Raw genomic sequence first — 41,874 nt, forward strand, 5'->3', positions numbered from 1 at the left:
GCTTTCTTCCATTCTCGCGAAAGGATCGCACCATTAAACCGTGGGATCAAAGAGCTAGAGTTCTTTCGGTCTGATCTGGGCATGCAATTTCAGAAAGACCAGCACGCTTTGGCGGGCTTTTTGTCGCCTGATCTTGAGGTTTCGCATTCACTGGGCCCGATTTACAAAGCCTGCTTGTTGATGCAAGTATGGCGCGTTCGAGATGGCACCCTGCGCGAGGCGACGTTTGGCTGTGTCCTGCAAGGTGGTATCGCTGTGTTCATGCGATGGCGGTGATATGCAGATAGCTGTTGATCTTTTGTGTCCGGCGGGGAAGATCAGGACATGTGGCGTAAAATGACATCAACGGAAGGCGGGCGTGGGTTGCTGATGGTCAGCCCGCCGTTTTTCTATGCGCTGGCGCTTCTGGCCATGCCACTGGGCGCAATCTTTATGTTCAGCTTTTGGACGCAGGATTTTGTGACGCTGGACACGACGTTCACGTTGAACAATTACCGTGAAATTCTTGAAAAACCGATCTACGGTGCGCTGCTCAAGCGGTCATTGTATGTGTCGGGCTGCGTGACGGCAGTGACGGTTCTCTTGGCGTTTCCAGTAGCTTACTTTGTGTCGTTCCACGTGCGCCCAGAGCGTAAATCGCTATGGTTGTTCCTGATCACGATCCCGTTCTGGACGTCCTATCTGATCCGGGTGTTTTTGTGGAAAGTGATTTTGGGTTATAACGGTGTGGTGAACACGGGCCTGTTGAATATCGGCCTGATTGATGAACCGCTGACCTTTATATTGTATAACGTGAATGCCGTGATCATCACGCTGGCACATGCCTTTGCGCCGTTCGCCATTCTGCCGATTTTTGTGGCACTGGAAAAGATCGACCGATCCCTGCTGGAGGCAGCGCAGGATCTGGGCGAGAGCAAGTTCATGACCTTTATTCGGATCACGTTGCCGCTGTCGATGCCGGGCCTTGTGGCGGCCGTGTTGATCGTGTTCATCCCGACGATTGGCGACTATGTGACGCCGGAACTGATGGGTGGGGCCGGGGGCAAACTGATTGCAAATATGATCCAAACCCAGTTTTTGGCCCTGAATAACGCCCCGCTGGGGGCGGCGCTGGCGATTGTTGCGATGCTGTGTGTGACCGCGATCAGTCTGGGCTTTGTGCTGCTGAACCGGCGTTGGCTAAGGGGGCGCGGATGAGCCTGCGTATCTACGCCATCGCGTATCTGATTTTCCTTTATGCCCCCATCGTTTTGCTGCCTATTTTTGCGTTCAATGACGCGACGATTATTGCCTTTCCGCTGGCGGGTTTCACGACGAAATGGTTCGACGCGCTGATGACCGGCAATGCCTTGCATGCGGCGGTCAAGAATTCACTGATGATCGCCGCGACGACGGCGGTCTTGGCCACGCTGTTGGGGATTTGCGCGGCCCGTGCCGGGGCGATGTACAAGTTCCCGATGAAGGCCGGGATTATGGGGTTCATCATGCTGCCGCTGGTCCTGCCCGAGATCATCGTGGCGGTGTCGCTGTTGGTGGTCGTGGTGCAGATTCTGAACCTTGGCCTGTCGAATTGGACGATCATCGCCGCACATGTGCTGATCTGTACGCCCTTCAGCATCGCGATCCTGAATGGTGCGTTTCAGAACCTTGATCCGTCCATGGAAGAGGCTGCGATGGATCTGGGTGAAAGCCGGTTTTCGGCCTTCCGTCTGGTGACGCTGCCCTTGGTGATGCCGGGAATAATTTCGAGCATGTTGATCGCTTTTACGATCTCGCTGGATGAGTTCATCATCGCATTTTTCCTGTCGGGCGCCAGCCCTACGATGCCGGTCTATATCTGGGGGCTGTTGCGTTTTCCCGCGTCTTTACCGGTGGTTATGGCGCTGGGTACCATTCTTGTGGCACTGTCCATCGTGCTTTTGACTATCGCAGAAGTCCTGCGCCGCCGCGGTCTGGCCCGTGCCGGTGTGCAGGACAAAGGGGGCTTTCTTTGACGTCTTTGATCACGCTGAAGGGCGTCAATAAATACTATGGCGACTATCACGCGCTGCGCGATATCGACCTGACAATCAACGAGGGTGAGTTCTTTTCGCTGCTGGGTCCGTCGGGCTGTGGCAAGACAACGTTGCTGCGCACAATCGCCGGATTCGAGAGCGTTTCGGATGGGGTCGTGATGATTGGCGGCAAGGATATGGCGGGTGTTTCCGCCAACCTGCGACCGACCAATATGGTGTTTCAGTCCTATGCAATCTTTCCACATCTGAGCGTCGCTGAAAACGTGGCGTTTGGCCTGCGCAAGCGGTCCGATCTGGATAAGGCGGCCAAGCAGGCGCTGGTTGACGATGCGCTGGATATGGTCGGGTTGGGCGGTTTTGGCGCGCGCGCCGCGCATGCGCTTTCGGGCGGGCAGCGGCAGCGGGTGGCACTGGCGCGGGCATTGATCTTGAAGCCGAAGGTGCTGCTTCTGGACGAGCCGCTTTCGGCGCTGGACAAGAAGATGCGCGAGCAGATGCAGGTCGAGTTGATCCGCCTGCAACGCCATGTCGGGATCACGTTCATTCTGGTCACCCATGATCAGGAAGAGGCGCTGGTGATGTCGGACCGGATTGCCGTGATGTTCGAGGGGCGGATCGGACAACTGGATGATCCCGAGACGCTTTATCGCCGCCCAAATTCCCGCAAAGTCGCTGAATTCATTGGAAAGATGAATTTCCTCAAGGCGGATGTCAAAGCGGTCGGTGACGTCATTGATCTGGATGTTGCGGGTCTGGGTAAGGTGCGCGTGGCCGCTGAACAGGCGCCCGAGCCGATGAATACGGGGCCTGCCGTGGCGGGTATCCGGCCCGAGACGCTGGCGGTCTTGTTTGACGGCGAAACGACCGTGCGCAAGCTGGTCGATGGGGTGGTGGACGAGGTCGTGTATTATGGCGACATGACCTATTACGACGTGCGGATTGCCGGGGTCGCGCAGCCGCTGAATATCGCCATGAAGAACCTGATTGGCCGCCCGGTTCTGGAGGTCGGCGAGAAGACGCGGGTGGTTTGGGACGAACGGTCGCTGGTGGTGTTGCGATAGCGCCCGCGCAACGGCAAGGGCAGGGATCGCCGGGCGCTGCGAATCGCGGGGTTAATGGCATAAAAACAAGAGTTTTTGACGTATGGAACCCGCACGGAACCCGTACAGACGGCGTATGTACGTTTTGCCGATTTTGGCTGGTTAATGCAACGCGCGATGGTGCGGGGTTAACAAACCGCTAATCCAGTTCCATCGAGAACCGCAGCGACAGGGTTTCAATGCCGGGATTGAGGGTGGTCATGTTCGCATTGGACCTGTGATCAAAGAACACGGCGATGCTGGCCCCGTTGTCAAAGGTATAGCCTGCCCCCAACGCCCCGCGGAAAAGCAGCGGAAATCCAAGGTCCGGCCCATCGCCGTGGACATAGAGACCGGGCATCAGCGACAGTTCGATGAATATCGGGCTGCCGGTGCTGCGGTCAGTGGTCCATTTCCCGCCAGCCCCAACCCAGAGGTCATTATCGCTGGTCAGGCTGGCGCCCACAGTGGGTTGAAACGCGCCATAGCGACGGGGCAGATCGTAGATGCCATAGACTTCTGACCCGATGTCGTCTTCTTGAAAAAACGTGTCGCCATATTGCAGCGACACCCGTGCGGGCGCTTCGGTCTGGCGGGTGCAGTCGGTCGGGCAATCGTTGAAATAGGTGTCCGTGAGCCCCATGATGAAAAAGAAAACGGCAAATCGGCTGTCCAATGTGGGGTCCTTTATGTATCGGGAGCGATCAGGCCAAGCCCGCGCAGGTAAATGCCGATCCCGCTTTCCAGCAGATCCTCGGGGGGGAAGGGGCTTTGGGTGCCGGGGCTGCCGCGCGCGAAAAGCTCTACTACGCCATGCGACATGGCCCAGATATGGGCCGAAAACATTTGCGGCGGGGGCCGTTTGTCGGCGGGAATATGTTGGCTGAGTTCCTCGGCGGCTTTTTCGAGAACGCCCATGGCACGGGTGGCGACGGCGTTCAGTTCGGGGGTGCGGTTGATGGAAATGCCGGATTCGAACATCGCGACGTAATGGCCGGGGAATTTGCGCGCAAAGGCGAGATAGGCGCGGCCCGTGGATTCGAACGCCGACAGCGCAGAGGGCTGACCGTTGTTATAGGCTTGTTCCATCAGGTCGCCGAAAATTTCATAGCCCTGACGCGCGGCTTCGGCGATCAGGTCTTCGCGGCCTTCGAAATGGCGGTAGACGGCGGCGGGTGTGACGCCAGCCTCGCGGGATGCTTCGGAGAGGGTAAAGCCGGTCGGCCCGCGTTTTTCGATCAGCCGAAGACAGGCATTGACCAATGCCTCGCGCAGGTTGCCGTGATGATAGCCGCGTTTAGACATGCCAGAGTTCGGGGCCGCCTGCGATTTTTGGATCAACTGCGCCCAGCGCATCGGCGTCTTTGCGGTCGTAATCGAGTTGATGCAGGATACTGCGGATCACCTGCACGCGGGTGCGCCGTTTATCGTCGGAACGGATGATCGTCCATGGCGCGGTATCGGTATGGGTGCGGCGCAGCGTTTCGCCGATGGCGGCGCTGTAGGCATCCCATTTGGACAGGCCGTCCACGTCGATCCGGCTGAGTTTCCATTGCTTGAGCGGGTCCTTTTCACGATCAAGAAAACGTTTGAGCTGGGTGGCTTGTCCCACGTTGAGCCAAATCTTGAACACTTTTATGCCTTCGCTGACCAGCATGTTTTCAAAGTCGGGCACCTGATCAAACCAGCGTTCGCGGTCATCTGGGGTGCAGAAGCCAAAGACGTGTTCGACCACGCCGCGGTTGTACCAACTGCGGTCAAAGATGGTGATTTCGCCTGTCGCGGGCAGATGCGCGATGTAGCGTTGGAAATACCATTGCGCGGCTTCGGTTGTGGTTGGTTTGGACAGCGCCACCAGACGTGCGCCGCGTGGGTTCAGGTTTTCGCGAAAGCGTTTGATCGTGCCGCCCTTGCCAGCCGCATCGCGCCCTTCAAAGACGATGGCGATGCGCTGGCCGGTGTCGCGGGCCCACGACTGCATGCGGACCAGTTCGATTTGCAGCTTTTTCAGCGCGTCTTCGTAGGGCGCACGGTCCCAGCGTTTGCCATAGGGAAAACTGGGGTTCAGGATGTTGGCGTTGGTTGCAGATTTGATCGCGGCGCGCACGTCCTTTGGTGCGTCATGGCGGTAGTGGCGGCTGATGCCGCCGTCAAACGGCAAATCCATGTCTCGGCCTCCTGATAATGCGTGCGCCTACTATGGGCCGTGGCGGCGCCTAGCGCAATCGCGCGCGCGCGGCGGCGCGGTCTATCGCGGCTGTGACATCGGTGGGATTGGTGTGATGGGGCATATGCCCGATGCCGTCCAGCCGCGTCACATGGGCAGAGGACACGATTTTGATCACTTCGTCGGCGTGGATATGGATGGGCACGGTGGTGTCGGCGGTGCCATGCACGATTTCAATGGGCAGGGTCAGTTCGGGGTAGCGCGCCGAGAGTTTCACCACTTCTGGCCGCAGCGTATTGACCTGCCGGATATTGGCCCGAAAGCTGGCGTTGCGCAGGGTCAGCCCGGCACCGATGTAATCGGCATAGCCAAAGGGTGCGGCCTGCGGGGCAAAGGTGCTTTCGATGCGGTCGCGCACGATGCTGCCGGGCACAAGTGCGGCAATCAGCGGCACGGTGACCAAGCCACCAAAGGTGCTGCCGTTGATCCGGTAATAGGGATCAAGGTCGCCGGGCCAAGGCATCGTGACCCCCGCGATGGAGACCACGGCGGCGGCGTTTACCGGGCTGGGGTTGTTCAAACCTGCGACGGCCCACGCATAGGACACGATCCCGCCAAAGCTGTGGCCGGCCACGATGGGGTTTTCGATGCCGAGGGCAAGCGCGGCTTCGCGTAGCATCGCCGCCTGCTGTTGCGGACTGTCGCCAGCGGTGGCCGCAACGCCTGTCGCCACGCCGGGCACCCGGTCGGTATAGCCCAGACCGGGCCGGTCAAAGGCGGTGACGGTATAGCGGTCCGTCAGCCGACCCATCAGATCAAACGTGAAATCGCGCAGATTGCCGCCCGCGCCATGCAGCAAGATCAGATGCGGCCCGGTGCCTTGTTGCACATAGTGCACGCGGCCACCGGTGACGGCAACGAATGCGCCTTCGGGAGGGTGCGCGGCTTCGGCCTGTTGTGCGCGATGGCTGGCGCTGAGGCTTGCCAATACCGCACCTAGTCCGATCGCGAGCGCCGAGAAGGTGAATGCTTTAGGTACCAATTTTGTCCAACGCGAAATGTGTGGTCTGATAGATCTGATTGATCCAGTTACCATATAGGAGGTGTGCGTGGCTTCTCCACCTGTTCAGCGGTGGTTTCGTGGGGTCATCATCGGGATAGTAGTTCATCGGCACGTTAATCGGCGTGCCGTTCGCGATGTCGCGGTCGTATTCCTGCTTGAGCGTGCCACTGTCATATTCGAAGTGGTTGAAGATATACAGCGCGCGGTGTGCCGGGTCCTCGACCAGGGCGGGGCCGGATGCGTCGCTGGTGATCAGCGTGGACAGGCCGGTGGCGGCATCTATTTCGTTCTGGCGCATTTCGGTCCACCGGCTGACCGGGATCACGCAATCGTCCGAAAACCCCATCAGATAGGGTGAATTGGGTGCCATGTTGTGGTGCCGGAAACAGCCGAAGGCCTTGTGATCAAGGATGTGTTTATCGACGTCGTGGAAATAGTTGATCATCGCCATCCCGCCCCAGCAGACACCAAAGGTGGAATGGACGTTGGTCTGGGTCCAGTCGAACACCTGCGTCAGCTCGTGCCAATAGGTGACATCGTGAAATGGCAGATGTTCGATGGGTGCGCCGGTGATGATCAGCCCGTCAAATTTTTCGTCGCGGACTTCGTCGAAGGTTCTATAGAACTCCTCCATATGTTCGGCGGCGGTGTTTTTGGTCTGGTGTTCGGACATCCGGATCAGCGTCAATTCGATTTGCAGGGGAGTCGCCCCGATCAGCCGGGCAAATTGATTTTCGGTCTGGATTTTCTTGGGCATCAGATTGAGCAGGCCAATGCGCAGGGGGCGGATATCCTGCCGGTCTGCGGCATCGTGATCCATCACCATCACGCCCTCGTGCGCCAGCACGTCAAAGGCGGGAAGGTTTGCGGGAATCTTGATGGGCATTGGGCTGCTCCTGCGGGTATGTGAAAATGGTCAGATAGGGGGGTTAGCCCTGCATCTCAACCCGCTTATCAAGCAGGCGGGCGACCAAGGCGTCAAAGTCCTGTGTCGTTTGCACGGCTGCGATGTCGGCTGCGGGCACGGTCAGGCCCCAGCGGTTGGCCATCGCGGCATAGCGCGGCTGCCGGTGGGCAAGCGCCTGTGCATAGGTCCAGCGGATAAAGGCATCGGGGTCGACCTCGGCCTCGGTGTAATCATTCCGGGTCAGGTAGGCGTTCCAGACCTGCAGCAGAAACGCGGGTTGATAGGCCATCGGTTTGGGGGCCTGATCAAATCGGCGGACCAGTTCGGCGGTATGCGCGTCAGAACCTTCGATCCAGATCATCAGGGTGTGCGACGCCAATTCGCGCAGCAGCGGGTCGTTTTCGTCTTGGGGGTCAACCCATTCGCAGATCGAGCCGCCGGTGTCGCAGATAAAATGGGGATAGTCATATAGCGTCTGCGCACGCGTCATGAAATGCGCCGTGTCATAAAGCGCGGCCATTTCGGCCTGACGGAACTCTGACTGGCGCTGGGTGTAGGTGTCAAAGGGCAAGCCGCCCTTGGCCGGATCGCCCGGTTTGCCCAGATAGCTGGAGACGGGATTCAGGTTGTCGAATGTGATGTTTGAGCCGATGTAGATGGAATCGGACAACAGCAGGTCACGCAGAAACGGGACTTTCATCGCCTCGGCCTTGGCGTTGTCGGCGATCCGTTCGCCCATGTAGCGGGTGCCGATCCGGTAATCGACGGAGTAGTGAAACCAGTCGCCCGCGCGGCGCAGGATGTTCGAGACATGGGTTTTGCCAAGCCCGGACATGCCAAACAGCAAAACCCGTTTGCGCGCGGCCTGACGCCATTCTGAGGAGGATGCATAGATCATGAGGGACTGCGTAACGGGCTGGGCGAAAATCTTCTAGAAGATTTTTAGCCGCAGCGCCGTGCAATTGCGGAGAAAGGTAAAATTTTCCAGAAAATTTTGGCCCCTAGGCACCGCGCCAGATCCAGCCACCGCCCAGCACACGTGTGCTGTCGGGGTCGTAAAATACGCAAGCCTGCCCCGGTGCGACGCCCTGTTCGGCCACCAGCAATTCGACTGTGGCTTCGGTGTCTGAAATTGGCCGCAAAATCGCATCGGTGGGCGGGCGGGTCGAGCGCACACGCACCATGATTGGCCGCTCTGACATATCGCTGAGCGCACCGTCGCCGATCCAGTTGATCTCGCGAAGAGGGACGGTGCGGGTCGCCAGCAGATCTTTGGGGCCGACGATCACGTGGCGTGCGTCAACGTCGAGCCTGACCACATACAGCGGATCAGCAAGCCCGCCGATCCCCAGACCGCGCCGCTGCCCGATGGTGTAGTGGATGACGCCGCGATGCGTCCCGAGGACCTGACCGTTCACATCCACGATGTCGCCCGGTTCCGCCGCACCGGGGCGCAATTTCTCGATCACGGCGGCATAGTCGCCGTTGGGCACAAAGCAGATGTCCTGACTATCGGGTTTATCCGCCACGCTTAGCCCGTATTTCTGGGCCAGCGCACGGGTTTCATCCTTTGATGCAAGGTGCCCCAACGGAAAGCGCAGGTAGCTGAGCTGTTCGGCCGTCGTGGAAAACAGGAAATAGCTTTGGTCCCGGTTGCCATCCGCCGCCGCGTGCAGCTCTGCCCCGTGATCCCCCATCTTGCGCTGGATATAGTGCCCGGTCGCCATGCAGTCGGCGTCAAGATCCTTGGCGGTTTGCAGCAGGTCCTTGAACTTGACCCGTTCATTGCACCGAATACACGGCACCGGGGTGGCCCCTGCCAGATAGCTATCGGCGAATTCGTCGATCACGGCTTCGCGAAACGTATTTTCGTAATCCAGCACGTAATGCGGAAAACCCATGTCTTCGGCGACGCGGCGCGCGTCATGGATATCGCGGCCCGCGCAACAGGCACCTTTTTTGGCCAAGGCCGCGCCGTGGTCATAAAGCTGCAACGTCACGCCCACGACATCATAGCCTTCTTCGGCCAATTGCGCCGCCACAACCGAGCTGTCCACGCCACCGGACATGGCCACGACGACGCGGGTTTGCGCGGGCGGCTTGGCAAAGCCAAGAGAGTTCAGGGGCGAATCAAGGGCCATAAGATATCCAGATGTGTTGGGTTCGTGACGAAATATAAGAAAATACGAGTTATTCTCAAGGGGTGGTTATACGTCTCGTTAAGTCCTGACCCCGATAACAGCCGCGGGAGTAACCGCAAAGGGGTGCGATATGTATTTACGCAAGGTTGAGGGGCCGCGTTCCGTAACGCTGCCCGATGGTGCCGTCATGACGCGGGCGGATTTGCCCAGTGCGCAGACACGACGCTGGGTTGCGTCGCGCAAGGCAGCCGTGGTGCGTGCGGTAGGGGCCGGGCTGATTAGCCGCAGGGAAGCATTGGAGCGTTATCAATTATCCGAGGAGGAGTATTCCGAGTGGGAGGCGGCTGTCGCCGCCCATGGAGAGGCCGCATTGCGGACAACTGCGTTGCAACGATATAGACAATCCTAGGTGGAAGTGCGATGTTCTTGCAATACGGTAACGGGTGATTAACCTTTAACCGTTTAGGTTAACGACACATAGAGAGAGCGGAGAACTCGGATGCGTGTCTTGCTGGTTGAAGATGACCCAACAACATCGAAAAGCATTGAACTGATGCTGACCCATGCCAACCTTAACGTCTATGCGACGGATCTGGGGGAGGAAGGGATAGATCTTGCAAAGCTGTACGATTATGACCTGATCCTGTTGGATTTGAACTTGCCGGATATGAATGGCCACGAGGTGCTGCGACAGCTGCGCCTGAGCCGCATAGATACGCCTATATTGATCCTTTCAGGGGACGATGGGACAGAGAGCAAGCTCAAAAGCTTTGGTTTCGGCGCAGATGATTATCTGACCAAACCCTTCCACCGCGAAGAACTCGTGGCGCGTATTCATGCCATTATCCGCCGGTCCAAGGGCCACGCGCAGTCGATCATCAAAACCGGGCTGATTGCGGTTAATTTGGACGCGAAAACTGTCGATGTCGGTGGGTCAACCGTGCATCTGACGGGCAAAGAGTACCAGATGTTGGAACTGCTGAGCCTGCGCAAGGGCACCACGCTGACCAAGGAGATGTTTCTGAACCATCTTTATGGCGGCATGGACGAGCCTGAACTGAAAATCATTGATGTCTTCATCTGCAAGTTGCGCAAGAAGTTAAGCGAAGCAACGGATGGTGACAACTATATCGAAACGGTGTGGGGGCGCGGTTATGTGCTGCGCGACCCTGAGCCAACCATGCATGCACAGAAGATTGCGGTCGGCGCCTAACAGCGCGGATCGCGGCCACTCACGGATCATCGACGCATCATGGCTGGACGCCGCAAGAATGCCTGCCTAAGAATTGGACCTGTTGCCAGCAATCGCTGGGTGCTGTGTGCGGGGGGCAAGCGTGAGCCGGAACAAAGAGTTACATGATCCCAAAACCGGGGATGTACCGGTGGGCGATTTGTCACCGGATCAGGCGGCGGCAGAGCTGGCATGGCTGGCCGCACGGTTGCAGGCGGCCAATGTGGCGTATCATCGCGATGATGCGCCCGATATCAGCGACGCAACCTACGATGCACTCAAGCAGCGCAATCTGGCGATCGAGGCGGCGTTTCCCGCGCTCAAACGCAGCGACAGCCCCAGCGAACAGGTGGGCGGCACTGTGGCAGAGGGTTTTGGCAAGGTGCAGCATGTCGTGCGGATGCTGTCGCTGGGCAATGCGTTCAGCGACGCCGATGTCCGCGATTTCGATCTGCGTATCCGCAAGTATCTGGGGTTGGGGCAAGATGCCGGGCTGATCTATACGGCAGAGCCAAAGATCGACGGGCTGTCTTTGTCGTTACGGTATGAGGGTGGCATTTTGATGCAGGCCGCAACCCGCGGCGATGGCGCGGTTGGCGAAAACGTCACTGCAAATGCCCGCACCATTGCGGATATTCCCCACGTCATCGCCGATGCGCCGGAGATTTTGGAAGTGCGTGGCGAGGTCTACATGAGCCATGCGGATTTTGCGGCGCTGAACCGGCGCCAGACCGATGCGGGCGGCAAGACGTTTGCCAACCCGCGCAACGCCGCTGCGGGATCGCTGCGCCAGTTGGACGCGACGATTACTCAGGCGCGGCCGCTGCGGTTTTTTGCCTATGCCTGGGGCGATCTGTCCGCGCCATTGGCCGACACGCAGTTTGCAGCGATTGCGCGGCTGGCGACACTGGGGTTTGCGACGAATGACCTGATGGTGCGATGCGACGGTCCTGCGGATATGATCGCGCATTACCATAGGATCGAAGAGCAGCGCGCGACGCTGGGTTATGATATTGATGGCGTTGTTTACAAGGTGAATGATCTTGACCTGCAGCAACGGCTTGGCTTTCGCTCGACAACGCCACGCTGGGCGATTGCACATAAATTCCCTGCGGAACTGGCGTGGACAAGGCTTGAGGCGATCGACATTCAGGTCGGTCGTACCGGCGCATTGTCACCTGTCGCGCGCCTGACGCCGGTGACGGTGGGCGGGGTCGTGGTGTCCAATGCGACATTGCATAATGAAGATTACATTGCCGGGCTTGGTGGTGATGGGCAGCCGATCCGGGGCGGGCGGGATGTGCGTGTGGGTGATTGGGTGCAGGTATATCGCGCGGGCGATGTGATCCCCAAGATCAAGGATGTGAATCTGGCGCGCCGCCCGGCTGATGCCGTGCCGTTTGTTTTCCCCGATGTTTGCCCCGATTGCGGGTCTGCGGCGATCCGCGAAGATGGTGATGCGGTGCGGCGCTGTACCGGGGGCCTGATCTGTCCCGCGCAAGCAGTCGAGCGGCTCAAGCATTTCGTATCGCGCGCGGCGTTTGACATTGAAGGGCTTGGCGCCAAACAGGTGGAGCAGTTTTATGCGGACGGCTGGATCACCACCCCTGCGGATATCTTCACGCTGCGTGATAGGTTCGCGACGGGCCTGCAGCAGTTGAAAAACCGCGAAGGCTGGGGCGAGAAGAGTGCGCAGAACTTGTTCGATGCAATTGACGAGAAACGCCAAATTCCGCTGCATCGGTTGATTTTTTCGCTGGGGATACGGCATGTCGGCGAGGCGGGGGCCGCGCTTTTTGCGAATCATTATGGCTCTTGGCGCGCGTTCCAGGAAGCGATGACAGCGGCCAAGGTTGGTGAAGGTGCCGCTTGGGATGATTTGACCGGGATTGACGGGGTGGGGGCGGTGATGGCGACGTCGGTGATTACGGCCATGCAGCAAGAGGCGGAACGTGCGTCGATTGATCGGCTGGTGGCACAGTTGCAGGTGCACGATGCGGTGCCGGTGGCGCGCGACAGCCCGGTTGCAGGCAAAACGATTGTGTTCACGGGTACATTGGAAAAGATGACCCGGGCCGAGGCCAAGGCGCGTGCCGAAAGCCTGGGTGCGAAAGTATCGGGTTCGGTCAGCGCCAAGACCGATATTCTGGTCGCGGGTCCGGGTGCCGGATCAAAGGCTAAAAAGGCCGCTGAACTGGGCGTTGCGACGATGGACGAAGACGCCTGGCTTGCGCTGATCGGTGCCGGATGAGCGGCCGACCAGAGGTTCTGTTTCCGCTTTTTGGCGGCCTGACCAAGCTGGATGGTATTGGCCCCAAGACCGCGCAGGCGCTGGAGGGGGCTGGCATCGCCAATCCGCGTGACCTGCTGATGACGCTGCCGCAGTCGGGCGTGGATCGGCGCAGGCGCGCCAGTATCCGCGAGGTGATTGCCCCGGCGACGGTGACGGTCGAGGTGACGGTGGGCGAGCATTATCCGCCCAAGACCCGGGGGCGCCCGTATCGGGTGCATGTCGAGGATGCGGAGACATCGTTTCAATTGGTGTTTTTCCATGCACGCGGCGATTATCTGCAAAAGCTGCTGCCAACGGGGCAAAAACGTGTTGTGTCCGGCAAGGTCGAGATTTTTGACAGTGTTGCGCAGATGGTCCACCCCGATCATGTGCTGCCGCTGGCCGAGGCAGAGGAAATTCCAACCTATGAGCCGGTCTATCCGCTGCACGCCGGGATCAGTCAGAAATTGATGTGGAAGGCGACGCGGTCGGCGCTGCAAATGGCGCCGCCGTTGCCGGAATGGATTGATGCGGCGTTGTGCAAGCGCGAAGGCTGGCCGGATTGGCAGGGCGCGTTGGCGCGGGCGCATTGCCCGGCATCGTCGAGCGATTTGTCGCCTCATGATCTGGCGCGGGCGCGGCTGGCCTATGACGAGCTGTTCGCGCATCAGATTACCCTGGCCTTGGCACGGGCAACGTTGCGGCGCGGCAAGGGGATTTCGTCGCGCGGGACGGGGCTGTTGCAGGCCAGGGTATTGGCGGCGTTACCTTACAAACCGACACAGGCGCAGACGCGCGCGATTGCCGAGATTGCCGCAGATTTGGCATCGCGATTGCGAATGAACCGTTTGTTGCAGGGTGATGTGGGGTCGGGCAAGACGCTTGTGGCGCTGATGGCGCTGCTGTGTGTCGTAGAGGCCGGCGGGCAGGGCGTGATGATGGCCCCGACCGAAATCTTGGCCCGGCAACATCTGGAGGGCTTGCAGCCGTTGGCTGCCAGCGCGGGCGTTGTGCTGGAATTGCTGACGGGGCGCGACAAGGGCGCTGACCGTGCGGCCAAGTTGGCGGCATTGGCGGCCGGCGACATCGACATTCTGGTCGGTACCCACGCTGTATTCCAAAAAGACATCGTTTTCAATGATTTGCGACTTGCCATCATTGATGAGCAACACCGTTTTGGCGTCGCCCAGCGGATGGAACTGGGGGCCAAGGGGCAGGCAACGGATGTCTTGGTGATGACGGCCACACCAATTCCGCGATCACTGGCGCTGGCGCAATATGGCGATATGGATGTGTCGGTCTTGGACGAAAAACCACCCGGGCGCACGCCGGTGCAGACCGCGTTGGTTTCGACATCGCGGATGGATGAGGTGGTGGAAAAGCTGCGCCATGCCGTGGCCGAGGGCCGGCAGGCCTATTGGGTCTGCCCGTTGGTCGAGGAAAGCGAATTCATTGATATGACGGCCGCAGAAGAGCGGTTCAAGCGGCTGCGTGCCGCGTTGGGGGAAGGTGTTGTCGGTCTGGTGCATGGCCAGATGCCACCCGCCGAAAAAGATGCGGCGATGGCCCGGTTCGTGGCCGGGGACACCAAAGTATTGGTGGCCACGACAGTGATCGAGGTGGGGGTGAATGTGCCCAATGCGTCGATCATGATGATTGAGCGCGCCGAGAGTTTTGGGCTGGCGCAGTTGCACCAGTTGCGGGGACGGGTCGGGCGCGGGTCTACCGCGTCGACGTGTTTGCTGCTGTATCAGGCGCCCCTGACCGAAAGCGCGCGCCGTCGGTTAGAGATATTGCGCGAGACCGAAGATGGGTTTCGGATTTCCGAAGAAGATCTTGCCATGCGGGGGGCCGGTGATGTGATCGGCACCGCGCAATCAGGCGTCCCGCGTTTTCGCATCGCCGATTTGGAACGTCAGGCCGCGTTGATGGCGTTGGCCCAGACGGATGCGCGCAAGCTGCTGCACGACGACCCGAAATTGGACACGACACGAGGGCAGGCGACCCGGACGCTGCTGTGGCTGATGGAACAGGACAAAGCGATCCGTTTGATATCAGTGGGTTAGGGCCTGTGTTCCGAAATGTTCGCAAATGTTCCTAAAAAGTTCTTTACACGAGGTTAATGATATGAGAACAAAGGAGCAACAGAACAAAGGAGCAACACGACATGACACAAGAGATCAAATCCGTTATCGCCCGGTCCCGCGACACGATTTTGGCTGATGCACTGGGTGTTGTTGCTTTGATGGTCATGCTGTTTGTTGGATTGTCGCTGCCCGCGATGATCTGACGTGCCTCGCGATTGCGGCTCGGTCCATCACATTGCCCTGTCCCAAGAATGCAATGATTGATGACCTGCCTGTCCCGTTCGAAGCGGGGGCTGCCTGCCCCCTTATGAACATTGTGGATCGGGCCGCATCGCAATCCTGCCGCCGCCATCCTGTCCCGGATGTGCGGCGGTTTTTTATTTTGGATCAGGCGCTTGCCTTGCTTGCTTCAAGTGCATCCAATGTGGCGTCGAATGCCAGTAAGATCGAGGCGTGCCGGTTTTTATAATCCTTGGCAGGCTGCAGGACTTCGAGGTCGCCAAACGGCGCCGCAGGGACCGGACCGTCGTTTTTCAGCATCGCGAACAGTTCATCGCGGCCTTTTTGGACCTGCGCGGGTGTGAGCCCGACGACGCCCGCACCCACCACCGCCGCAGCGGCTTGGCCCAAAGCGCAGGCTTTGACGTCTTGTCCGTAGTCGCTGATCACGCCGTTTTCGACGGTGATGTCCACGGTGACGGTCGATCCGCACAGCGGAGAGCGTTTTTTCGCAGTGGCGGTCGGGCTGTCCAGCCGCTGTGTCCGGGGCATATCTGCGGCGAGCGCCAAAATCCGACCGGAGTAGAGTTTGATCATATCGGTTTCTGCTGACATGCCGTTTGCCCTTTTCATTCGTGCGTCTTAGATAGTGCGGACCCGTCCCGTTGCAAAGGTTTTTGACATGTCATTTGATCCCGGTACCCTGACGTTTAATGACGCAGGCCTGATCCCCGCGATTGCGCAGGATGCTGCATCTGGTCAGGTGCTGATGATGGCATGGATGAATGCGGCAGCCGTGGCAAAGACGTTGGAAACCGGGCAGGTCACGTATTGGTCGCGGTCCCGGCAGGAATTCTGGGTCAAGGGCGCGACCAGCGGGAACACCCAGACATTGGTGGATTTCCGGGTCGATTGTGACCGCGACTGTCTGCTGGTTGTGGTTAATCAGACGGGGCCGGCCTGTCACACCGGGCGGCGGACCTGTTTTTATACCGGCGTCAGCAATGGCGAAGAGATCGAGATCGAAGAACCTATGGCACAGGAAGCCCCACCAACCGCCTGATATCGTTGGGGGTCGCACCTTCGGCGCGGTATGTCGCAATGGCCCGCGCGTCGTCGCGTTTCGCCAGACGTTTGCCGTGGTCATCGCGGATCAGCCGGTGATGGTGATAGGTGGGTGTCGGCAGGCCAAGCAGTTTTTGAAGCAGCACGTGGACTTGCGTTGCGTCCTGAATGTCGGCGCCTCTGACGACATGGGTGATGTGTTGCGCGGCGTCGTCGATCACCACGGACAGGTGGTAAGAGGTGAACATACCCTTGCGCGAAATCACGAAATCACCCACGTCGGTTTGCATTTGGGCAACGGTCGTGTGGTGGACGCCGGGCCTGTGCCCGGTTTCGGGGTAGCTGAGATCAAGGTTCAGGTCCGCGACCCGTTCAAGGTCGATCCGGATCGTATCCTGCGCAGGTAATGGCCCGCCAAGCGGCCGGGAGCGGCAAGTGCGGGGGTATATCACCCCATCCGGGCCGATGGGCGCGCCTTCTTGTGGTGCGTTTGCGGCTGTCAGCACGTCCTTGCGGGTGCATGTGCATGGATAGAGCAGACCACGGGACCACAGGATATCGAGCGCCTTGGCATAGGCGGGCAGGCGGTCGGACTGGCGCATGACGGGTGCCGGCCATGTCAGCCCCAGCCAGCGCAGATCATCGTAAATCTGCGCCTCCCATGCGGGGCGGACGCGACTTTGGTCGATATCTTCGATCCGCAGCACAAATGTGCCGCCGACGGCCATGGCCATATCATGCGCAACCAGCGCCGAATAGGCGTGCCCCAGATGCAGCGGCCCTGTCGGTGAGGGCGCGAAGCGGGTGATCATTCGGCAGCGAGCGCCTGTGGGGCCAGCCATGCCTGCCAGTCTATTTTGGCCCGGTCGGTATAGGCTTTGTAGCGGTCCTTGCGACCGCGCCGCCCGGATTTAACGCCGTCCAGCGGGGGGAACAGCCCGAAATTGACGTTCATGGGTTGGAACGTCTTAGCCTCGGCGCCGCCGGTGATATGGGTCACAAGCGCGCCCATGGCGGTGGTGTTGGGCACCGCAGCCAAAGTTTGCCCGGTCAATTCGGCCACCGCCATACGGCCCGCAAGCAGGCCCATGGCCGCACTTTCCACGTACCCTTCGACACCTGTTATTTGCCCGGCAAACCGGATATGCGGCTGGCTGCGCAGGCGCATCTGGTCGTCAAGCAGGGTCGGCGAATTGATGAAGGTGTTGCGATGAATGCCGCCGAGACGGGCAAACTCGGCATTTTCAAGGCCCGGAATCGTATTAAAAACAGCTTTCTGAGCGCCGTACTTCATCTTGGTCTGAAAGCCGACGATGTTGAAAAGCGTTCCCAATGCATTGTCGCGGCGCAGTTGCACCACGGCGTAGGCTTTGTTTTGGGGGTCATGGGTGTTTGTCAGCCCCACGGGCTTCATCGGGCCAAAGCGCAGGGTTTCGCGGCCACGTTCCGCCATGACTTCGATCGGCAGGCAGCCATCAAAATAGCCTGCGGTTTCGCCTTCCTTGAATTCGGTCTTGTCGGCGCTGAGCAGCGCGTCGATGAACGCCTCGTACTGCAATTTGTTCATCGGGCAGTTGAGATAGGCGGTTTGTTCGGCTTCGGTTTCGCCCTTGTCATAGCGCGACTGCATCCACGCGACGTCCATGTCGATGCTGTCGTGATAGACGATAGGGGCGATGGCGTCGAAAAAGGCCAGCGCCTCTGCGCCGGTTTCGGTTTGGATGGCCGTGGCCAAGGCGCCGGAGGTCAGCGGGCCGGTGGCGATGATCCAGTGGCCGGTGTCGGGCAGCGCCGTTATCTCTTCGTATGATACCGAGATATTTGGGTGCGCCGTCAGTGCTTCGGTCACGCTTTGCGCGAAGGGATCTCGGTCAACGGCCAATGCGCCGCCCGCTGGCAGGCGGTGTTTTTCCGCCATTGCCATGATCAACCCGCCAGCCTGACGCATTTCCCAGTGCAGCAGGCCCACGGCGTTTTGTTCGTGGTCGTCCGAGCGGAATGAATTTGAGCAGACCATTTCGCCCAGATGGCCGGTGCGGTGGGCAAAGGTGCCGACCTTGGGGCGCATTTCGTGGATCACGACCGTGATGCCCGCGTTCGCGGCTTGCCATGCGGCTTCTGACCCGGCCATGCCGCCGCCAATGATATTGAGTGTGTTTTCCATGCCGGATATTTAGGGCAGGTGCACAGAATTGAAAAGCCCCGAGGTGGCCCGTGTGACCGAGAGTGGCGCAATCATGTGTCGCGACACCCGAAAACGAAAAAAGCCCCGCCAATTGGCAGGGCTTTCGTTTTCGAGGCGCAAGTGGCTTAGAATATGAACGAGCCCAAGCCAGCCAGCCGATCGTCAAGAGCATCTTGGTTGAAGCTGTTGTCGATACGCGTCCGCTTACCTGTTTCAAAGGTGATCGTCGCCTGCACGCGATCAATGTCTGTCATCACAGAATCGCCGGTGATCTGACCGATGTTTGCATCAAACCAGACACCATCGGTGATACGGTAGCCGCCGCCGACTGTGTAGACGGATATATCCACCAAGTCGTCGCCTACGATTGTTTCATAAGACGCCAAGATGCGGAACGGCGCGTTCAACTCGTAGCTGCCACGCAGGCCAAGGATGGCAGTGTCTTCGTCGGAGTAGCCTTGATAGTAGGCGCGTGCTGCGATTGGGCCTTCGTTGTATTCGGCGCTGGCGACATAATATGTCCAGCTTTCGTCAGAATACTGTGACAATGCCAAGCCAAGGTTGACCGCAGGTGTCACCGCAACTTCACCATAAAGGGTGCTGTAGGTATAGTCGGCGTCGCTGTCAGGTTTCGCGACATTCAGCGCAACGCCGAACTGATCCGTCTGATACTGACCGAAGATCTCATAGCCGTTCTGGTCGGATAATTCGCTTTTGATGCCAATGACACCGGCACCGACGAGAATTTCCGGTGTGATCAGGTAGCCGCCGCCAAGTGAATACTGCTGGAAGTCAAACGAGCCGCCATCTTCCACGGTCGTGCTGACGATATCTGCTGTAATCAGGACCTGACCGAAGCCATATTCGATGGCACCTTGTACGATTGAGATGTCGGCTTCGTTGAAGCCATCATCGAAATTTGTGAAATCATAGCTGAAACGGCCATAATTTACGCCATCGGCTGTGGCCGAACCGGCGATCAGCGCAATGATTGCTGTGGTTGTAAGTGTGCGTAACATAGTAAACCCCTAATTAAATTCTATTTTGTGCACATGCAGCATCGCGCTGAAAAAAACAAGCATGGTCACCCCTGGCTACGTTCATGTGGTGCGAAATTGATGCAGTTTGGCGGGTGTCAGCGTGCAATACCACGCTGTTTCCGGCCGATACGACGTCTGTGGCTTGTGACCCAACCGACCGTTTATTTGTGGTCGGTTGTTTCGTGACCGCAGTGTCAGTGACCTTGCGGCCCCCTCTCATCCTTGAGGCTGAAAAATGCAAAGCGTCCTGGGGGGGCTGACCCAGGGCGCTGGGGTTTGGTGTGACTATTCCGCAGTCTCTTCTTCGTCGCCCTGATCGGCGATCCATGCGACGCTGACGACGGTTTCGCCTTTGCCGGTGTCGAATACCTTGACCCCGCCGGCACCGCGCGACCGGAATGATATCCCCTCGATGGGCACCCGGATGGATTGCCCGGTCGAAGTCACCAGCATGATCTGATCGGACATTTCGACCGGGAACGAGGTGACCAATGGGCCGCCGCGCATGGCCTTGTCCATCGCGGCCACGCCCATGCCGCCACGTCCGCGCAGGGGGTAATCGTGGCTGGAGGACAGTTTGCCGGACCCTTTGGCCGTGATTGTCAGGATCAGGTTTTCGGCAGCCGACATTTCGGCGTAGCGTTCTGTGGTGATCGCACCGGCGACCACGCCTTCGTCGTCTTCGTTCTCGGCCTCGTCCGTCAGGCCGGCCATGGCGCGCCGCATCTTGAGATAGGCGGCACGTTCATCGGATTCAGCTTCGAAGTGGCGGATGATCGACATTGACACGACCTTGTCGTCACCTTGCAGTCGGATACCGCGCACACCCACAGAGCTGCGCGAGTTAAATATCCGCACGTCCGTTGCCCTGAACCGGATTGCGCGCCCGCTGTCGGTAAACAGCATCACGTCGTCATCATTGGAGGCGATGCGGGCGTTGATCAGCGTGGTGTCGGCGTGTTCGTCTTCGAACTTCATCGCGATCTTGCCGTTGCGCATGACATTTGTGAAGTCTGACAGCTTGTTACGGCGCACAGTTCCAGCAGAAGTCGCAAAGACGACCTGCAGGTCGTCCCATTCATCTTCGGGCCGGTCCACGGGCATGATCGCAGCAATGGACACGCCCGGCGGGATCGGCAGGATGTTCACGATCGCCTTGCCTTTGGCGGTGCGGCTGCCCTGCGGCAGGCGCCATGTCTTGAGTTTGTAGACCATGCCATCGGTCGTAAAGAACAGCAGTTGGGTATGCGTATTGGCGACGAAAAGCGTGGTCACCACGTCTTCTTCCTTGGTGGCCATGGAGGACAGGCCTTTGCCGCCGCGCCGCTGTGCGCGGAAATCGGCAAGGGCGGTGCGTTTGATGTAGCCGCCAGAGGTGACGGTAACGACCATCTCTTCGCGTTCAATCAGGTCTTCGTCGTCCATATCGCCGGCCCAATCGACGATTTCGGTGCGGCGTGGCACGGCAAACAGGTTGCGCACCTCGTGCAGCTCATCACGGATGATTTGCATGATGCGGTCGCGCGAGCCAAGAATTTCGAGATATTCGCGGATCTTGCCAGCCAGTTCCTGCAGCTCGTCGGTGACTTCTTTGACGCCGATCTGGGTCAGGCGTTGCAGGCGCAGTTCAAGGATGGCGCGGGCCTGTGTTTCGGACAGGTTGTAGGTGCCGTCATCGTTGGCGGTATGGGTCGGATCGTCGATCAGCGCGATGTATTCGAGGATACTTGCCGCGGGCCACTTGCGGGTCATCAGCCTTTCGCGCGCCGCGGCGGCATCGGCAGAGGACCGGATCGTGGCGACGATTTCGTCGATATTGGTCACGGCGACGGCCAGACCACACAGGATATGCGCACGTTCGCGGGCTTTGCGCAGCTCGAACGCGGTGCGGCGGGCGACGACCTCTTCGCGGAAATCCACGAAGGCCACTAGGAAGGCGCGCAGCGTCAATTGTTCGGGCCTGCCGCCGTTCAGCGCCAGCATGTTGCAGCCGAAATAGGTTTGCATCGGGGTAAAGCGGAACAGCTGGTTCAGCACGACCTCGGCTGTGGCGTCGCGTTTGAGTTCGACGACGACGCGCACACCGTTACGGTCGGATTCATCCTGCACATGCGCGATGCCTTCGATCCGCTTGTCGCGGGCCGCTTCGGCGATCTTGTCGATCATCGACGCTTTGTTCACCTGATAAGGGATCTCATCAATGACGATGGCATAGCGGTCTTTGCGTATTTCTTCGGTGTGGGTCTTGGCGCGCACGATAACCGAACCGCGCCCTTCGAGATAGGCTTTGCGCGCACCGGATCGGCCAAGGATGATGCCGCCGGTTGGAAAGTCGGGCGCGGGAATGATTTCAATCAGCTCTTCGGTGGACATGTCCGGGTTGTCGATCAGCGCCAGCGTGCCATCGATTACTTCGCCCAAATTATGCGGCGGGATGTTGGTTGCCATACCGACAGCGATACCGCCCGCACCATTGACCAGCATGTTGGGGAAACGCGCGGGCAGGACCGATGGCTCGCGTTCCTTGCCATCGTAGTTGTCCATGAAATCGACGGTATCCTTGAGCAGGTCTTCCGTCATGTATTTCGTGACTTTGTCCAAACGCGATTCCGTGTAACGCATCGCGGCGGCGCCATCGCCATCCATCGAGCCAAAGTTGCCCTGACCGTCAATCAGCGGCAGCGACATGGAAAAATCCTGCGCCATGCGGACAAGCGCGTCATAAATCGCGCTGTCGCCATGGGGGTGGTACGACCCCATCACGTCGCCGACGGATTTCGCAGACTTGCGATATGATTTGTCGGCGGTAATGCCTTTTTCGTACATCGAATAGATGATGCGACGGTGCACCGGTTTGAGGCCATCACGCAGATCGGGGATCGCGCGGGACACGATCACGCTCATCGCGTAGTCAAGGTAGCTGGTCTTTAGCTCGTGTTCGATGGTGACGGACGGGCCGTCATACGCAGAGCGCGCGCGCGGAGTTTCGTCATCGTTTTCAGGGGTTTCTGGGGTATCGTTCACGTGGACCGCCTGTTGTTATTGGCACTGCTATATTTCGTTGCAGGAATACTATCAGACACTTGATGTGGGGTGCAATGGGCGATGCCCTTTGCGGCCGGCAGCCACGGTACAGCTTTGGTAATACACTGTTTTTATTGCAAATTTTATCGCACTGCCCGCATTTCGCTATGGGGGCATATAGGCGGGATACAGTCATCTGGCCAGATCGCTGTCTGCCCGGCGGCTTTGATACCGGTCCCGGATCGTGAGGGCGGGCAGCGGATCGGGCGCATTGTTGACCGCCCATATCGGGGCATTCACCCGCAAGTCGCAATTGAGGGGGCTGCGCCCCCCCCCTTTGCGGGCATCAGCCTGCGCGTTTGATCATCCCGAACAAATCACGCGGGTCATCGGGGTCGGCGACCAGATCAAGGTCGACGTAATAGGGGGTATCCGTGATCTGGGCGTGGACGTAGCGCAATGCGCTAAAGTCTTCGATTGCGAAGCCGACACCATCGAAAAGAGTGACCTCGCTGGCAGATTGCCGCCCCTTGGCCGCCCCGGTGATCACCTGCCAAAGCTCGGTTACGGGGTGGTCGGGGGCCATTTGCTGAATTTCGCCCTCGATCCGGGTTTGCGGCGGATATTCGACGAAAACCGATGACCGTGCCACGATGTCGCGGTGCAGTTCCGTTTTGCCCGGACAGTCGCCGCCGATGGCGTTGATATGCACGCCTGCGCCGACCATGTTATCGGTCAGGATCGTTTGCATATCCTTGTCGGCGGTGGCCACGGTGATGACCTGCGCACCCTCGATCGCGTCCTCCGGGGTGGTGCAGGTGATGATGTCCAGGCCAAGCCCGGTCAGGTTGCGGACGCATTTCGCGGTCGCGGCCGGGTCGATATCATATAGCCGGACGGTGTCGATGCCGCAGACCGCCTTGAGGGCGAGGCACTGAAATTCCGATTGTGCGCCGTTGCCGATCATGGCCATGGTCGTGGCGCCGGGGGCGGCCAGATGTTTGGTGGCCATTGCCGACGTTGCCGCGGTGCGCAGTGCGGTCAGGATCGTCATTTCCGAAAACAGGACGGGGTAGCCGGAATAGACGTCTGACAGGACCCCGAAGGCGGTCACGGTTTGCAGGCCTTCGCCCATGTTTTTAGGGTGGCCGTTGACGTATTTGAAGGCGTAGTAGGTGCCATCGGAGGTGGGCATCAGTTCGATCACGCCGACATCGGAATGCGAGCCGAAGCGCGGGGTCTTGTCGAACAATTCCCACCGGACAAAGTCGGCCTCTATTTCACGGGCGAGGTCGGCGATGAAGGTTTCGATCCCGATATGGTGGACCAGCCGCATCATGTTGTCGACGCTGACGAAGGGCACCATGGCCAGTTTGGACGCTTTGAGAGTCATTTTGTGTAGTCCTGTTGTTATGCGTGTCAGCGCGACGTTGGGCACCATGCCGCAGGCGGACCCGCCCGGCGTATGCGATGGTGTCGCGCGGGGCGTTCTGGGTTATGACGTGAAGCTGCGGGTTGGTCGGTCGAACACGCGGCGTCCCAGCAGCGACGCGGTGAGGTCAACCATCAGGCTTGCCGTTTTGCCCCGGTCATCCAGAAACGGATTAAGCTCGACCAGATCAAGTGAACTGACCAAACCGCTGTCGGAGAGCATTTCCATGACAAGGTGGCCTTCGCGCACGGTCGCGCCGCCGGGGACCGTGGTGCCGACGGCGGGCGCAACGGACGGATCAAGGAAATCCACGTCGAGCGACACATGCAGCATCCCGTTCACCGCTGCGACCCGGTCAAGAAAGGCGCCAAGCGGTGCACTGATACCTTGTTCGTCGATGGTGCGCATATCCACGAGCGTCACGTCGCCATCATCGAGCATGGCGTGTTCGGCGGCATCGACGGACCGCAGGCCGATCATGCAGATATTGGCGGGATCGACGCGGACGGGCAGGGGCGGATAGGCATCAAAGCCGCTGCGCCCGGTGACATAGCCGACGGGTGTGCCGTGCAGGTTGCCGCTGTCGGTTGTGTCGGGGGTGTGGATATCGCTGTGCGCATCCAGCCAGAGGGCAAAGAACGGGCGGTCTTGCGCCTGAGCGTGGGCTGCCATACCCGCCACGGTGCCTGCAGCCAGCGCATGATCGCCACCCATGAAAATCGGCATGCCTTTGGCGGCGGCGTCGATCGCGGCCTCCATCAGGGTGTGGGTCCAGCCGACGTTTTCGGCCAGCTGATACACCAGCGGGTTTTTCGGTGCGGCGACGGTGACATCCTTGGGGGTCAGGTTGCCGATGTCGGTAACGGTATGGCCGAGGGCGGTGATCGCCTCGGCAATGCCAGCGGTGCGGTAGGCGTCAGGGCCCATCAGGCAACCGCGGCGGCGTTTGCCACAGTCCACGGGTGCGCCGATCAATATACAGTGTTTTTGTGTCATGGGCGCAGTCTTGCCCAAAATAGAGGGTGGGATAAGCCGTCAAATTGTGCAAAATGGTGTAGGATTATGCAGATTGGGTGGTCGTAATGGACGAAATGGACGGTCGGCTGATCGGGGCATTGCGCCGCAACGGGCGGGCATCGCTGTCTGATCTGGCGGCAGATTTGGGGGTGACCCGCAGCACCGTGCGGGCTCGGCTGGACCGGCTGGTGGCGGGCGGCGAAATCGCGGGGTTCACGGTGTTGACCCGGTCGGATGTGCGCCCCGACGCGGTGCGCGGGTTCATGATGCTGGAGATCGCAGGTCGCGGGGCCGAAAAGATCGTCAAGCGGCTTACGTCGATGCCGGAAGTCCTGGCGGTGCATTCAACCAACGGCACATGGGATATGATTGCCGAGATCGGCACAGATACGCTTGAGGCGTTTGATCAGGTGCTGTTTGCCATTCGCAGGCTCGAAGGGGTTACCCGGTCCGAGACGAGCCTTTTGTTATCCACCCGCCGCTAAGCGATACCGCCAGAAGCCAAACCCCCACGAGCCCGAGTGAGAACAGCGCGTTCCAGCTGGCCATGGACAGGGTCAGGAATTCCCAGGACACTTGGTCGCACATGATGATGCGGGGGCCTTCGATGGCGAGCAGGTCACTGCCTGACAGGCCATCAAGACCGCCGTTGCCGGTGCAGCTGGTGGGGCCTTCCCACCAATCGCGTTCCACGCCGGTATGGAAAAGGCCGATGCCCGATGTCGTTGCCGCGGCAAGTGCGCCGACAAGTGGCAGAAGCCGCCCGGGGATCGCAAGTGCCAGCAAGCCAATGACGATGGCCGCCGCATGGGGCCAACGCTGCCAAAGGCACATCGCGCAGGGCGGATAGCCCAGAAGCTGGAACAGGAACGCACCACCCAGCAGGGCCGCAGAGCCGCCGGCGGCAAGCATAATCATCAGGTTACGTGTCATAACAGCCCCACAAGCGCGAAGCCGCCAATCAGCAGTGCGCAAAAAACAATAAAGACGAAGCCGAGGCGACGCTCGATGAAGGTACGGATCGGCGGGCCGAATTTCCATAGCAAGATGGCCACGAGATAGAACCGCAGCGCCCGTGCGATAATGGCAGAGCCGACGAAAACCGGAAATGACAGTTGCGTGACCCCCGACGCAATGGTGATCACCTTGAACGGAAACGGCGTGACGCCTGCCGCAAGGACCGCCCATGCGCCGTAGTTATTGAACGTCGCCTGAAATTCGTCGAACGCGCCGTGCTTGCCGTAGAAGTCCAACAGCGGCTTGCCGACAGTTTCAAACAGCCCGTAGCCGATGTAATAGCCCAAGATGCCGCCAAGCACCGATGCGACGGTCGCGACACCGGCGATGACAAAGGCGCGCGACGGGCGGGCAATGATCATCGGGATCATCAGCACGTCGGGTGGGATCGGGAAGAACGACGATTCCATAAATGCCACAACCGCGAGCGCCCAAAGCGCGTAGGGCGATTTGGCCAGTGAAAGTGTCCATTCATAAAGACGGCGGAGCATGCGGGTTGTCCCTTTGGATCGTTGCGCGCCTTAGGCCATGTGTCCGGGGACGGGTCAAGCTTGTCTGCGGCAGGTTTGCGCATAATATGGGTGTCAACCGATGAGGGGTGACGCGATGAAGTGGCAAGGACGGCGCGGCAGCCGAAATATCGAGGATCGCAGACGGCAGATCAACGCGCCGCCGGTTTTGTATTCGTGACGCTGGCAGATACCGAAGGGGTCTGGGCGGAAATATTTGGCCGCAAGTTGGACCAACCCTATCGTCCACCCACGCTGGTATTGTTCAAAGGTCAAACGCAATCCGTTTGCGGCGGCGCGTTTGCGGCGACGGGGCCGTTTTATTGTCCCGCCGAGCGTAAGGCATTTCTGGACACAGCGTTTTTCACCACGCTGGAGCAGCGTCTGGGGGCAGGGGGCGACTTTGCCGCCGCTTATGTGCTGGCGCATGAGATCGCGCACCATGTCCAGAACGAGCTGGGGATATTGGGGCAGGTCAACGCGATACGACCGCAGATGTCGCAGGCCGATTCGAACGCAATTTCGGTCCGGGTCGAGCTGCAGGCGGATTGCTTTTCCGAAATTTGGGCGCGCGGGGCGCAAGACCAATTCGATAGTCTGGAGCGCGGTGACGTGGCGCCGGATCGGCGATGACACCCTGCAACACAACGCCGGAAAGCCTGTGCGGCCACACACCTTTACCCATTGCAGCAGCGCACAGCGTCAACGTTGGTTCGGGCGCGGCTATGACAGCGGCGATCTGGCGCAATGTGACACGTTTGCCGCAGCGCAGCTTTGAGCGGAAAAAGCGTTTCATGTGATTGACGCCGCCAGCGCGCCTGTTTAGGACAGGCGCACTGGCCGATGTGGCGGAATGGTAGACGCAGGGGATTCAAAATCCCCCGGTGGTAACATCGTGAGAGTTCGAGTCTCTCCATCGGCACCAGTAATTCAAAAATGAAGCCAGTTTTCATGCCCGTAAAGCTGTGCGATATTGCGCTGGCGGGTTGAGACGGCGATGATATTGCTGCGTAGGCGTTGCGCATCGAGGAGACGTATTTGAATGGACACACCACAAGGCTGCCTGCGGATTTCTTCATGGAAGACAATCCATTGTTCGTTGCATTATGGGGCTGATCCACAGTGGCTGGGTTCCCCATGCGTGATAGGTAACGGCGGCTTTCTTTTTTGATGCAAGCATTGATGGCGACCCCTAATATTGACGAAAAACCAGTGCTGCGCAAAGCAACCTTGGTGCTTGCACTGGCGTTGGTCATGCCGCTTGTGTTCTTGTTTACGTATTCCAACTGGAAGCAACTGAGCCTGAACGATGCCGTTCAACGGCTGACGCTTTATGAACGCTCGGTTCAGAATGAGGTCGAAAAGGCGCGGTCGCTTTCGTTCCATATCGGAAAGCAAGCCAACATCGTGAATATTTTGCAGTCGGGGCGATCCGCCGTCGCGCTGCGCGAGGATATCAGACGGCTTTCGGCGCCGGTGGATGGCGGCGACATCTACCTGTTTGACAAGATGGGGCAGTTCTTAGGCAAGTCTTCACGAAGTGACGAACCGCAACCCGCCCAGATCGAGGAGACGGCCCGCAATTATTTCTCTGCGTTTGCGGCCGGTGCGACGTATAGTTTTCTTGAATTTGATGCAGAGACGGGCGATCCCTGCTATTTCAGCCTGACCGCAGTAACGGATCTGAACGGTTCAGTCCTGGGTGTTGTCGCGATCGCCTTGCCGCTTGGGACGCTTGAAAAAAGCTGGGCTCATCCAAGCCAGAAGATTTTCGTAACGGATGAAAACGGGGTCGTCGTGTTGTCGTCAGACCCTGATTGGCGGGGCCAAAACATTTCGGGCATTCAAGATGCGTCCGTGGTGGCGCCATCGGATGGCAACCTGTGGCATGGTGAACCGACCGAAGCCTTGCCGATCGTCAATGCGCGTTCCGAGGAGGTCAAATTCTTTGGCCAACGGCATTTCTACGTGCATGATCGGATTGATGGGCAGCGTTGGGACATACACTACCTTGTGCCGGATGATATCGTGCACGGCACGGCGATTGCCTATACCTTGCTTGCCATGGCTTTCGTGTTGATGATTTGGGTCGTCCTGAACCAGAACAATGCGCGGTTGGTGACCGAACAGTTAAAGCGCAAACAGCGCGATCTTTTGTTGTTTCAATCGCTGAACACCAAGCTGGAGAGCGAGATCAACGAACGCAATGCAGCGGAAAAAGAGTTGAAGGATGCCCAGCATCAGTTGGAACGTGCCAACAAGCTTGCTGCGTTGGGGCAGCTTGCGTCATCGGTGACGCATGAACTGGGCCAGCCGATCACGGCCATCCGCAGCTATTTGACCGCCGTTGAGATCAGCGGCGGGACTTTGGAAAATTCCAACACCCTGCCGAAACTGCAAAGCCTTGCAGAGCGGATGCAAAAGATCCTCGAGGAACTGAAATTCTTTGCGCGACCTGCGCCGATCAAGCTTGAAAACATTGAAGTTGGCCGGTCGCTGACCGCCAGTCTGGACCTGCTGCGGCCCAATATCGTGAACGCGGATGTCACTGTCCGGGTGACGCAGGACAAGTCGCCCAAATGCGTCTGTGGCGACCGAACGCGGCTGGAACAGGTGTTTACCAACATCATCCGGAACGCGATTGATGTCATGGCCGAGACGGACCACCGAGAGCTTGAAATTCAGGTCGAGGCGCAGTCGAACCGCATATTGATCCGTTTCATGGATCAGGGGCCGGGGTTTGGCGACATATCGCTCGATACACTGACAGAGCCGTTTTACACGACACGCGCGTCGGGCAATGGCATGGGCCTTGGTCTGGCTATCACTGCGGAGATCGTCAAAGAACACCGCGGGTATCTGATGGCGTTGAACCGAGAAGGTCGGGGCGCAGTCATGGCGGTTTCACTGCCACTATATGTATCGGAGGGTTACCATGGTTGACCAAAGCGACGTACCGTTCCGAATTCTTGTGATTGATGATGACGCTGAAATGCGCGAGTCCCTTGAGACGCTGCTGCAATCCGCCCATTGGACGACCCACACATTGCCGCGTGCCGCACGTGCCCTGGAGGTCATCGGGCAGTTTCAGCCAGATGTTATTCTGACGGACGTCCGCATGCCCGGAATTGACGGCATTGAACTGCTGCAAAGTCTGCTGAAGCAAAATGCGCCGCCTGTCGTGCTGATGACGGCCCATGGCGATATTCCGATGGCGGTGGGCGCAATACAGACCGGCGCGTTTGGCTTCTTTGAAAAGCCATTCGAACCGCGGCGACTGCTGGAGGTGTTGAAAAACGCCGCCACACAGCATCGCCTGACCAGCGTGAACGACGACCTGCGAGAGCGGCTGTCGCGCATGTCAAAGCTGGACCGCGTGTTTTTGGGCGACAGTCGCGAAGCGATGGAACTTCGTGACCGCATCATCGACTTTAGCGCGATTGGCGTCCCGGTCCTGCTGATCGGTGAGACCGGCACTGGAAAAGAGATGATCGCGAACGCGCTTCATGAGCTTGGGAGCCGGAGCAGCGGAAAGTTTGTCGTCGTCAACTGTGCCTTGTTGTCACCGGAAAATTTCGACAAAGTGTTTTTTGGCGATGGCGACGACAGTCTGGGTCTGGTTGAAATGGCCACCGGTGGGACGCTTGTTCTGGATGAGGTTTCGGTGTGCACGCCGCGCGTCCAGGCCCAACTCTTACGTTTGCTGGAAAACAAGGATATGCACCTGTCCGGCGGGCTGGAGCGGGGGCTTTCGGATACGCGCGTGCTGAGCACGACGAATGTGGCGCTTGACCCTGCGATCAAAGATGGGACGTTTCGACGCGATCTGTATTTCAGATTGAATGTTGTTTCGGTCACGCTGCCGTCGCTGCGCCAGCGCAAGTCAGATATCCCGATGATGTTTACAGTCTTCATGGATGAATATGCGGGCAACTACGACATCAAGGCGCCCACGCTGACGTCAGATGACCTTGCGGCGTTGCTTGCGCATGACTGGCGCGGGAATGTTCGTGAACTGCGGCACGTCGCGGAGCGGCGGATTCTGGCGGCCCGGCGCGGTGGTGGCAGTGTGGCGGATGCGATCGGATCTGACGAAGATGGGTTCGAAGTTTCCGACTCGTTGCGCTCTGCGGTTGCAGTGTTCGAGGGTGAATTGATTACAAAGGCGCTTTTGACCCATCACGGCAAGATGGATGCCGTAGCCGAGGCCCTGGGAATCGGCAGGCGCACCTTGAACGAGAAGATCGTCAAACTTGGTCTCGATAAAGATGCGATCATTAATAGGCAGTAGCGCCTGCTGAATCACGCACGATTCGCGCGCAGCTTTTTCTAAAAAAAGACATAATCTTGCCCAGTGCAGGCCTTGTTGTCTGGCTATAAGTTTTATCGAAGACGTTTATTGTTAATTTAACCACTTGATATCACTTAACTTTAACGCTTTTTCCCCTTCGCAATCCTGCTCTGCGGTTTATCGCAGGCACCTACCTGATCCAATCTGCGGATTTATACGTAGGCAGCTAGGCAATTACGGAGCTACCTTAGTATCAGACGAATGGACCCTAGGGTGACATTCAGAAATGTCCGAAAGGACACGTTCAAATACTGAGGCGGGAGAAGCACATGGAAGATACCAAAATTCGGGTCGTAATTGCAGATTGCCATGAGATTGTACGCGAAGGTATCGCGATGCGTATTTCCAGTGAATGTAATGCAGAGGTTGTGGGGCAGGCGGCGGATGGGTACAACACCATTAAGTTGTGTCGCGCATTGAACCCTGATGTGCTGCTTATGGACCTTGGGCTGGAGCGTCCGTCCGGTACCGACACATTTGCGAAACTGCGCAGCTTGATGCCCGAAATGAAAATTATCGTTCTTTCATCCGAGGCCACGACCAGCGAAGCCTTTGCCATTCTGGGCATGGGTGCGGTTGGTTTCATGCCCAAGCAGGCCAAGGGTGCGGATTTCGTGAACTGCCTGCGGACCGTGTCCAAGGGATATACCTGCGTCCCTTCCGAGTACATGCAGGGCTTTGTCGACTTGCGCCGTAATGTTTCGCGGACGGGAAATATCTTTGGCCTGTCACCGCGCGAAGTCGAGGTGCTTGAGGCCTGTAAGTCGGGCGCGAAAACGAAGGAAATTGCGTCGAAGCTGAATATCAGTGTGCGCACCGTCGAGACGCACCGCAACTCGATCTACAAAAAGACAGCGACGCGGTCTGTCGATGAGTTCGTCGCGGTATCGGGCCAAATCTAAACAAGATGACTACGTAGTGTTTTACGTATGAACCCTTAGGAAATTCGGTGGCCTACGCAACTTTGATCTAGGCGGGTTTTGGGGTACATATTGTCGCGGGGGCAACGTCTGGGGAAGTCAAACTTCTCGGGACCGAGCTGAGAGAGTGACAGAAGATGAAGGAAATACGTGAATCCGACCTGCGGGTTGATGATAACGTTGTTGTGCTGCATCGGTTTTGCGGTCCAGAAGATCGCAAGATAGTGAGTAAGACAGTGGCCCCGGCAGACAAAGCTGTATTGGAACAGTGCGCTGATTTGGACTGGGCCATGGATGTCGCAGTTGATAATCTGCGTCGCTTTGTGCAGTCGTTGAATGGGCGCGAAATGCTTGGGGTTGCCATGGATGGCAAATACACCGCGCAGCGTGCAGACGAACTTCAGGATAAAATTCACGATTTGGCACAGGCATTGCTGGGCACCGTAGCCGGCGAGGGTGCTGCGCTGAAGTTTGCGGCGCCGATCATGCGCTATGTGCGGTCATCATCGGATATCTGGCTCAGCCCGATTGACCCTGATGTGCGTGCGGTCACGGTGCAGCGTCCGGAACGCCCGGTGGACGTCCTGATCATGCGCCAGATGGGCTTTAAGGATTCAATCCTTTTGGCCCAGGAGGTGCTGGCAGATGCTGTGATTTCATTTGCGCGCCAGTTGGGCATCCATACGTTGCCGGGTGATGCGGGCGCACGGCTGGTCAGTTGTATTCGGACGGGGCGTTGCAGTTTCAATGCAGATCCAGGTGCGGCACGTAGACCGGTCCATCTTTTGGATGGCGACGTGGTTTATTTTGGCTTTCCGCGCTGAATCGATACGGGGCCACGGCCAATTGGACAGACGATATACGTAGTTTGCTAAGTGCCCGCTGCCTATTCCCTAAGTGGGTACGGATTACTTTTGCTGCGAAAATGAGCGACATCATTGATGCGTCGATGGTACAAAAAGTTAGTTTGCAGGGCGCGCGGTCGTGCTGTGTATCTTGAGGAGATGGAAAAATGACGAATTTCGACGTTGATGGCTTGTCTGCGCGCGTCATGCTGGACAACCACATGCGCCTTGACCTGATCCGCGAGATACCCTGTGATGTCAAGCCGTCAGCCAGACGTGTGTCGACGACGGCACCGATGATGGGGCGGAATTTCGACGTGGTCGCGACGCTAAGTCCGCAGAACCAGGCCAATCCGCTGGACAGTCAGGTGACGCCATCTGCCCAATTCGTCGAGGCAGAGAAACTGTGGCAGGAACTTTCGCCCAAGGTGCGCACCGCGCTGATGGCAGGCGCCAGTGGGATGTCGCGTTTTCAGACATCGGATGTCGTGGTGCCGTTTGCGCCCCCATCGACCCTGACCACGGCGCTAGGCAAGCGGTTCACCGTTGAGTTGCTGCGGCAGTTGGACGGCGCACCTGATGACTTTGTTTCACTGATCCTAAAGCCGCGGTCCGAGGATAGTCCGCAGAGCGTGCCCACGGAGGTCAGGGAAGCCTTTGCCGCAGAGCTGGGCGCGTTGCTTGGCAATGTCCAATTCGACACGATCAGGAATTTTCGCCCCGACAGATTGCACGACGATTATTTCGTCACCGAAGGGGACGGCTATGCGTTTGCCATCGCCAAGGATGATCCCGGCGAGGTGCATGTCTTTCTGCCAGAAGGCCTTGGTGAAGCCGAGACTGCAATTGATCTCACCCAGGTTTTTTCGACAATCATTGAAAATGTCGCCGCGAACCATGGTTTGGAATTGGATTTCGACACATTGGATCGGTTCCTGAATTCGCTTGCCGATGATGTGACAAGCAATTTCGTCGATCAGCTTTATTTTCCGGACATGGGCGATCAGCCGTGGACCCAATAATATAGCGATGCGTCCCTGTATGTATATTGGTTCACGTTCAGAAGATGAACCAAAAGATCATTGTTTAGAAACGCGATAGCGGCACTATGCCAAGGAGAGAATGATGGAAATTGGCGGTTCAAATGCTGATAACTGGGGTCGGACTGACAGCGCCGAGGCAGAGCTGACGTCAAATGTGGGCGGCGGGACTTCACGCGTGTCGCTGAATGCGAGTGAAACGGCCAAGACCAACGCGAGCGCCAAGGATGAACCGCTTTCGAAGGAAGAAACCGAGGAAGTCGCCGAACAGGTTATCGAGGATATAACAGCGGCGATTGAGACAGATGAGGGGCGTGAAGAGCTTGAAGACGCGATTGACGGCAAGACCGAGGAAACGCGGACTGAAGACGAAGCCGAAAGAATCGAAAATACTTCGGATGAAATTGCCCAGGACGTCGTCGTCGATGGTGTCGAGGTCACGGTTGATACGACCGAGACCATTATTCCCGCTGGTGAAGACGTCGTCGTCGTTTACGAGGACGGTGCAGGTCCAACGGTCGTCATTCGCGAAGGTCTGGCCCTAGACGCCGTCAGGGCCGCACTTAGCGAGGCATTTTCGCAGATCATAGCCGATATCGCGACACGAAATGGCGTGGATACGAGCGCGACTGGTATTTCCGCCTTTCTCGACAGGCTGGTCGTCCAGTCTGTGGAACATTTCATCTATGATGCTTTCTGGCAGGACTTGGAACGGGCAGATAAGGAGGAGCGGCGCATGGAACGCACGGTTCGCGACATCCGGGCTGCAACGGCCGCCATACGGCCTTTGATTGGTTGAAATGATTGTCCGGTGCAGCCGTTGCGCGTAGCGTGGACATTGGTGCCGAGGCATATTCGAGATACAATCTTTTTTCACGCGGTCGATATGCGCCTGGCGCAATGCGGTCCACGGTAGCCGCGACGATAGCAGGAGACATCAAATCGACCGTAATGTCACCCATGGCCGAGAGATTGGACATCTTTGCCAACGCATCATAAATGACATGTTGGGCCTTCTGCGCACGGAGCAGGGCCGGACGTATGTCGGATTTGCACTGAACCAGCCCCAGGACAATGACCCGGAGCCGATAACCAGCGCGAGCATATCAAAGACGATCATGGCACTTGTGCAAGAAGGCACGCTCGCTATTGGCGTGCGCGTGGAAAGTCGCATGGCGCTAAATCGTCGGACGGCACCATTAGGCGTTCACGGGGTTGATGCCAGACTTTTTCAGGGCGCCGACGGCAAGTCGCTATTGTATTTGGTCGAAGATCTGAGCGTGGATCACGCTATCGCGGAAACGGCAGATATGCTTGTCAGCGAAATTTCCGCTGTTTCCATGTTGAACGGTCTGTTCTTTTCCGACTATCAACTGCGGCTCTTGATTGACGATATCGGGTTTGGGCACGCCGATCGCTTGATCCGAAACTATCTTGGCCCAAGTGGTGCGCGCCATAAAGGGCGCGTACCGTGATCAGATACAGCGCTGTTTGATAATGGTCATGTCATGTGGCAGTGGCGCACCTGTCAATTCATAGGCACGCACAAAGCTGGCGGCATATTTGAAACGCCCATCACGGTAGCAAAAAATCGCCATCAGGCGCATCGTTTCGGGGTCGCGCGGCAGTATCCACAGAGCCAGATAAAGCAGATTGATCGCGCGTTCGATACGACCAAATGTAAAGTGGATCGCGGCAAGTGACTGTAACAATGCCACATCCTCTTGATCGACATTTACTTTGGTGTCGGGTTTTTTTGCGAGTTGTATCATCACTGGCTACCCGCTCCTGATTTTTCGACATGCAGATGTTCGCACATCCGCAATGAATCATTGACGCAGTCAAAGCCTTTTTCGACATTTTCTGGCAAAGTCTGCTCCTGAAGATCAGGCAGCCGGCGGATGGTCATTTCAGCAATCTGGAAAACGAATTCAGACGTATTGCCCATCGTGAACCGTTTTATATGATCCGCGATGACGGGTTCAAAAACGGACTGCTGTGTCTCGATAGATTTCGACAGCGACATGCTGGGTGGACGCCGGACAATTTGAACGGGCTGTGTGATTTGTCTGCCAAGGCCACGGTCGGTTGGAATAACCGGCTCGAGATCCAGCTCTTCAATCCGGTCGAGATGATCGTTCAGAATACCACTACGGCCATTTGAAATTTCAGTTGATGTCATTTCGTGTTCCTTTGCTTAGGCACTATCGGTATGCAATTGTCAGGTCGCGTCCGTGACGGTTAAGTATGAGGCCGGCCCGCGTTATGTCTTTCAGGATCCAATCGTCAGCGAGGGAATCGCCGATCTGCGCCACGCGTTCATCTGCGAAAATGACGCTGGGCGTGTCACCAAGCCGAACGAGTGCAATAGCGGGGATCGTTGGCATGCTTGGCACTTCTTGGAACTCTGAGAATACGACGCGCTGGTCGTTCGAGACATCAATTTGCCGCCGGACTGACAGCCAATTCTGTTTCATATCAACGGGAAGCATGCCGACCACCGCAATCGCATCTTCGGACTTTTCGACGACGGATAGGTACGGCGTCAGGCCCGCTTCTTGCAGCATGGTAGTGACACTGATTGGCGCGGGCGCTGCGACAGGCACCACGGGTTCGACTTGAGGCACTCTTGCAAACTCAAAATTGGTCTCGGCTGGTTGACCCCAGTTCAACGCAAATCCTATGCCCAGGATGCCGACCCACGAAAGAGCAAGAATTGCCCCCATTTCAGCGGGCCGGAGGCCTTTTCGTTCGGCAGTCGTTTCCGCATTCAGCGACATGGGAATTTCACCAATCATCAGGTGACACGGTGCGCGGAATGTTTGCCGGTCGCTATCGGGCGTAATTGCATCGTCGTTGATACTGACGTCTTCACGCGCTGTCGTGACCCGGATCATCGGGCCAAACAACGTGCTTTCGGCAATGATCGTGACCTGGCCCACCGCCGCTTTGGGATCGAGCAACATAATGTCGTCGGTTTCTTGATTGCCGATCGAAATTGTATTCTTTTGCAGGACGACTTCGGATCCTTTGTGTAATCCACCCAGAATTTCCACCTGGACTGTCATGGCTTCCTGTTTGCTCCAGCGCATCCTTTTGGCAAGCCGCGTGCGACCGTAGCTCAGGTATGTATCAAGTTTGGCATGCATTGATTAGAGCCCCCTGGGAATTATTGGCCGTGCAATAGTTGATTGACATCTTTTTGGACGCGCTGCGCAATTCCCCAGGCAACGCTCCAGGTTGTCATTTCGCGATATACTTCATTGATTTTTGCCGCAGTTTTGTCGAGGCTCGACACCCCGTTGTCTTCGGTCGATGCGCCAGTCCCCGACGCGCTCGAATTGGATACGATCATGTCTTTTTGTTTCGAGACCGCCCCTGTTTCCGTATTTGGCATTTCTACACCGGCCGAACCGTCAGCGGAGGCGCCGCCGGGCGCCCCCAAAGCATGCGAGAGGGCGCCTTCGAGTGAGCGCATTGATAAGGCTGACTGCTGTGTAGAATAGTCAAACGGGTCCATCGCTTTGGTCATGTCAATTGATGGCGTTGCTCCGCCAACTTCACCAATCGCGTCTATTGTTATCTGGGCCATATTTCACAATTCCTTCGATTTCAGGTTAGTCAGTTCTTACTCGCCCTCTTCTTCTTTTTCTTCTCTCATCTTTTCCATGTGGAATTTGATGACAGTCTGATAGATCAGAGCTTCCATCATATCTTCCATCGTTCCTGTTGCCGGTGGCGTTGTGGACCCTGTTGCCGGTGGCGTTGTGGACGGGGCCGTTGTTGGGTCTATGCTGCTCATTTTCGATCTCCTTGAGTTATAGTGTGTACGCAAACCGCAGACGCGGCCTGGGCGTGTGTAGGTACATTAACAATAGCGCGACAACGTAGCTATTTCGCAGCTTGCTGAGAGACCTGCGTAGTGACGGAGAAACTACGTAGTGGTGCGCAGGTCGTATCGGTACAGCTCCGCAGGCATTTGCAGGTCCTGCGCAATCACACACCCCAAAATCTCTTGCTAGTCTGAATGCAAGACGACGGACACACTCTGGGTTTGGGAGATCTGATATGAACAGCAAGGCGATGTACGGGATAGCAGGTGGTTGGGCGCTCACTATTGCCGCTGCGTATCCACTGGGTGCTGAAACATTGGATGCCGCGACTTTGGGTGAGTACGAGGCAGGGCAGGGTGTCGATGCGGCTCTTTCCTATATGGTGGTCCGTCAGCCTTTGACCCAGTTTCTGGTGCAGCTGGGACGAGACGCGGGCATTCAGATTGTCGTGTCCGGTGGCGTAAAGGGCGAAATCGAAGTGACCTGGCTGGAAGGCGAGCCGCTGGCGATCTTGCAGAACCTCGCGGCCCGCTATGACATGGAATGGTTTGCATTCAACGACGTTATTTATGTCAGTGACGCCTCTGAATCGCTGATGCGGTTGGTGCGGTTGGGTGAAATATCTGCCGCTGCGGCGCAGGACGCACTGGGCGCCGCAGGGCTGTTATCGGACCGCTTTATGGTGTCGGAGACGGCGCAGGGAACTGCGCTGGCGTTGACCGGCCCGCCAAAACTGCTGGGTCTGTCGGAGGCTGTGATCGAAAGCCTGATGGTGGCCCCTGAGGTGGTCCAGGACAACAGGATCATCGTCCGGCGCGGATCTGCGGTTTCACTGGAACCGATGCGGGTCGGTGACATCACGGCGCGCATGGCGCGCGAGCGTGCAGTGGTCGATGCGGGCGACGAGACGGGAACCGAAGTGGATGGATGAGGTGGGTCATCTTTTGATTGCGACCCTGCAAACAGCCACGGAAATGGAATTACGAGCCGGAAGATAGGTTCGAACAGGATACGGGCGGTATAATATCGGTCGTGTAAGGAGCTGCAAATTTAAGCAGCAAAACAAAACAGACCCAACGGTGGGTCACAACTTTGGAGAAGTAAAATGGCAGTTGGTGCAGCGAACGCAAATACCTTTATGGCTGAAGTTCGGGCAGAGGCTTTGAAGTATGAAAAACAGACTTACAAGCAGAAGCTTGGCTCAACGAAAGCGAAGCAGATTTCCGGCTAATCTAGGCTGGATGGGGATGACGTTGTGGGGCGCGATCTGAGCGCCCTACAAATACCCCAAACCTCATTCCCACGCACTGATTGTCAAACTCACACCTCAATGTAAAATATTTGTTTGGGCTTTGATGTGTTGGGATTTATTCAACGACGGATCAAACGGGACAATCTATGAGTATCGGTGGAATTGGCAGGGGGGGCATGCGTCGCCAGTTGGCTTCGCATTTCCCAAGGTTAAGAGGAAGAGCGGCAAAAAGCGCCCCTAAAAGCGCCCCTAAAAGCCCAATGGTCGGCGCACAAAAAAGTGTCGCGAGCAGTTTTAACGCAGGCGCGCCGCTTTATGTACAAGTCAAAATTGACGGCAAATGGGTAACCGTCGCGAACAATCGTGGCGAAGCAAATACTGAAATCAAGGTCGGTAATGTTGACGGATTGGAAGTCCGGCTGTTTCGCGCAGACCTGGGCATGTATATTGACAAAAGTTCGCCAGACTCGCGGATGACACAAAATCGCGATGGCAACGTTACATTCGCGTTTGAAGATGGCACTGACGGCGACTTTAATGATGCTGTGGTGACGTTCAAGACTGTTCCTGGGGGTACTGCCGGCCTGAATCCGCCGGACCCGAATGACCCCTTTTCTGGGGTGTCAGGCGACGCACTTGATGTTGGTGGCGCAGATGCGAACGCATTTATGCGCGAAGTACGCAAAGAAGCGCTTCAGTATGAAAAAGACACTTACAAACAGAAGCTTGGCGCAACGAAAGCGAAGCAGATTTCCGGCTAATCTAGGCTGGATGGGGATGAACTTGCGGGGCGCAATGTCTGCGCCCTGCGAATTGAGTACATGAGCCGGAGAGAACCAATGCGTAAGGACCTGATCCTTGTAGCCGTTATCGTTGCAACACTCGCACTGATGGTTGTGCCGCTGTCGCAAGATATCGTCGATACTTTGCTTGCGTTAAACATATCGCTTTCGGTTTTGTTGCTGGTTTTGGCGCTGTACCTGAAACGCCCGTCAGATTTCTCGACTTTCCCGTCGGTTATCCTGATCGGAACCGCATTTCGGCTTGCGCTGTCGATCGCCACGACCAGGCTGATCCTGTCAGAGGCCGATGCGGGGGAAATTATCGAGACATTCGGTGACTTCGTGGTACGTGGGTCGGTTGTGATCGGCCTTGTAATCTTTTTGATCATCACGGTCGTTCAGTTTCTTGTGGTGACCAAAGGTGCGGAACGTGTAGCCGAGGTGGCGGCGCGGTTTGCACTTGATGCGTTGCCGGGCAAGCAAATGAGCATCGACGCAGAAATGCGCAACGGTAATCTATCGGCCGAGGAGGCCGCGACCCGCCGGACCGGTCTGGACCGGGACAGTCAGTTCTTTGGGGCCATGGATGGCGCCATGAAGTTCATTAAAGGCGACGCAATCGCCGGCCTGATCATCATTTCGATCAACCTGCTCGGCGGGATCGCCGTCGGGATGAGCATGCATGGTTATAGCTTTGGTGAAGCGGCCTCTGTCTTCTCGCTGTTGACGATTGGTGATGGCCTTGTTGCGCAAATCCCAGCGCTTCTGATGTCACTTTGTGCCGGTATTGTGGTGACACGAGGCGCAAATGAAGACACCACCGACCTTGGCAATGATATCTTCGGGGAATTGGTGTCGGACCCACGTGTTCCCGCAGTTGCCTCGTCCATTGTCTTGGCCGTCGGCTTTATCCCGGGTTTCCCAACGGCAACCTTTGCATTATTCGCCGCGATCTTCTTTATCAGCTCGCTACTGTTACGGCGCCGAATTTTGGGCGATGCTGTGGCCAAGGAACTTGCGGCAGCCGAACGGGCCAGTGCGCAGGCAAAAGACGCTGGTAAAGGTCGTAGTGCCGCAGGACCTGCCGATGAAGCCGACGCGAACGGCCTTGATCTGCCGGTCAGTGACCGCATGCGCCTGATCGTTGGGGCTGACTTGGGCAAGGTATTGAACCACGATCTTTTGGAGCGTGCGATCGCCGGGCATTTCGGTGTGCTTTATGCCGCGCGGGGGGTCCGGTTTCCACGGGTCGGTTTTGTGGTGTCAGAGCAGATAGGCGCCACTGACATTGTTGTTGAAATGGACGAAGTGCCGGTGTTTCGCGATACGGCGAGGCTTGATTGCCATTTTGTCACCGATGTTGACCTTGTTGATAACTCTGACCAGACGGACCCCGACAAAGCCTATAAGAAAATTGACTGGCCGGGCCTGCGTGGCGTTTGGTTCCCAAAGGCGCACGAAGGCAAGCTACGTGCACTGGACGCCAAGCCGCTATTGCTCGAGACGGCACTTGGCTGCGCGACCTACCGTTTGTACGAGCAAAATCTGGGTACGTTGTTTTCGCATGGCATATTCACCGAGCTGATGGCATCGGCGGTTTCTGAAGAGCCGGAAATCACCGGGTTGGTGAGAGAAGAAATGACGGAGCCCGCCCTGTTCAAGATGTTCCGGTATCTTGTTGAGGACGGTGTACCGTTGCGTCCATTGTCGTTGCTGATGTCGTCGCTCAACTACTGGATCCACACAGCAGAGCAGCCAAACGCCGTTATTCTGGCCGAATGCCTGCGCGGGTCCATGAAGCGTCAGTTGTGTCACAGGATTGCCGGGGCCGATGGAATACTGGGTGTCGTCATGGTTGATCCCACGGTCGAGTCCCTGGCGCGCCGCGGGATTGTCGATAGCCGCCGTAACGGTGGTGACATGGCCAACGAAGGTCTGGCATTCGAAAACGATGTGAAAGAACACCTGCTGGCGCAGTTCAACAATCTTTGGGATGCACAGGCCAAAGGGGCCCGCCCCGTTGCCATCGTCACCGCAGCTGACTTGCGTCGGCGCCTACGGAACTTTTTGTCCGCCAATGAGCTGCATTTCTCGGTACTTGCGCCGCATGAAATTTCATCTGAGTTCCTGACGCACCCGGTCGAGCTGATCAGCCTTCAGGGTATGGCCAAGACACGGGTAGCGCCCGAGGCTGTCCGCAAACGGCCGGAACGCCGGACGGCATAGGAGGTCAGTCGCGCAGGCCAAGGCTCCGCTTATCGAAGCGGGGCCTTTTTCGTGTGTTGGGCAGGCAAGGGCGCACCATGAAAATGTGGCTTGCAACTGCGAGTTATTGTCAAACTTGGTGTTTGAGGTTTTTGGGTCATGCGGCGATCTGGTCG

At 57.7% G+C, this 41,874-nt stretch carries 43 protein-coding genes, 1 tRNA gene and 1 pseudogene; 24 read left to right on the forward strand and 21 right to left on the reverse strand.

Annotated features, from left to right (window positions below):
* The 4 genes from QZ196_RS11970 to QZ196_RS11985 all read left to right on the forward strand — a co-directional run.
* The coding region (locus QZ196_RS11970) for a hypothetical protein (RefSeq protein ID WP_296426699.1) at positions 1–276 on the forward strand (276 nt) is incomplete at its 5' end.
* A 60-nt stretch (positions 277–336) separates the two neighbouring features.
* Positions 337–1,197: an ABC transporter permease gene (locus QZ196_RS11975; protein WP_296426700.1), complete on the forward strand. Its 861-nt coding sequence runs from the start codon at positions 337–339 to the stop codon at positions 1,195–1,197.
* Entirely contained in the window at positions 1,194–1,994 is an 801-nt protein-coding gene (locus QZ196_RS11980) for an ABC transporter permease (RefSeq protein ID WP_296426702.1), read from the forward strand. Before QZ196_RS11975 ends, QZ196_RS11980 begins: the two co-directional genes overlap by 4 nt.
* Positions 1,991–3,076, forward strand: coding sequence for an ABC transporter ATP-binding protein (locus QZ196_RS11985; RefSeq protein ID WP_296426704.1), 1,086 nt, complete (start codon positions 1,991–1,993; stop codon positions 3,074–3,076). The genes QZ196_RS11980 and QZ196_RS11985 overlap by 4 nt, the downstream gene beginning before the upstream one ends.
* Before the next feature lie 178 nt (positions 3,077–3,254).
* On the opposite strand, the gene QZ196_RS11990 is transcribed toward QZ196_RS11985, so the two are convergent.
* The 7 genes from QZ196_RS11990 to mnmA all read right to left on the reverse strand — a co-directional run bounded on the left by QZ196_RS11990 (position 3,255) and on the right by mnmA (position 9,372).
* Positions 3,255–3,770 carry an acyloxyacyl hydrolase gene (locus QZ196_RS11990; protein WP_296426706.1) on the reverse strand — a complete coding sequence of 172 codons (516 nt, stop codon included), beginning with the start codon at positions 3,768–3,770 and terminating at the stop codon, positions 3,255–3,257.
* A gap of 11 nt (positions 3,771–3,781) precedes the next feature.
* The gene (locus QZ196_RS11995; protein WP_296426707.1) at positions 3,782–4,399 is read right to left on the reverse strand and encodes a TetR/AcrR family transcriptional regulator; all 618 of its coding nucleotides are present in this window, start codon (positions 4,397–4,399) and stop codon (positions 3,782–3,784) included.
* A complete protein-coding gene (gene ppk2 / locus QZ196_RS12000; RefSeq protein ID WP_296426709.1) occupies positions 4,392–5,261 on the reverse strand; it encodes a polyphosphate kinase 2 in 870 nt (289 codons plus the stop codon). Before ppk2 ends, QZ196_RS11995 begins: the two co-directional genes overlap by 8 nt.
* Before the next feature lie 49 nt (positions 5,262–5,310).
* Entirely contained in the window at positions 5,311–6,303 is a 993-nt protein-coding gene (locus tag QZ196_RS12005; RefSeq protein WP_296426711.1) for an alpha/beta hydrolase, read from the reverse strand.
* Positions 6,293–7,210, reverse strand: coding sequence for a homoserine O-succinyltransferase (gene metA / locus QZ196_RS12010; RefSeq protein ID WP_296426713.1), 918 nt, complete (start codon positions 7,208–7,210; stop codon positions 6,293–6,295). Before metA ends, QZ196_RS12005 begins: the two co-directional genes overlap by 11 nt.
* Before the next feature lie 43 nt (positions 7,211–7,253).
* Positions 7,254–8,129, reverse strand: coding sequence for an ATPase (locus tag QZ196_RS12015; protein WP_296426715.1), 876 nt, complete (start codon positions 8,127–8,129; stop codon positions 7,254–7,256).
* A 103-nt stretch (positions 8,130–8,232) separates the two neighbouring features.
* Positions 8,233–9,372 carry a tRNA 2-thiouridine(34) synthase MnmA gene (mnmA, locus tag QZ196_RS12020; protein WP_296426716.1) on the reverse strand — a complete coding sequence of 380 codons (1,140 nt, stop codon included), beginning with the start codon at positions 9,370–9,372 and terminating at the stop codon, positions 8,233–8,235.
* 130 nt (positions 9,373–9,502) lie between these two features.
* On the opposite strand from mnmA, the gene QZ196_RS12025 reads away from it, so the two are divergent.
* The 5 genes from QZ196_RS12025 to QZ196_RS12045 all read left to right on the forward strand — a co-directional run bounded on the left by QZ196_RS12025 (position 9,503) and on the right by QZ196_RS12045 (position 15,165).
* Positions 9,503–9,781: a DUF1153 domain-containing protein gene (locus tag QZ196_RS12025; RefSeq protein ID WP_296426717.1), complete on the forward strand. Its 279-nt coding sequence runs from the start codon at positions 9,503–9,505 to the stop codon at positions 9,779–9,781.
* A gap of 90 nt (positions 9,782–9,871) precedes the next feature.
* A complete protein-coding gene (gene ctrA, locus QZ196_RS12030; RefSeq protein WP_296426719.1) occupies positions 9,872–10,585 on the forward strand; it encodes a response regulator transcription factor CtrA in 714 nt (237 codons plus the stop codon).
* 121 nt (positions 10,586–10,706) lie between these two features.
* Positions 10,707–12,854: an NAD-dependent DNA ligase LigA gene (ligA, locus tag QZ196_RS12035; protein WP_296426720.1), complete on the forward strand. Its 2,148-nt coding sequence runs from the start codon at positions 10,707–10,709 to the stop codon at positions 12,852–12,854.
* Entirely contained in the window at positions 12,851–14,941 is a 2,091-nt protein-coding gene (recG, locus tag QZ196_RS12040; RefSeq protein ID WP_296426722.1) for an ATP-dependent DNA helicase RecG, read from the forward strand. Before ligA ends, recG begins: the two co-directional genes overlap by 4 nt.
* A gap of 101 nt (positions 14,942–15,042) precedes the next feature.
* Positions 15,043–15,165 carry a hypothetical protein gene (locus QZ196_RS12045; RefSeq protein ID WP_296426724.1) on the forward strand — a complete coding sequence of 41 codons (123 nt, stop codon included), beginning with the start codon at positions 15,043–15,045 and terminating at the stop codon, positions 15,163–15,165.
* A gap of 184 nt (positions 15,166–15,349) precedes the next feature.
* On the opposite strand, the gene QZ196_RS12050 is transcribed toward QZ196_RS12045, so the two are convergent.
* A complete protein-coding gene (locus QZ196_RS12050) occupies positions 15,350–15,796 on the reverse strand; it encodes an iron-sulfur cluster assembly scaffold protein (protein ID WP_296426726.1) in 447 nt (148 codons plus the stop codon).
* 67 nt (positions 15,797–15,863) lie between these two features.
* Between QZ196_RS12050 and hisI the strand changes: the two genes are divergently transcribed.
* The gene (gene hisI / locus QZ196_RS12055) at positions 15,864–16,244 is read left to right on the forward strand and encodes a phosphoribosyl-AMP cyclohydrolase (protein WP_296426727.1); all 381 of its coding nucleotides are present in this window, start codon (positions 15,864–15,866) and stop codon (positions 16,242–16,244) included.
* Here hisI and gluQRS read toward each other — a convergent pair.
* The 6 genes from gluQRS to rocF all read right to left on the reverse strand — a co-directional run bounded on the left by gluQRS (position 16,213) and on the right by rocF (position 24,923).
* Positions 16,213–17,058 carry a tRNA glutamyl-Q(34) synthetase GluQRS gene (gluQRS, locus tag QZ196_RS12060; RefSeq protein ID WP_296426728.1) on the reverse strand — a complete coding sequence of 282 codons (846 nt, stop codon included), beginning with the start codon at positions 17,056–17,058 and terminating at the stop codon, positions 16,213–16,215. The genes hisI and gluQRS overlap by 32 nt on opposite strands.
* A complete protein-coding gene (trmFO, locus tag QZ196_RS12065) occupies positions 17,055–18,410 on the reverse strand; it encodes a methylenetetrahydrofolate--tRNA-(uracil(54)-C(5))-methyltransferase (FADH(2)-oxidizing) TrmFO (protein WP_296426729.1) in 1,356 nt (451 codons plus the stop codon). Before trmFO ends, gluQRS begins: the two co-directional genes overlap by 4 nt.
* A gap of 146 nt (positions 18,411–18,556) precedes the next feature.
* Positions 18,557–19,450 carry a porin gene (locus QZ196_RS12070; protein ID WP_296426730.1) on the reverse strand — a complete coding sequence of 298 codons (894 nt, stop codon included), beginning with the start codon at positions 19,448–19,450 and terminating at the stop codon, positions 18,557–18,559.
* 306 nt (positions 19,451–19,756) lie between these two features.
* On the reverse strand, positions 19,757–22,495 hold the full coding sequence (gyrA, locus tag QZ196_RS12075) for a DNA gyrase subunit A (protein ID WP_296426731.1): 2,739 nt from the start codon (positions 22,493–22,495) through the stop codon (positions 19,757–19,759).
* 346 nt (positions 22,496–22,841) lie between these two features.
* On the reverse strand, positions 22,842–23,888 hold the full coding sequence (locus tag QZ196_RS12080) for an ornithine cyclodeaminase (protein WP_296426732.1): 1,047 nt from the start codon (positions 23,886–23,888) through the stop codon (positions 22,842–22,844).
* A 102-nt stretch (positions 23,889–23,990) separates the two neighbouring features.
* Positions 23,991–24,923 (reverse strand): arginase, encoded by a 933-nt coding sequence (gene rocF / locus QZ196_RS12085; protein WP_296426733.1) that lies wholly within the window; start codon positions 24,921–24,923, stop codon positions 23,991–23,993.
* An 86-nt stretch (positions 24,924–25,009) separates the two neighbouring features.
* On the opposite strand from rocF, the gene QZ196_RS12090 reads away from it, so the two are divergent.
* Positions 25,010–25,429: an Lrp/AsnC family transcriptional regulator gene (locus QZ196_RS12090; protein ID WP_296426734.1), complete on the forward strand. Its 420-nt coding sequence runs from the start codon at positions 25,010–25,012 to the stop codon at positions 25,427–25,429.
* Here QZ196_RS12090 and QZ196_RS12095 read toward each other — a convergent pair.
* Entirely contained in the window at positions 25,386–25,877 is a 492-nt protein-coding gene (locus tag QZ196_RS12095; RefSeq protein ID WP_296426736.1) for a disulfide bond formation protein B, read from the reverse strand. The genes QZ196_RS12090 and QZ196_RS12095 overlap by 44 nt on opposite strands.
* Positions 25,874–26,452 carry a YqaA family protein gene (locus QZ196_RS12100; RefSeq protein ID WP_296426737.1) on the reverse strand — a complete coding sequence of 193 codons (579 nt, stop codon included), beginning with the start codon at positions 26,450–26,452 and terminating at the stop codon, positions 25,874–25,876. The genes QZ196_RS12095 and QZ196_RS12100 overlap by 4 nt, the downstream gene beginning before the upstream one ends.
* 115 nt (positions 26,453–26,567) lie before the next feature.
* Here QZ196_RS12100 and QZ196_RS12105 point away from each other — a divergent pair.
* The 9 genes and pseudogenes from QZ196_RS12105 to QZ196_RS12145 all read left to right on the forward strand — a co-directional run bounded on the left by QZ196_RS12105 (position 26,568) and on the right by QZ196_RS12145 (position 35,101).
* Positions 26,568–27,248, forward strand: a pseudogene (locus QZ196_RS12105) (neutral zinc metallopeptidase).
* Between the two features lie 61 nt (positions 27,249–27,309).
* Positions 27,310–27,395 (forward strand) — tRNA-Leu (locus QZ196_RS12110).
* Positions 27,396–27,652: 257 nt separating this feature from the next.
* Entirely contained in the window at positions 27,653–29,413 is a 1,761-nt protein-coding gene (locus tag QZ196_RS12115; protein ID WP_296426739.1) for an ATP-binding protein, read from the forward strand.
* On the forward strand, positions 29,406–30,761 hold the full coding sequence (locus QZ196_RS12120; protein WP_296426742.1) for a sigma-54 dependent transcriptional regulator: 1,356 nt from the start codon (positions 29,406–29,408) through the stop codon (positions 30,759–30,761). The genes QZ196_RS12115 and QZ196_RS12120 overlap by 8 nt, the downstream gene beginning before the upstream one ends.
* 329 nt (positions 30,762–31,090) lie before the next feature.
* A complete protein-coding gene (locus tag QZ196_RS12125; RefSeq protein ID WP_296426744.1) occupies positions 31,091–31,723 on the forward strand; it encodes a response regulator transcription factor in 633 nt (210 codons plus the stop codon).
* A gap of 308 nt (positions 31,724–32,031) precedes the next feature.
* Entirely contained in the window at positions 32,032–32,565 is a 534-nt protein-coding gene (locus tag QZ196_RS12130; protein WP_296426746.1) for a hypothetical protein, read from the forward strand.
* 188 nt (positions 32,566–32,753) lie between these two features.
* Positions 32,754–33,608: a hypothetical protein gene (locus QZ196_RS12135; RefSeq protein ID WP_296426747.1), complete on the forward strand. Its 855-nt coding sequence runs from the start codon at positions 32,754–32,756 to the stop codon at positions 33,606–33,608.
* A 103-nt stretch (positions 33,609–33,711) separates the two neighbouring features.
* A complete protein-coding gene (locus QZ196_RS12140) occupies positions 33,712–34,425 on the forward strand; it encodes a hypothetical protein (RefSeq protein ID WP_296426749.1) in 714 nt (237 codons plus the stop codon).
* A 205-nt stretch (positions 34,426–34,630) separates the two neighbouring features.
* Positions 34,631–35,101, forward strand: coding sequence for a hypothetical protein (locus QZ196_RS12145; RefSeq protein WP_296426750.1), 471 nt, complete (start codon positions 34,631–34,633; stop codon positions 35,099–35,101).
* On the opposite strand, the gene QZ196_RS12150 is transcribed toward QZ196_RS12145, so the two are convergent.
* The 5 genes from QZ196_RS12150 to QZ196_RS12170 all read right to left on the reverse strand — a co-directional run bounded on the left by QZ196_RS12150 (position 35,102) and on the right by QZ196_RS12170 (position 37,428).
* Positions 35,102–35,398: a hypothetical protein gene (locus QZ196_RS12150; protein ID WP_296426751.1), complete on the reverse strand. Its 297-nt coding sequence runs from the start codon at positions 35,396–35,398 to the stop codon at positions 35,102–35,104.
* Entirely contained in the window at positions 35,398–35,808 is a 411-nt protein-coding gene (locus tag QZ196_RS12155; protein WP_296426752.1) for a hypothetical protein, read from the reverse strand. The genes QZ196_RS12150 and QZ196_RS12155 overlap by 1 nt, the downstream gene beginning before the upstream one ends.
* A 22-nt stretch (positions 35,809–35,830) precedes the next feature.
* Complete coding sequence (locus QZ196_RS12160; RefSeq protein ID WP_296426754.1) at positions 35,831–36,694, reverse strand: hypothetical protein; 864 nt, start codon at positions 36,692–36,694, stop codon at positions 35,831–35,833.
* Positions 36,695–36,795: 101 nt separating this feature from the next.
* On the reverse strand, positions 36,796–37,218 hold the full coding sequence (locus QZ196_RS12165) for a hypothetical protein (RefSeq protein ID WP_296426756.1): 423 nt from the start codon (positions 37,216–37,218) through the stop codon (positions 36,796–36,798).
* A 36-nt stretch (positions 37,219–37,254) separates the two neighbouring features.
* On the reverse strand, positions 37,255–37,428 hold the full coding sequence (locus QZ196_RS12170; protein WP_296426758.1) for a hypothetical protein: 174 nt from the start codon (positions 37,426–37,428) through the stop codon (positions 37,255–37,257).
* A gap of 266 nt (positions 37,429–37,694) precedes the next feature.
* Between QZ196_RS12170 and QZ196_RS12175 the strand changes: the two genes are divergently transcribed.
* The 4 genes from QZ196_RS12175 to QZ196_RS12190 all read left to right on the forward strand — a co-directional run bounded on the left by QZ196_RS12175 (position 37,695) and on the right by QZ196_RS12190 (position 41,719).
* Positions 37,695–38,390: a hypothetical protein gene (locus tag QZ196_RS12175; protein WP_296426759.1), complete on the forward strand. Its 696-nt coding sequence runs from the start codon at positions 37,695–37,697 to the stop codon at positions 38,388–38,390.
* A gap of 174 nt (positions 38,391–38,564) precedes the next feature.
* Positions 38,565–38,690, forward strand: coding sequence for a hypothetical protein (locus QZ196_RS12180; protein WP_296426762.1), 126 nt, complete (start codon positions 38,565–38,567; stop codon positions 38,688–38,690).
* Between the two features lie 167 nt (positions 38,691–38,857).
* The gene (locus QZ196_RS12185) at positions 38,858–39,472 is read left to right on the forward strand and encodes a hypothetical protein (protein ID WP_296426764.1); all 615 of its coding nucleotides are present in this window, start codon (positions 38,858–38,860) and stop codon (positions 39,470–39,472) included.
* Positions 39,473–39,550: 78 nt separating this feature from the next.
* Entirely contained in the window at positions 39,551–41,719 is a 2,169-nt protein-coding gene (locus QZ196_RS12190; RefSeq protein ID WP_296426766.1) for an FHIPEP family type III secretion protein, read from the forward strand.
* Positions 41,720–41,874 lie beyond the last annotated feature (155 nt).

Origin of the sequence: Yoonia sp. (assembly GCF_017854565.1) — a bacterium.
Taxonomy (GTDB): Bacteria; Pseudomonadota; Alphaproteobacteria; order Rhodobacterales; family Rhodobacteraceae; genus Yoonia.

Coding starts and splice junctions, on each gene's coding strand:
- QZ196_RS12045 (WP_296426724.1), top strand. CDS start 15,043: ATGACACAAGAGATCAAATCCGTTATCGCCCGGTCCCGCGACACGATT.
- ppk2 (WP_296426709.1), bottom strand. CDS start 5,261: ATGGATTTGCCGTTTGACGGCGGCATCAGCCGCCACTACCGCCATGAC.
- QZ196_RS12090 (WP_296426734.1), top strand. CDS start 25,010: ATGGACGAAATGGACGGTCGGCTGATCGGGGCATTGCGCCGCAACGGG.
- QZ196_RS12050 (WP_296426726.1), bottom strand. CDS start 15,796: ATGTCAGCAGAAACCGATATGATCAAACTCTACTCCGGTCGGATTTTG.
- QZ196_RS12025 (WP_296426717.1), top strand. CDS start 9,503: ATGTATTTACGCAAGGTTGAGGGGCCGCGTTCCGTAACGCTGCCCGAT.
- QZ196_RS12125 (WP_296426744.1), top strand. CDS start 31,091: ATGGAAGATACCAAAATTCGGGTCGTAATTGCAGATTGCCATGAGATT.
- QZ196_RS12185 (WP_296426764.1), top strand. CDS start 38,858: ATGAGTATCGGTGGAATTGGCAGGGGGGGCATGCGTCGCCAGTTGGCT.
- mnmA (WP_296426716.1), bottom strand. CDS start 9,372: ATGGCCCTTGATTCGCCCCTGAACTCTCTTGGCTTTGCCAAGCCGCCC.
- QZ196_RS12015 (WP_296426715.1), bottom strand. CDS start 8,129: ATGATCTATGCATCCTCCTCAGAATGGCGTCAGGCCGCGCGCAAACGG.
- QZ196_RS12145 (WP_296426750.1), top strand. CDS start 34,631: ATGTTGGGCCTTCTGCGCACGGAGCAGGGCCGGACGTATGTCGGATTT.
- trmFO (WP_296426729.1), bottom strand. CDS start 18,410: ATGGAAAACACACTCAATATCATTGGCGGCGGCATGGCCGGGTCAGAA.
- QZ196_RS12135 (WP_296426747.1), top strand. CDS start 32,754: ATGACGAATTTCGACGTTGATGGCTTGTCTGCGCGCGTCATGCTGGAC.
- rocF (WP_296426733.1), bottom strand. CDS start 24,923: ATGACACAAAAACACTGTATATTGATCGGCGCACCCGTGGACTGTGGC.
- ctrA (WP_296426719.1), top strand. CDS start 9,872: ATGCGTGTCTTGCTGGTTGAAGATGACCCAACAACATCGAAAAGCATT.
- QZ196_RS12120 (WP_296426742.1), top strand. CDS start 29,406: ATGGTTGACCAAAGCGACGTACCGTTCCGAATTCTTGTGATTGATGAT.
- gluQRS (WP_296426728.1), bottom strand. CDS start 17,058: ATGATCACCCGCTTCGCGCCCTCACCGACAGGGCCGCTGCATCTGGGG.
- hisI (WP_296426727.1), top strand. CDS start 15,864: ATGTCATTTGATCCCGGTACCCTGACGTTTAATGACGCAGGCCTGATC.
- QZ196_RS12080 (WP_296426732.1), bottom strand. CDS start 23,888: ATGACTCTCAAAGCGTCCAAACTGGCCATGGTGCCCTTCGTCAGCGTC.
- QZ196_RS12100 (WP_296426737.1), bottom strand. CDS start 26,452: ATGCTCCGCCGTCTTTATGAATGGACACTTTCACTGGCCAAATCGCCC.
- recG (WP_296426722.1), top strand. CDS start 12,851: ATGAGCGGCCGACCAGAGGTTCTGTTTCCGCTTTTTGGCGGCCTGACC.
- QZ196_RS12095 (WP_296426736.1), bottom strand. CDS start 25,877: ATGACACGTAACCTGATGATTATGCTTGCCGCCGGCGGCTCTGCGGCC.
- QZ196_RS12150 (WP_296426751.1), bottom strand. CDS start 35,398: ATGATACAACTCGCAAAAAAACCCGACACCAAAGTAAATGTCGATCAA.
- QZ196_RS12170 (WP_296426758.1), bottom strand. CDS start 37,428: ATGAGCAGCATAGACCCAACAACGGCCCCGTCCACAACGCCACCGGCA.
- QZ196_RS12165 (WP_296426756.1), bottom strand. CDS start 37,218: ATGGCCCAGATAACAATAGACGCGATTGGTGAAGTTGGCGGAGCAACG.
- QZ196_RS11980 (WP_296426702.1), top strand. CDS start 1,194: ATGAGCCTGCGTATCTACGCCATCGCGTATCTGATTTTCCTTTATGCC.
- QZ196_RS12115 (WP_296426739.1), top strand. CDS start 27,653: ATGGCGACCCCTAATATTGACGAAAAACCAGTGCTGCGCAAAGCAACC.
- metA (WP_296426713.1), bottom strand. CDS start 7,210: ATGCCCATCAAGATTCCCGCAAACCTTCCCGCCTTTGACGTGCTGGCG.
- QZ196_RS12190 (WP_296426766.1), top strand. CDS start 39,551: ATGCGTAAGGACCTGATCCTTGTAGCCGTTATCGTTGCAACACTCGCA.
- QZ196_RS12175 (WP_296426759.1), top strand. CDS start 37,695: ATGAACAGCAAGGCGATGTACGGGATAGCAGGTGGTTGGGCGCTCACT.
- QZ196_RS12140 (WP_296426749.1), top strand. CDS start 33,712: ATGGAAATTGGCGGTTCAAATGCTGATAACTGGGGTCGGACTGACAGC.
- QZ196_RS12180 (WP_296426762.1), top strand. CDS start 38,565: ATGGCAGTTGGTGCAGCGAACGCAAATACCTTTATGGCTGAAGTTCGG.
- QZ196_RS12070 (WP_296426730.1), bottom strand. CDS start 19,450: ATGTTACGCACACTTACAACCACAGCAATCATTGCGCTGATCGCCGGT.
- QZ196_RS12155 (WP_296426752.1), bottom strand. CDS start 35,808: ATGACATCAACTGAAATTTCAAATGGCCGTAGTGGTATTCTGAACGAT.
- QZ196_RS11975 (WP_296426700.1), top strand. CDS start 337: ATGACATCAACGGAAGGCGGGCGTGGGTTGCTGATGGTCAGCCCGCCG.
- QZ196_RS12160 (WP_296426754.1), bottom strand. CDS start 36,694: ATGACAGTCCAGGTGGAAATTCTGGGTGGATTACACAAAGGATCCGAA.
- QZ196_RS11995 (WP_296426707.1), bottom strand. CDS start 4,399: ATGTCTAAACGCGGCTATCATCACGGCAACCTGCGCGAGGCATTGGTC.
- QZ196_RS12130 (WP_296426746.1), top strand. CDS start 32,032: ATGGATGTCGCAGTTGATAATCTGCGTCGCTTTGTGCAGTCGTTGAAT.